This is a genomic window from Pseudoxanthomonas sp. F11, assembly GCF_037046485.1.
GTDB lineage: Bacteria > Pseudomonadota > Gammaproteobacteria > Xanthomonadales > Xanthomonadaceae > Pseudoxanthomonas_A.
The window spans coordinates 57672-115342 of record NZ_JBANLZ010000005.1 but is presented as its reverse complement, the minus strand read 5'-3'; the positions used below and the strand labels follow the sequence as shown (position 1 = coordinate 115342).

The window sequence follows — 57671 nt, the reverse complement described above, 5'->3', positions numbered from 1 at the left end:
TAGGTTAACCGGGTGCTGACAGGCAACCACTCCCGGCGATTCCGTGATGATGACCTTACGCTGCGAGCACGGACACAAGCAGTTTCAGGGCTTAGGCCTTAAGCGGCCAGAGCGTAGTTGTCGTCGTTGGCAACTAGAGTTTTGCCGCTGGATTTACGAGGAAAGCTGCCCCCTCGGCATGCACCAGGAAACTTTGCAACCCCCGTCGAAGCCAGTGCACCCCCGGGAGTCAGAAACTTCCTGACGACGGCAAGTGTAGGGGCGGGCACCCCGCTTCACAAGGCACGGCGGAGCCGACGTTCAGCCTCTGGGGTCGGCCATCGTGGTTTCGAGCCCAGCCCCCTTGGTAAGGGGGCGAATTCGCGCGTGATCGCGAATGGGGGATCGGCAGCGTGCGTCGGGGCCCAGGATTCGCAAGGCGAATCCTGGGGGTTCCATCGCGTCGCGCGATGGAATCACGCGTCTTTATTGTGCTGGCGCATGACGCGCGACTTCTCGCGGGCCCAGTCGCGGTCCTTCTCGCTGGCGCGCTTGTCGTGGGTCTGCTTGCCCTTGGCCAGCGCCAGCTCGGCCTTCACCTTGTTGCCCTTCCAGTACAGCGACGTGGGCACCAGCGTGTAGCCGTCGCGCTCGACCTTGCCGATCAGACTGTCGATCTCGTTCCGGTGCAGCAGCAGCTTGCGCGTGCGGCGATCATCGGCGACCACGTGCGTGGACGCCTGGATCAGCGGCGTGATCTGCGCGCCGAACAGGAACAGCTCGCCATGCCGGATCACCGCGTAGGCCTCGGTGATGTTGGCGCGGCCGGCACGGATGGCCTTCAGCTCCCAGCCCTGCAGGGCGATGCCGGCTTCGTATCGCTGCTCAAGGTGGTACTCGTGCCGGGCGCGCTTGTTCAGCGCGATCGTGCCTGTTGCTTTATTCTTGTCGGGTTTCTTTGCCATCCGTCCTATTGTCGCCGAAGGCGGAACCCCACGCGAGCCACATGCATACGATCCGCCGCAGCGCCCTGGTCGAACACTCGGCCACCCGGATGTTCGACCTGGTCAACGACGTGGCCGCGTACCCGCGCCGCTTCGACTGGTGCAGCGCCGCCGAGCTGATCGAACAGGGGGAGGCGCGGCTGGTGGCGCGCCTGGATCTGGGCCTGGGCTCGCTGCGTACCTGGTTCACCACCGAAAACGCCCTGGACCGGCCCCACCGGATCGACATGAACCTGGTCGACGGCCCGTTCCGCAAGCTGCATGGGCGCTGGGATTTCCATGCCCTGGACGAATCGGCCTGCAAGGTGACCCTGACCCTGGAGTTCGAGCCCTCCAGCCGCCTGCTGGGCCCGGCGATGGCCCTGGGCTTCCAGGGATTGGCCGACCGGATGGTGGACGACTTCGTGCGCGCCGCCGACCGCGGGGAATGACGTGCGGGTGGACGTGATCCGTGCCTGGCCCCACCGGTTCGAATCGGTGGGGCTGGACCTGCCGGAGGGGGCTACCGTCGGGGACGCACTGGCGGCCAGCGGTTTCGCCGATGCCGGGCATCCGGCGGTGGCGGTCCATGGCGTCATCGCCACGCTTGACACCCTATTGAACGACAACGACCGCGTGGAAGTGCTGCGGCCGTTGCTGATCGATCCGAAGGAGGCGCGCCGCCTACGGGCGCGCAAGTAACGCATCCGCCTTAGCGGCGGCCCTTCTTCTTTTCCTTGGCCAGGTTGGGGCCGAACTTGCGCACGTCGCGCGACAGCTGCAGGTCGGCCTCGGGGAAGTATTCGCCTTCCCAGCTGGCCAGCGTGTCGCCGTTGAACAGCAGCGTGAGGTTCTTGATCTCGGTGGTGCCGCGGCGATTGGTGCGGTTGCTGGCCGTGTAGTCCCAGCGATTGGCGTGGAACGGATCGGCGATCGACGGGCTGCCCAGCAGCGACTGCACCTGCTGCTTGCTCTGGCCCACCTGCAACTGGTCCACGGCCGTCTTCTCGATCAGGTTGCCCTGGTAGATCGGCTGCTTGTAGAGGATGCCGCAGCCAGCGGTGGCGGAAGCGAGGACGGCAACCAGCAGGAATTTGCGCATTGGGACAGGTACGGTGGGAAACCGGGCCGATGATACACTTCCGCGGACCGCCGCAACCGAGCTTCAGGCAGCTGGCGCTAAACCGAGAGTGAACGGAGACGCCATGGAATCGCAGGATCTACGCAAAGTCGGCCTCAAGGTCACCCACCCGCGGATGCGCATCCTGGAGCTGCTCGAGCAGAAGAGCGCCCAGCACCACCTGAGCGCGGAAGACATCTACCGGCAGCTGCTGGAGCATGGCGACGAGATCGGACTGGCGACGGTCTACCGCGTGCTGACCCAGTTCGAAGCGGCCGGGCTGGTGCTCAAGCACAATTTCGAAGGCGGTCAGGCCGTCTACGAGCTGGACCGTGGCGGCCACCACGACCACATGGTGGACGTGGACACCGGCAAGATCATCGAGTTCGAGAGCAGCGAGATCGAGAAGCTGCAGCGCGAGATCGCCGCCAAGCACGGCTACGAGCTGGAAGAGCACTCGCTGGTGCTGTACGTGCGCAAGAAGCGCTGAGGACCGGCAGTTCGCCGTTCAAGGACGTGGGACCGACGTCAGTCGCGAAGCCTCACCGGTAAAGCCTCATCGCGACGTGCGTTGCTCCCACAGCCGGCAGCAGGGGGTCAGACCGCGTTGGCGAGCAGCCGCTTCGCGGCCGCGTGGGCTTCCTTGCTGACCTCCACGCCGCCCAGCATGCGGGCCAGTTCCTCTTCCCGCTGCTTCGCGCCGAGCTTCTCGACCGCGCTCTGGGTCATCCCATCGACCGGCGCCTTGCTGACCCGGTAGTGCGCGTGACCCTGCGCGGCGACCTGGGGCAGGTGTGTGACGCACAGTACCTGCCGCTGGGCGCCCAGGGCGCGCAGCTTCTGGCCGACGATCTCCGCCACGGCGCCACCGATGCCGGTGTCCACTTCGTCGAACACCATGGTGGGCACCGCGTCCAGCCCCAGCGCCGCCACCTCGATGGCCAGCGAAATGCGCGCCAGCTCGCCGCCGGAAGCGACCTTGCGCAGCGCACGCGGCGGCTGGCCCGCGTTGGCCGACACCAGGAACTCGACGCGTTCGGCCCCCGTCGGGTCGGGGCGCTCACCGTCCTGCGGCTCCAGCGCGATCTCGAAGCGCCCGCCGCCCATGCCCAGCTCGGCGATCAGGGCGGTGGTGGTTTCGCCTAGGGCGCGGGCGGCACGCTGGCGGGTGCGGCTGAGCGCGCCCGCCGCATCGCGCCATTGCTGGCGGGCGGCGCCGATCTCGTCGTTGAGCTTCAGCAGGCGTTCGCCGGCGCCACGCAGACCGTCCAGTTCGGCGGCCAATCGGTCGTGCTGCTCCTGCAGGCCCTCCAGCGGCACCCGGTGCTTGCGCGCCAGGTCGTGCACACGGGCGAGCTTGCGCTCCAGGGCGTCGAACTGCAGGGGCTCGCCGTCCAGGTCGTCACGGACCTGGCCCAGCAGGGACAGGGCTTCCTCGATCTGGATGGCGGCACCGTCGAGCAGGCCGTCGACATCGCGCAGACGCGGTTCGTGCTCGGCCTGGCGGGCAAGATCGGCCCGCACCTGCTGCAGCTGGCGGGTCAGGGAGGGAGCATCGTCCCCTGCAAGCTGCCCCAATGCGGCGTCGCAGGCCTGGATCAGGCCGGTGGCGTGGGCCTGGCGGCGGTGGCTGGCGACCAACTGTTCGAGCGCGACGGGCGAGAGGTCTTCGCGCTGCAACTCCGCCAGCTGGTGTTCCAGATAGTTGATGCGGTCGGAGACATCGCCCTGGCCCGACAGCTGCTCACGCTCCTGGAGCAGGGCCGACCACGCGCGGGCCGCGTCGCGCACCTGGGCGCGTTCGGCGTCGTTGCGGGCGAATGCATCCAGCAGGTCGAGCTGGCTGTTGCGCGCCAGCAGGGACTGGTGCTCGTGCTGGCCGTGGATCTCCACCAGCCGCCCGGCCAGGTCGGCCAGTTGCGACAGAGTGACGCTGCGCCCGTTGATCCAGGCGCGGGACCCGCCGTCGGCACGGATGACGCGGCGCAGCTGGCACTGGCCCTCGTCGTCCAGTTCGTTGTCGGCCAGCCAGGCCTGGGCGGGCGAGCCGGGGGCCGCAGCGAACTCGGCCGACAGTTCCGCGCGCTCGGCGCCATGGCGGACCACGCCGCTGTCGGCGCGCAGACCCGACAGGAAACCCAGGGCATCGACGAGCAGCGACTTGCCGGCGCCGGTTTCACCCGAGATGACGGTCATGCCCTCGCCGAACTCCAGTTCGGCGGCACGGACGACGGCGAAGTCCTTGATGGCGAGATGTCTGAGCATGCAGCGGATTGTAAGCGGAGCCGGCGCAAGTTCTGAGACGGACGGGCACAGCTTGCAAAGCCGCGGGGACGACGTTATCTAGCGGGCATGAATTCCCCGTCGCTCTCGCTTGACCCCCGTGCCCGCCAGTTGCTGCGCACGCTGATCTCGCGCTACATCCGCGACGGCGAACCGGTGGGCTCGCAGACCCTGGCCCGCCATGCCGGGCTGGAGGTCAGCCCGGCCACCATCCGCAATATCCTGTCGGAACTGGAGGAAGTGGGGCTGCTCAGTTCCCCGCATACGTCCGCCGGACGCATTCCCACGGCCCAGGGTTACCGGGTGTTCGTCGACAGTCTGGTGCAGGTGAAGTCGCTGGGCGAGGGCGAAGTGGCGCGCCTGCGCGCCGAGCTGCCCAGCGGGGCGGGAACCCAGGCCCTGCTGGGCAATGCGTCCGAGCTGCTGTCGGCGATGACCCATTTTGTGGGCGTGGTCAGCGTGCCGAAGCGCGAGCAGTTCGCCTTCCGCTACATCGATTTCGTGCCGCTCGACGGGCAGCGGGTGATGGCCATCCTGGTGTTCGCCGACAACGATGTGCAGAACCGGGTCATCGAGACCCGCCGTCCGTACGAGCGCGCCGAACTGGAGCGCATCGCCAACTACCTCAACGCCCAGTTCGCCGGCCGATCGCTGGCCGACATCCGCGCCAGCCTGCTGCGCGACCTGCGCCGGGCGCAGACCGAGATGGAAGGCCTGCTGGCCGAATCCATCGAACTGGCGGAACAGGCGCTGACGCCGCCCAACGACGATGTGGTGCTGGCCGGACAGACCCGGCTGATGGGCGTGCAGGAGCTTTCCGATCTGGAGCGGCTGCGCGAACTGTTCGAAGCCTTCGCCCGCAAGCGCGAGATCCTGCAATTGCTGGAACGCACGATCCGCGCGCCCGGCGTGCGCATCTTCATCGGTGAGGACACGGGCTTGGCGCCGCACGACGGGGTGTCGGTGGTGACCGCGCCCTACATGGCCGCGGGGCAGGTACTGGGTGTGCTGGGCGTCATCGGACCCACGCGGATGGCCTACGACCGGGTCATTCCGGTGGTGCAGGCGGCGGCCGATGTGCTGGGCGCGGCCTTGAATCCCGACGCGCCGGCCCCATAGGTTCCCGGTTGGGCGGCAGGACCCGCCGCCAGGGAACCGAAATGAACGAACAGCACGAACACGATGCCACTCCGGGCCAGACGCCCGAATCCCCCGACACCGACGCCGCCCTGCTGGCCGAGCTGGAGACCCTGCGCAACGAGCTGGACCAGCTGCGGGCGACCACGCTGCTGGAGCGCGCCGACCTGGAGAACCAGCGCAAGCGCGTGGCGCGCGACATCGAGCAGGCCCGCAAGTTCGCCAACGAGCGCCTGCTGGGCGACCTGCTGCCGGTGTTCGACAGCCTGGACGCCGGCCTGGCCGCCGCCGGCAGCGAGCCCAGCCCCCTGCGGGACGGACTTGAGCTGACCTTCAAGCAATTGTTGAAGGTGGCCAGCGACAACGGCCTGAGTCTGCTCGACCCGGCCGGCGAGGCCTTCAACCCCGAGCATCACCAGGCCATCAGCCAGGCCGATGCGCCCGATGCGGCGCCGGGCAGCGTGGTGCAGGTGTTCCAGAAGGGCTACGTGCTCAACGGCCGCCTGCTGCGTCCCGCCCTGGTGGTGGTGGCCAAGCACGACTGAACGACACGCGGGTGGCGCTTGAACGGCGCCATCGCATCCCTATATCGGGACCATCCACCCGGCCGATCGCCGGGTCCAACATCAGAATTTGCTAGGGAGCGAAATCCATCATGGGCAAGATCATCGGCATCGACCTGGGCACGACCAATTCGTGCGTGGCGATCATGGACGGCGGCAAGGCCCGCGTCATCGAGAACTCGGAAGGCGACCGCACCACCCCCTCCATCGTGGCCTATACGAAGGATGGTGAAGTGCTGGTCGGCGCCTCGGCCAAGCGCCAGGCCGTCACCAACCCCAAGAACACCTTCTACGCGGTGAAGCGCCTGATCGGCCGCAAGTTCACCGACGCCGAAGTGAAGAAGGACCTGGACCTGGTGCCCTACGGCATCATCGCGCACGACAATGGCGATGCCTGGGTGCAGACCAGCGACGGCAAGAAGATGGCGCCGCAGGAAATCTCCGCGCGCGTGCTGGAAAAGATGAAGAAGACGGCCGAAGCCTTCCTGGGCGAGACCGTCACCGAAGCCGTCATCACCGTGCCGGCCTATTTCAACGACAGCCAGCGCCAGGCCACCAAGGACGCCGGCAAGATCGCCGGCCTGGACGTCAAGCGCATCATCAACGAGCCGACCGCAGCCGCGCTGGCCTACGGGCTGGACAAGGGTGACGGCGGCGCCGACCGCAAGATCGTCGTCTACGACCTGGGTGGTGGCACGTTCGACGTATCCATCATCGAGATCGCCAACGTCGATGGCGAGAAGCAGTTCGAAGTGCTGGCCACCAACGGCGACACCTTCCTGGGCGGCGAGGACTTCGACAAGCGCGTCATCGATTACCTCGTCGAGGAATTCCAGAAGGACCAGGGCATCGACCTGCGCAAGGATCCGCTGGCCCTGCAGCGCCTGAAGGACGCGGCCGAACGCGCCAAGATCGAGCTGTCCAGCTCGCAGCAGACCGAAGTGAACCTGCCGTACGTCACGGCCGACGCCTCGGGCCCGAAGCACCTCAACATCAAGCTGACCCGCGCCAAGCTGGAAGCGCTGGTCGAAGACCTGGTGAAGAAGACCATCGAGCCGTGCCGCATCGCGCTGAACGACGCCGGCCTGCGCGCCAGCGACATCGGCGAAGTCATCCTCGTCGGCGGCCAGACCCGCATGCCGAAGGTGCAGCAGGCGGTGGCCGAGTTCTTCGGCAAGGAGCCGCGCAAGGACGTCAACCCCGATGAGGCCGTGGCGCTGGGCGCCGCGATCCAGGGCGGCGTGCTGGCCGGCGACGTCAAGGACGTGCTGCTGCTCGACGTGACCCCGCTGTCGCTGGGCATCGAGACCCTGGGCGGCGTGTTCACCAAGATCATCGAGAAGAACACCACCATCCCGACCAAGGCCTCGCAGACCTTCTCCACCGCCGAGGACAACCAGTCCGCGGTGACGGTGCACGTGCTGCAGGGCGAGCGCGAGCAGGCCCGCTTCAACAAGTCGCTGGCCAAGTTCGACCTGGCCGGCATCGAGCCGGCGCCGCGCGGCATGCCGCAGGTGGAGGTGTCCTTCGACATCGACGCCAACGGCATCCTGCACGTGTCGGCCAAGGACAAGAAGACCAACAAGGAACAGAAGGTCGAGATCAAGGCCGGTTCGGGCCTGTCCGAGGACGAGATCAACCGGATGGTCGCCGATGCCGAGGCGCACCGCGAGGAAGACAAGAAGTTCCAGGAACTGGTGCAGGCGCGCAACCACGCCGACGGCCTGATCCACGCCACCCGCAGCGCCATCACCGAGCACGGCAGCAAGGTGCCGGGCGACGTGATCGGCCGCGTCGAATCGGCCATCGCCGACCTGGAAACCGCGATGAAGGGCGACGAGAAGGCGCAGATCGAGGCCAAGGCCAAGGCGCTGGAGGAGGCCGGGCAGTCCCTGTATGCGGCGGCCGCGTCGAGCGACCAGCCCGGTGCGGGCCCGGCAGGTGGCGGTGCGGCCCCGGCCGATGACGTCGTCGACGCCGAGTTCACCGAAGTCAAGGACGACAAGAAGTAATCCCGGCCCACGGGATGCGGCGAACGGGAGACGTGGCCTGCCACGGCCTCCCGTTTTGCCATCCGGCGACCCTGCCAGACCAGCCTGACGACACATGAGCAAGCGCGATTACTACGAAGTCCTGGGCGTGGCCCGCGACGCCAGCGAAGAAGACCTGAAGAAGGCTTATCGGCGCTGCGCGATGAAGCACCATCCCGACCGCAATCCCGGCGATGCCGCCGCCGAGGCGGCGTTCAAGGAGTGCAAGGAAGCCTACGAGGTGCTGTCGGACGGGGCCAAGCGCCGCGCCTATGATGCGCACGGCCATGCCGCGTTCGAGCACGGCATGGGCGGTGGCGGTCCCGGCGGCCCGGACATGGGCGACATCTTCGGCGACATCTTCGGCAACATCTTCGGCGGCGGGGGCGCACGCGCGGCACGCCGTGGCGCCGATGTCGGCTACGTGATGGAACTGGACCTGGAAGAAGCCGTCGCCGGCATCGAAAAGCGCATCGAGATCCCCACGCTGGTCGCCTGCGACCCCTGCAAGGGCACGGGCTCGGCCGACGGCCGCGTCGAGACCTGCGGCACCTGCGGCGGTCGCGGCAACGTGCGCATGCAGCGCGGCATCTTCGCCATGCAGCAGGCGTGCCCGGCCTGTGGTGGCCGCGGCCAGACCATCCGGAATCCCTGCACCGAGTGCCATGGCGCCGGCCGCGTGGAGGAAGAGAAGGTGCTGTCGGTCAAGATCCCGGCCGGCGTGGACAACGGCGACCGCATCCGCCTGACCGGCGAAGGCGAGGCCGGACCACCCGGAACCCCGCCGGGCGACCTGTACGTGGAAGTGCGCGTGCGCGAGCACGACATCTTCCAGCGCGACGGCGACGACCTGCACTGCGAGGTGCCGATCCGCATCTCGCAGGCCGCGCTGGGCGACACCGTGCGCGTGCCGACACTGAAGGGCGAGGCGGAGATCCGCATCCCGGCCGAAACGCAGACCGGCAAGCTGTTCCGCCTGCGCGGCAAGGGCGTGAAGTCCGTGCGCAGCCGCAGCGAAGGCGACCTGTACTGCCGCGTGGTGGTGGAAACCCCGGTGAACCTGACCCCCGAACAGCGGGAGCTGCTGGAGAAGTTCGAGGCCACCTTCATCGGAGAGGAAGCGCGCAAGCATTCGCCGAAGTCGGCCACGTTCCTGGACGGCGTCAAGGGGTTCTGGGACCGCATGACCTCCTGACCCCCTGTGACATCCCGCCGCCCGCGGACGCGAGCGGCTTGTGGCATCCTGCGACGGCCCCGGCGACCCCGGGGCCGTTTTCATTCACGTCCACGAAGAAGGGAGTTCGCGTGCGCATGAACAAGGGGAAGCGGTGGGGATGGTGGGCGTTGCTGGTGATGGCGCCCGCTTGGGCGGCCGATGACCGGCCGCTGCAGGTGGAGCGCGAGTCCACGCGCTTCGTGCTCAATGCCGACGGCAGTTTCGTGCAGGAACAGGAAACCGCGATCAAGGTGCTGAAAGACAGCGCGCTGGAAGCGGCCAAGGATGCATCGGTCAGCTACAGCACCAGCATCCAGAAGGCCGAGGTGGTCGAAGCCTACACGTTGAAGCCCGACGGCCGCCGCGTCGATGTGCCCAAGGGCAACTACCAGGTCAGCAGCAGTTCGGGACGGGAGGGCGATTCACCCATCTACTCCGACCAGACGACGCTCACTGTCGTGTTCCCCGAGTTGGCCGTCGGCGACACCACGGTGTTTACCTATCGGGTGACGGCGACGCAGCCGATGTTCCCGGGCCATTTCTCGGTGATCCGAAATTACAGCCCGGCCGCGTACTACGGCGACGTGCAGGTGACCATCGATGCGCCCGAGGCGATGCAGGCCGCGTGGCGCAACTGGCAGATGACGCAGCCCGCCGTCGAAACCCGCGACGGGCGCCGGATCGTGCGCTGGCGCTGGAGCAACCGCCAGCCAGTCGACCGCGAAAGCCTGCGCGATACGGTCTTCACCGCCGATCGCTATCCGGGCTACGCGTTTTCCACCTTCGCCAGCTACGCCGACATCGCGGCGGCCTACGGGGGACCGGCCAACGCCAAGGCCACGCTGACGCCCCGGTTGCGCACGCTCGCCGCGGAGATCGCGGGCAAGAGCACGGACCCGCGCGAGACGGCGAAGAAGCTTTACGAATGGGTTTCCACCAAGATCACCTATGCCGGCAACTGCATCGGACTGGGCGCAGTGGTCCCGCGCGATCTGGACGTGGTGCTCGACAACCGCATGGGCGACTGCAAGGACCATGCGACCCTGCTGCAGGCGTTGCTGAAAGCCCGCGGCATCGACAGTACCCAGGCGCTCATCAACGCGGGCGGTACCTACACGCTGCCGGACATCCCGGTCGCATCGGTAGTCAACCACGTGATCAACTACATCCCCAGCCTGGATCTTTACGTGGACTCGACCGCGGCCACGGTGCCCTTCGGCAGTCTGCCGGACGGGGCGGCAGGCAAACCCGTGCTGCTGGTGGACGGTCATCGCGACGGCACCACCACGCCGGTGACGCAGGTCGGTTCGGAATGGCAGAAGCTGCGCACGACGCTTCGCATCCAGCCGGACGGTTCGATCAAGGGCGCGCAGCGGGTCGAACTGAGCGGACGCATGGCGGTGGCGGCACGCGCTCAGTTCCGCAACGTCGGCGCCAGCGATGCGGACAAGCTGGTGCGCAATTACTTCCGGGGAAGCGCACTGAGCGCAAGCGGCAAGGTGAAGTACGACGATCCCGTGCCGATGCTGGAGACCTTCAACATGGAGGCGGATTTCGAAGTCGAACGGATGCTCCCGACGAGCGGAGGTTTCCAGGTGCAACCCTGGTTTCTGAGCTTCACCCCGGTCGCCATGCTGGTGGCTTCCCAAATCGGTGATCCGGACCAGCCCGCGGGCGAGAGCAGCTGTGGTGCCTACCATTCGGACGAGGAGTACACCTTCGAGTTCCCCGCGTCGATGCGGATCGTCGCCATGCCGAAGGGCGTCAGCGTACGCGAAGGCACGCTCAGCTATGTCTCGACGTTCCGGCAGGACGGCGCGCGCCTGCACGTGCGCCGCACGCTGGACGACCGCACGCCCGGCCCGGTGTGTTCGCCGGAGTACAACGACGGCTTTGCCCGGGTCATGCGCAAGATCATGCCCGACCTGCGCGCACAGGTGGTCTACCTGACAGGGGAAGGCGTGGTGCAGCAATGAGTACCGGCTGGTGCAGCGCGTGACGCACAACCTATCTCCCCTGATCGGCATCGTCGGCAGCGCAGGCGCCTATGGTCGCTGGCTGCAGCACTTCTTCCAGGAACGGATGGGCCTGGAGGTCATCGGCCACGACCCCGCCGACCCCGCATCCACAGACGAAGCCGAGCTCGTGCAGCGGGCGGACGTCCTGGTTTTCTCGGCACCGATCCGCCACACCGGGGCGCTGATCGCCCGCTATGCGGCGCTTGCCGCCGGTAGTGAGGCCGGGCGTTTGTGGCTGGACGTCACCTCGATCAAGGCCGCGCCCGTGGCCGCGATGCTGGCATCGCGCGCCGAGGTGGTGGGGCTGCATCCGATGACCGCTCCGCCCAAGACGCCGACCTTGAAGGGCAGGGTGATGGTGGTCTGCGAAGCGCGCGTGGACACATGGCGGCCTTGGGTGGCGTCGCTGCTTGTCGCGCTGGAGGCCGAGTGCGTGCAGGCCACGCCCGAGCAGCACGACCGGGTGATGGCGCTCGTGCAGGCGATGGTCCATGCCACCCACCTGGCACAAGCGGGCGTGCTGCGCGGCGAAGCCGCGCGTGCCGGCCATCTGGCCGCCCTGATGCCTTTCCGTTCCGCATCGTTCGAGATGGATGCGGCCATCATCGCGCGCATCCTGTCGCTCAATCCGGCGATCTACGAAGACATCCAGTTCGGCAATCCGCATGCCAGCGATGTGCTGCAGGCGCTGGCGCGGCAGATCCAGCGCATGGCGAACCTGGTGGGGGAGGGCACGGATGCGGCCCGCGCCGCGTTCCGGCGCGAGTTCCTGCATGATGCCCACGATGCCATCGGCCCGGACATGCTGGCCCAGGGCAACTACAGTTACGAACGGATCGGCTATCTGCTGGCCGATCTCACCGGCCGCGAGGCGATCAGCGTGCACCTGCCGGAGGATCGGCCCGGCTCGTTGCGGGCGTTACTGCACGTGTTCGAACGGCATGGCATCAGCCTATCGTCGATCCATTCCTCGCGTACGCCAGAAGGCGAGGTGCACTTCAGGATCGGATTCGATGCGGACGTGGATGCCGCGGTACTGGCGCACGCCGCGCAAGAGATCGATGTGAGCGGACTGGGGAGAGTACTGGCATGAACGTGGCCGCGCGATCCAGCTGCGTCGTCGACGCGGTACTGATCGGCCGAGCGGTCGCCTTCACGCGTGCCGGCAGCGTCAGCGCCATCGCCAAGACCCCCGTATCCGGTCCGCAGCGCGTCACTCGGCTCGGCATCACCGACGACGAGCAGGGCGACCTGCGTGTCCACGGGGGGGGGCCGACAAGGCCGTCCATCACTATCCCCGCGATCATTACCGCGCCTGGCAGGCCGACATCGGCGTCCACCCCTTGCTTGAGCATCCCGGTGCGTTCGGCGAGAACATCAGCACGTCCGGCATGCTCGAGCACACTGTGTGCCTGGGAGACCGGTACCGCATGGGCACGGCGCTGGTGGAGGTCTCCCAGTCGCGCCAGCCGTGCTGGAAGCTGTCCGATCACTTCGCCATTCCTGACATGGCGCGTCGTGTGCAGGATACCGGTCGTACGGGCTGGTACTACCGGGTGATCGAGGAGGGGGATGTGCAGCAGGGCGATGCTCTGCTGCTCGCGGACCGTCCCCACCCGGCATGGCCCCTGTCCCGTTTCATCGCGCTGCTGTATGAGCGGGCCATCGATCCGGGCGTGCTGCATGACGTACTGGAACTGCCGCTGGTCCCTTCGTGGCGGGTACTGTTCCAGCGGCGCCTCGAACGCGGCGCGGTGGAGGATTGGAGCAAGCGCCTGACAGGCGGCGTGACGGACGCATGACGCGCACGACCTTATAAACGCGTTTACTCGACAGCGCCCCGCGTGGCGGCCTAGCATCACGGCATGGATGCAGGGGGTATGCATCATCGTCATCGTCCGCAAGGAGTGTGGGAGATGAGTCGGGATCGCAAAGTGACGCCGCTGTCGTCGATTCGGCCGCCGGCGCCCCCGTCGGGCACGGGTGCGTCTGCCGACGCCATCGCCCTGCTGACGCGTATCGTGGCGGCGCAGGGCGAGATTGCCGCCGCCGGCCCCGATCCGCAGGACGTGGTGGATGCCATCACGTCCCGCGCGCAGGCGCTGACCGGCTCCGCCGGGGCGGTACTCGAGATCCGCGACGGCGACCTGATGCGCTACTGGTCGGCCAGCGGCATCGCGCAGGGCCAGGTCGGTCTCGCGTTGCCTGTCGAAGGCAGCCTGTCGGGTCGCTGCATCCGCGAGGCGCGCGTGCTGCGCTGCGACGACAGCGAGGACGATCCCCGCGTCAATCGCGAAGCCTGCCGCACGGTGGGCCTGCGCTCGATGCTGGTGGCGCCGTTGCGCTTCCGCGACCAGGTGGTCGGTGTGCTGAAGGTACTGTCCGCCTCGCCCGGGGCCTATGACGACACCGATTGCAGCACACTGGAACAGTTGAGCACGCTGGTAGCCGCGAGCATGTACATGGCCATCGAGCATGCGCAGATGCGCGCGACGCTCCAGGCTCGCATGGGACAGGGCGAGCGCGAACGCAGGGACCTGCGCGATGTCCGAGAACGCCTGCTGCAGGTGCTGGAACACGGGCGGATCGCGATCGCCCTGCAGCCGATCGTCCGCCTCGCCGATGGTGTCGTCGTCGGCCACGAGGCATTGGCGCGCTTTCCGCTGGAGTACGACCTGTCCACGGGGCGCTGGTTCGAGGATGCCGCGCGCACCGGACTCAGCGTGGAGCTGGAACTCGCCGCCGCCGCCGCCGCGCTGGCGCGGTTCGCATCGCTGCCGCGGGAGACGTTTCTTTCGGTCAACGTGTCGCCGGAAACCGCGTGCAGCGACCGCCTGCGCCAGCTCATCGCCGGGCATGACCTTCGGCGGCTGGTACTGGAGGTTACCGAGCACACGCCGGTGGACGACTACGGACGCCTGAACCAGCGGCTGTCGGCGCTGCAGGAGGAGGGGGTACGCATTGCCGTGGACGATACCGGCGCGGGCTTCGCCAGCCTGCGCCATGTGCTGCGGCTGGCGCCGGACATCATCAAGCTCGACATCACCCTGGTCCGCGAAGTCGATCAGCGCCCGCGCATGCAGACGCTGATCGCCGCGCTACTGACCTTCGCACAGGGCACGGGTGCCGACCTCATCGCCGAGGGTGTGGAAAGCCCGCGTCAGCTCGAAACTCTGAAACAGCTCGGTGTGCCGTTGGGACAGGGGTTCCATCTTGGTCATCCGCAGTGCACCTGAACGCCGGGACTTCGCCACGCGGCACCCGGCCGTTACCATGACCGGATGGACACCTCTCCGACCCGATTGCTGATCCACGGTGCCTCCGGCCGGATGGGTCAGGCTTTGCTCCGCCTGGCCGCCGAGCAGCCCGCATGCACGGTGGTCGCCGCCGTGACACGCCGTGCCCCCGCGCAGCGTGTCGTCGATGGCGTGCCGCATTTCGCCGCCACCGAGCTGGGCGGCGTTCCGGCCTTCGACGCGGCCGTCGACTTCAGCCTGCCCGAAGGCTTCGATGCCGTTCTGGCCCTGTGCGTGGACCGAGGGTGTCCGCTGGTGTCAGGCACCACGGGCATCGATGCGGCACAGCAGGACGCACTGGCCACGGCGGCGACCCGCATCCCCTTGGTCTGGGCAAGCAATTTCAGTCTGGGCGTGGCCGTCCTGGCAGAGTTGGTGGAGCGTGCCGCGGCGGCGCTGCCGGGCTGGGATGTCGATATCGTCGAATCGCACCACGTGCACAAGAAGGACGCGCCGTCCGGCACGGCACTGACGCTGGGGCAGGCGGCAGGCAGCGCGGGGCAGGCGGTGCGCTATGCCAGCCTGCGGGCCGGCGACATCGTGGGCGAGCACATGGTGCAGTTCACCGGGCTGGGGGAGCGGATCGAGCTGACCCATCGGGCGACCCATCGCGACATCTTCGCCCGCGGTGCGCTGCATGTGGCGCGGTCGCTGGTGGGGCGCCCACCCGGGGCCTATCGCGTACGCGATCTTCTGGATTGATACGCGCCCATTCATCATGCCGGCGCTTGGAATCTGAATGCGCGGCGCCCTTGTCCGGTGCGGCCCGCAGCAGAACGCAAAAAACGGTGGCGCTGAACAGGGCTTCTCCGTACAATTCCCGCTCGCCTGTTACCCATCGCCACGGACCGGATGAACGCCGCGTCCGCGGTTTCTTGCAGCCGCAAGCCGGTGGGACAGGGTTCCTCCACCCCAAGGCGAACCCCGTGACTCGACCCGCACTCCTCGTACTCGAAGACGGCACCGTATTCGAGGGCGAATCCGTAGGCGCAGACGGCCTTTCGGTCGGCGAAGTGGTGTTCAACACCGCGATGACCGGCTACCAGGAGGTCCTGACCGACCCGTCCTACGCCCGCCAGCTCGTTACCCTGACGTACCCCCATATCGGCAACACCGGCTGCACCGACCAGGACGATGAAGCGTCCAGGGTCTGGTGCGCCGGACTGATCGTGCGCGACGTGCCGCGCCGCCCCAGCAGCTGGCGCAACCAGCAGGCGCTCCCGGAATGGCTGCAGACCCGCGGCATCGTGGCCATCGCCGGCATCGATACGCGCAAGCTGACCCGCATCCTGCGTGAGCGCGGCGCCCAGAACGGGGCGCTGATGGCCGGCGACGACATCGATGTCGAGAAGGCGCTGGAAGCGGCACGCAAGTTCCCGGGCCTGAAGGGCATGGACCTGGCTAAGGTGGTCACCACCGACAAGGCCTACCCGTGGCGCGATGGCCAGCTGGACCTGGACCGCAATGCCTTCGTTCAGGCGCCGGCGAAGTACAAGGTGGTGGCCTACGACTTCGGCGTGAAGCACAACATCCTGCGCATGCTGGCCGAACGCGGCTGCGACGTGACCGTGGTGCCGGCGCAGACCAGCGCCGCCGACGTGCTGGCGCTGCAGCCCGATGGCGTGTTCCTGTCCAACGGACCGGGCGACCCGGAGCCGTGCGATTACGCGATCACCGCCATCCGCGAGTTCATCGCGAAGAAGACGCCGACTTTCGGCATCTGCCTGGGCCACCAACTGTTGGCGCTCGCGGCCGGCGCACAGACCATGAAGATGGGCCACGGCCACCACGGTGCCAACCATCCGGTCCAGGACCTCGATTCCGGCCGGGTGATGATCACCTCGCAGAACCATGGCTTCGCGGTCGACGAGACCACGCTGCCGGCCAACGTGCGCGTGATCCACCGTTCGCTGTTCGACGGCACCAACCAGGGCATCGAACTGACCGACGCCCCGGCGTTCTCGTTCCAGGGCCACCCGGAAGCATCGCCGGGGCCGCATGATGTGGCACCGTTGTTCGACCGGTTCGTCGCCTGCATGGAGCAGGCGCGGTCATCGTGAGGGGGATGGCTACGTGCCATCGATTGTCCGTAACGGGTGGCGGGGGAAGCCGCCCCATCCCAAGGAGTGGAGTATGAAAGTGCTGGTCCGTCTGTTGTTGCTGCTGGTCTTGTTGCCACTGCAGGGTTTTGCGCGTGAGGTGCCGATCCAGGATTTCTTCAAGGATCCGGAATTCACCTCGATCAGCGTGTCTCCTGACGGCAAGCACATGGCCGTCACCGTTCCGCAGGCCGACCGCACCGTGCTGGCGGTGTTGCGTGTCGCCGACCAGGGCGTCGTGGGCAAGTGGGACTACGGCGAGGACCGCCATTTCCGCCAGGTCTATTGGGCCAACAACAACCGCCTGCTGTTCTTCGTCACGTTCAAGACCGGTCGCTTCGACTTCGAAACCGCGAAGGGCGATCTATACGCGTCGAACATCGATGGCACTGGCCGCATCGACATCCCCAACGGCAACTACTACAGCATCGTCGACCTCACCCCGGAAGACCCGGACACGATCCTGGTCGAGCGCTCGATCGAGACTTCGTTCCTGTTCAAACTGAACATCAACAACGGCCGGACGACGACCGTCGCTTCGGCACCCGTGGAGCAGGGCACCTTCCTCGTGGACCATGACCGGAACGTGCGCTTCGTCGCCGGCGCGATGAACGATGGCCGCAACGTGACTTATCGCCGCGATGGCGACAGGTGGACGCTGGTCCACGAGAGCGAACGCAACGGTGCCACCTACTATCCGCTCGGCTTCGATGCGCAGAACAAGCGCGTCTACATGGCGAAGGGCGAGCAGGGCAAGCCTGAAACAATTGTCCTGCTCGATGTGGATTCCCGCGAAGAGATCCCGGTGTCCAGTAACGGTACCGTCAGTCCGTCCGGTTACCTGTGGAGCAGTGACGAGAAGACGCTGCTTGGCGTGTGGTACGAAGATGGTGTCCCGTACTGGGACTGGGTCGCGCCCGAGCATCCGGAGACCAAGGTGTACGCGGGTCTGGCGAAAGCATTCCCCGGCAAGGCCGTGCGCTTCCTCCGACCGTCGCAGGACGGGCGCTACTTCGCCATGCGGGTCTTCGCCGACACGATGCCTTCGGAGGCCTATCTGTTCGACCGCGAGTCGGGCAAGGCCAAGTTCCTGGCTGCCAGCATGGACTGGATCAAGCCCGAAGAAATGTCCCCGATGAAGCCCATCTTGGTGAAGGCGCGCGATGGCCTGCCGCTGCACGGCTACATCACGATTCCGAAGAACAGCGACGGCAAGAAGCTCCCGCTGATCATCAATCCGCACGGCGGCCCGCACGGTCCGCGCGACGAATGGGGCTTCAATCCCGAAGTCCAGCTGTTCGCGAATCGTGGCTATGCCGTCCTGCAGATCAACTACCGTGGGTCGGGCGGCTACGGCAATGCGTTCGAAGGCATGGGTTACCGCAAGTGGGGGACGACCATGCAGGACGATCTGACCGACTCGGTGAAGTGGGCGATCGCGCAGGGTATTGCGGACCCGGATCGTGTTTGCATCTATGGCGCGTCCTATGGCGGCTACGCGGCGCTGATGAGCGTGGTGCGCGAGCCGGACCTGTACCGTTGCACCGTCGGCTACGTGGGCGTCTACGATCTTGACGCACAGCGCAGTGCGGATTTCATGGAGCGGGAGAGCGGACGCAACTACCTGAAGGACGTGTATCCGCCGACGGCCGCCGAGCGCATGGCGCAGTCGCCGGCCTACGGTGTCGAACGCATCAATGTTCCGATCCTGCTGGTCCATGGCGAGAAGGACGTGCGCGTACCGATCAAGAACATGCATTTCCTGATCTCGCAGCTGGCCAAGGCCGGCAAGAAGCCGGATGACGTGATCGTGGAAAAGAAGGAAGCGCACGGATTCCGCGACCTGCAGAACAACGTCAACCTCTACACCAAGATGCTGGCGTTCTTTGACAAGTACATCGGGCCGAACGCGAAGACCGCCTCGGCCCCGTAACCCTGGAAGCAGTCCCCCATGCCAAAGCGCAACGACCTAAAAACCATCCTGATCATCGGCGCAGGCCCGATCGTCATCGGCCAGGCCTGCGAGTTCGACTATTCCGGCGCCCAGGCGTGCAAGGCGTTGCGCGAGGAGGGGTATCGGGTGGTGCTGGTCAACAGCAACCCCGCGACCATCATGACCGACCCGGAGATGGCGGACGCGGTCTACATCGAGCCGATCAACTGGCAGACGGTCGAGAAGATCATCGCCAAGGAAAAGCCTGATGCGCTGCTGCCCACCATGGGTGGGCAGACGGCGTTGAACTGCGCGCTGGACCTGGCCGACAACGGGGTGCTGGAGAAGTACGGCGTCGAGCTGATCGGTGCCAAGCGCGATGCCATCCGCATGGCTGAGGACCGCGAACTGTTCCGCGTGGCGATGGGCGAGATCGGGCTGGAATGTCCGAAGGCCGCCGTCGCCCACACGCTGGAGGAAGCGCTGGATATCCAAACCCGCGTCGGCTATCCCACCATCATCCGCCCCAGCTTCACGCTGGGCGGCAGTGGCGGCGGCATCGCCTACAACCGTGAGGAACTGGTCGACATCGTGACGCGCGGCCTGGAACTGTCGCCGACCACCGAAGTGCTGGTGGAAGAGTCGGTGCTGGGCTGGAAGGAGTTCGAGATGGAGGTAGTCCGCGACACCGCGGACAACTGCATCATCGTCTGTTCCATCGAGAACCTGGACCCGATGGGCGTGCACACCGGCGACAGCATCACCGTCGCCCCGGCGCAGACCCTGACCGACAAGGAATACCAGCGCCTGCGCGATGCCTCCATCGCGGTGCTGCGCAAGATCGGCGTGGATACCGGCGGGTCGAACGTGCAGTTCGGCATCAATGCGCAGACCGGCCGCGTCGTCGTCATCGAGATGAATCCGCGCGTGTCGCGTTCGTCGGCCCTTGCCTCCAAGGCCACCGGCTTCCCGATCGCCAAGGTCGCGGCCAAGCTGGCCGTCGGCTACACGCTGGACGAATTGAAGAACGAGATCACCGGCGGCAAGACGCCGGCCTCGTTCGAGCCGGCGATCGACTACGTGGTCACCAAGATCCCGCGCTTCGCCTTCGAGAAGTTCCCGCAGGCCGATGCCCGCCTCACCACCCAGATGAAGTCGGTGGGCGAGGTGATGGCGATGGGCCGCACCTTCCAGGAATCGCTGCAGAAGGCGCTGCGCGGGCTGGAAACCGGCAAGGTCGGCCTCGACCCGACCGGCCTGGACCTGGCGAGCGAGGACGACCTGACCACGCTGCGTCGCGAGCTGAAGGCGCCGGGCCCCGAACGCCTGTTCTACGTGGCCGATGCATTCCGCGCCGGCATGAGCGTGGAGCAGGTGCATGCGCTGTCGTTCATCGATCCCTGGTTCCTCGACCAGATGGAAGAGATCATCGCGGCCGAGCAACAGCTCGCCGCCGATGGCCTGGGATCGCTGGACAAGGCCCGCATGCGCCGTCTGAAGCGCATGGGCTTCTCCGATGCGCGCCTGGCGCAGCTGGCCGGCACCGACGAGGCCGCCGTGCGGGTCCTGCGCAAGGCGCTGGGCGTGAAGCCCGTGTACAAGCGCGTGGATTCCTGCGCGGCCGAGTTCGCCACCAGTACGGCGTACCTGTATTCGACCTATGAAGACGAGTGCGAGGCGCAGCCGACCAGCCGCGACAAGATCATGATCCTGGGCGGCGGTCCCAACCGCATCGGCCAGGGCATCGAGTTCGACTACTGCTGCGTGCACGCGGCGCTGGCGCTGCGCGAGGACGGATTCGAGACCATCATGGTCAACTGCAACCCGGAAACCGTGTCCACCGACTACGACACCTCCGACCGACTGTACTTCGAACCGCTGACGCTGGAAGACGTGCTGGAGATCGTCGAGCTTGAGCAGCCCAAGGGCGTCATCGTCCAGTACGGTGGCCAGACGCCGCTGAAGCTGGCGCGTGCGCTGGAAGCCAACGGCGTGCCGGTGATCGGTACCAGCCCGGATTCCATCGACCTGGCCGAGGACCGTGAGCGTTTCCAGCAGCTGGTCGATTCGCTGGGTCTGAAGCAGCCACCGAACCGCATCGCCCGCAACGACCAGGAAGCGTTGCTGCTGGCCCGCGAGATCGGCTATCCGCTTGTCGTGCGTCCGTCCTACGTGCTGGGCGGCCGCGCGATGGAAATCGTCTACGGCGAATCCGACCTGGCCCGCTACGTGCGCGACGCGGTCAAGGTCTCCAACGACTCGCCGGTGCTGCTGGACCGCTTCCTCGACAACGCGGTGGAAGTGGACGTGGACATCATCGCCGACGCCGAGGGCCACGTGCTGATCGGCGGCGTGATGGAGCACATCGAGGAAGCCGGCGTGCACTCGGGCGACTCCTCGTGCTCGCTGCCGCCTTACTCGCTGTCGGCGAAGACGCAGGACGAACTGCGCCGCCAGGTGATCGAACTGGCCAAGGCGCTGAAGGTCGTCGGCCTGATGAACACGCAGTTCGCCATCCAGGCCAGTGAGGACGGCAGCGACGACATCGTCTACCTGCTGGAAGTGAACCCGCGCGCCTCGCGTACCGTGCCATTCGTGTCCAAGGCTACCGGCATGCCGCTGGCGAAGATCGCGGCCCGCTGCATGGCGGGCAAGACGCTGGCCGGGCAGGGCGCCACGAAGGAAATCGTGCCTGACTACTACTCGGTCAAGGAAGCGATCTTCCCGTTCGCCAAGTTCCAGGGCGTGGATCCGATCCTCGGGCCGGAAATGCGCTCCACCGGCGAGGTGATGGGCGTGGGCCGCAGCTTCGGCGCGGCGATGGCGCGCGCGCAGGAAGCCGGCGGCATCAAGGCGCCGCCGGTGGGGAAGGTGTTCATCTCGGTGCGCGATCCGGACAAGAAGCGCGTGCTGCCGGTGGCGCAGGAACTGGTCGGCCGCGGCTACACCATCGTGGCCACCGCCGGCACCGCGGCATGGCTGCGCGAGCACGACATCGCCTGCGAACAGGTCAACAAGGTGCTGGAAGGCCGTCCGCACGTGGTGGACCTGATCAAGAACGGCGAAATCGTGTATATCGTCAACACCACGGAAGGACGCCAGGCCATCGCCGACTCCTTCTCGATCCGGCGCGAGGCGCTGCAGCACCGCGTCACCTATTCAACCACCGTTGCCGGCGCCAAGGCGCTGGTGCATTCGCTGGAATACCGCGGCACGGGCCCGGTGCTGGCGTTGCAGGAACTGCACAAGGAGCTTCAAGGGTGAGAGCCCCATTGACCATGCAGGGCGCACAGCGCCTGCGCCAGGAACTGGACCTTCTGAAGACGGTCAAGCGCCCCGAAGTGATCACCGCGATCGCCGAGGCGCGCGCGCACGGCGACCTGAAGGAGAACGCCGAGTACCATGCGGCCCGCGAGCAGCAGGGCTTCATCGAAGGCCGCATCAAACAGCTGGAGAGCGAGCTCTCGCATTCGGAGATCATCGACGTCAGCAAGCTCAACGCCGGCTCGCGCATCGTGTTCGGCGCCAAGGTGGTGCTGGCCGACGTGGATACGGATGAAGAGAAGCGCTACCAGATCGTCGGCGACCTGGAGGCGGACATCAAGCTGGGCCTGATCGCGATCTCCTCGCCGCTGGCCCGCGCCCTGATCGGCAAGCACGAAGGCGACAGCGTCACCATCGACGCGCCGGCCGGCCAGCGCGAATACGAAATCGTCAGCGTTTCCTACGCCGACTGAGTCCATGGCCCAGGCCACACTGCTGCTGCCTGCGCGCACCCGCCTGGTCGGGCAGGCGCTACCTGACGATGTGGCGCGGGCGCTGGGCCGCAGCGATCGCAGCGACGCCGATGCCGGCGAGCGCGCGCAGCTGCGGCGGCAGTTCCAGCTGGTGCCAGACCACTGGCCCATCGCGGCCCTGACCCGTCAGCGCGATGCGGGCGATGCGGCCGGTGCCCGCTGGCTGCGTGCGGATCCGGTGCGGGTGTCGCCGGACATGACCGGTGCGCGCATGCTTGCCCACGGCGAATCGCTGGGCCTGTCGGCCGAGGACGCGGCGAACCTGCTGCCTGCGCTCAAGCCCCTGTTCGGCGATGCCGGCATGATGCTGGATGCGCCGCACCCGGCGCGCTGGTATCTGCGCCTGCCGCTGGAAACGCAGCTGCCCGAGTTCGCGCCGGTGGACGATGTACTGGGCGACGATCTTTTTGCGCACCTGCCGCACGGCGATGCTGGCCGCCGTTGGCGGGCCCTGCTCAGCGAAGCCCAGGTGCTGCTGCACAACCACCCCTGGAATGCGCAGCGGGTGTCGCAGGGCAAACCACCGGTCAATTCGCTGTGGTTCTGGGGCGCGGGTGCGCTGCCGGACTTCGTCCGCACCGGCTTCCGCCAGGTGAAGGGCAACGATGTGCTGCTGCAGGCCCTGGCGCAGGCGGCGGGCGTGGACGCGAGCCATGCCGGCGGCGAGGGCGGTGTGGACGCGCTGATCGACCTGCGTCACCTGCGCAATCTGGACCTGCTGTGCCGCGATGCGCTGCGTCCGCTGCTGGAGGCCCTGAAAAAGGGCGAACTGGACACGCTCACGCTCGACTTCGAGGATGGCGGCCTGTTCGCGCTGCGTCGCGAGCAGCGCTGGCGGTTCTGGCGCAGGCCCCTGCCGCGTCTGGATGCCGGCCGGCCCGATCACGTGCCGGCATGACGCCGACGGCCCGGATCCGCCGACGCGAGGCGGGCGCAGCCGGTACATGGCCAGCCCATGTGCCCATGCTGCTGCAACGCGTCTACGAAGCCCGGGGGGCCGGTTCGATGGAGCAGGCCCAGCCCAGGCTCGCTCAGCTGCTTCCGCCCGACCTGCTCGGCGGCATCGATAAGGCGACGACGCTGCTCGCCGATGCCATCGCGGCCAACCGCCATATCGTGATCGTCGGCGATTTCGACTGCGACGGCGCCACCGCGTGCGCCGTCGGCGTGCGAGGGCTTTGTCTGCTGGGCGCCCGGCGTGTCACGCCGGCGGTGCCCAACCGCATGGTCCATGGCTACGGACTGTCGCCTTCGCTGGTGGAGGAACTGGACGCACTGGCGCCCGAGCTGCTGGTCACGGTGGACCACGGGATTGCCTGTCACGCAGGCATCGCGGCGGCGAAGGCACGCGGCTGGCAGGTCCTGGTGACGGATCATCACTTGCCCGGTGATGTGCTGCCGCCCGCCGATGCGATCGTCAATCCCAACCTGCGCGGCGATCCGTTCCCGAGCAAGGTGCTGGCGGGCGTGGGCGTGATGTTCTACGTGCTGCTCGCGCTGCGACGCGTGCTGCGGGAACGGGGGGCTTTCGATGGCCCCGAACCCGACCTTTCGTCCTTGCTGGATCTTGTCGCGGTTGGCACGGTCGCCGATCTCGTCCCGCTCGACGCCAACAACCGCGCCCTCGTCGGCGCCGGCCTGCGCCGCCTGCGCGCTGGCCAGGCCTGTGCGGGCCTGCAGGCGCTGGTGCGCGTGGCGGGGCGTGACCCGGCGCGACTCACGGCCGCGGACATCGGCTTTGCGGTCGCCCCGCGCCTGAATGCCGCGGGACGGCTTGAGGACATGGCGCTCGGCATCGCGTGCCTTCTCACCGACGATGCGACCCAGGCCGATGAGATGGCGCGCGTGCTCGACGGCATCAACGCCGAACGCCGCGGCGTGCAGCAGCAGATGGTGGATGAAGCGCAGGCCGCGCTGGCGCGCATCGACGTCGAAGGCGCCGTGCCGCTTGCGCCCTGTCTGTTCGACCCGGAATGGCATCCGGGCGTGGTCGGCCTGGTGGCCTCGAAGATCAAGGAACGCCTGCATCGCCCGGTGATCGCGTTCGCACCGGCCGAGCCGGGCAGCACGGTGTTGCGCGGCTCGGCACGCTCCATTCCCGGGTTCCACATCCGGGATGCGCTGGCGGCGATCGATGCGGCGAACCCCGGTCTGATGCAGCGTTTCGGCGGTCATGCGATGGCGGCCGGCCTGTCGCTGGACGAAAGTGCATTGCCTTCCTTCCGTGAAGCCTTCCACGGGCAGGCCTCGAGGCTGCTCGATGAGGCGATGCTGCAGGAAGTGCTGTTGAGCGACGGCGAGTTGCGGTCGGACGAACTGGATCGCGCCCATGCCGAAGCGCTGCGCGGCGCCGGGCCATGGGGACAGGGCTTTCCCGAGCCCATGTTCGATGGCCGTTTCGATGTGCTGGATTGGCGCGTGATCGGCGAGAAGCATCTGAAGTTTTCGTTGCGTCTGCCGGGTCATGCCGCAGCGCTCAATGCGATCCACTTCAATGGCTGGCAGGACCAGGCCCCACCTGCCCGTATCCATGCGGCCTACCAGCTGGACACCGACGACTGGCAGAACCGCCGCGGCATCCAGTTGCTGATCCGTCACTGGCAGGCCGGGGAGTGAGTGCTCAAGACTCGGTGGAACCGGCCATCGCCGGCGATCCATCGGTTCGCGCGCCAGGCAGACGCTTCAGTCCGAACAGCGGTCGCAGCCACGCGACCCGGCGGACGACTTCATAGCCAGCGAAGCAGGCGGCGAAGGTGGCCATCACCAGCAGGATGCCTTCCACCAACGGCGGGATCGCCAGCGGTTTCAAGTGGTGGGCGAGCACGACGGTGACGGTCTGGTGCAGGATGTAGACTGGGAACACCGCCGGCACCAGGTACCGGAGCGCACGACTGTCGCCGGGATTCCAGTGGCGGGCGAAGCCGAGTACCGCCACGATCGCGCACCACTGGTCCAGTCCCCAGACCATGCGCATGGCGGTCCGCAGCAGCTCGGGCGGCTGCCCATCGGCGAAGCGCACGTAGTAGGCGATCAGGCCCGCCCAGGTAGCCAGCCACAGCAGCAGGGCGACCCAGCGCGCGCGCGCCATCGCCGTCCAGACGCCCTCGCTGCGTGCGATCAGGAAACCCAGCAGGAACACGCTGAAGTACTGGGCATGGTTGTACCAGTCGTCGACCAGCGCATGGGTCTGTTCGAAGCGACCGACCAGCAGGATGCGCACCAGGCCCAGGAACAGCGTGGGCCACACCACGATGCCGATTCCGGCCAGCGCATTGTCGAGACCACGCTCCGCGGCGATCAGGGCGCCAGGCGCCACGCGCCAGAGCAGCCACAGCACCACGGTGTAGACCCAGAGATAGGCGACGAACCAGAGATGGTTCCAGGTGGGCATGTCCAGGCAGCCGTCTGCATCGCAGAAACCGTCGTAGCCGGTCAGGTAGCGGCCATAGAAGGCCAGGTAACCGTCGTGATAGCCACCCGGGAGCTGCTCGACCACCTCGTAGTAGGACTGCGGAGGCACGATCACCAGCATGCCGAACACCAGCGGCACCAACAGGCGCCAGGACCGGCTGGCGAGGAACCCCGGCCGGCGGCGGGCCAGCTCGGAACTGCGTGGCTGCCATCCCAGCAGGAATGCCGTGGCGGCCCCCGAAACGAGGAACAGCAGCGCCAGCCGCCACGGTGAACTGAGCAGCATGAAGGGCTCCAGCGCATCGCTGGCCGCTGGACTCTTCACGTGCCAGTCCCAGGTCACGTAGTACATGCCCACGTGGTACAGCACCAGCAGCCCGAAGGCGCAAACACGGACCCAGTCCAGATCGTGGCGGCGTTGCATGGGGGTTTCCTCGTCCTGTGAAGGCGCCAGCGTGTCGGGTCCGCTCGCCAGCGCCCACCACGAAGGGACATGTGGGGGCGGGCAGGGGGCCAACGGCCGGCATGCAGGGACGAAGCGCGACGGGGCGCAGGACCGCCGAGGGCTAGAATGCGCGCATGACCGAACGCGCCGTGCTGTCCTACGAACGCTACCAACCCTGGAAACGCGTGATCGAGGCCGGCTTCTGGATCGCGGTGACCGGGGTCAACTGCGTCGCCAACAGCATCACCACGCTGATGGAACTGCGACGCGGCGAGTCGACCATCCAGGCCTGGGAGCCGGCCGTCTGGGAAACCAGCAGCGCGGTGATGTGGCTGCTGGTGGTATTGCCGGCGATGGCCTGGTTCACCCGGCGCTATCCCTTCCAGTGGAGCGACTGGCGGCGACAGCTCGCACGGTATGCCGGGGCCAGCCTCGTCGTCTGCCTCGTGCATGTGGTGGGCATGGTCGGGTTGCGGGTGCTCGCCTACCGGACCCAGGGCATGACCTACGACTTCGGCCCCTGGCCGCGCGAACTGGTCTACGAATACCTGAAGGACGTCCGCAGTTTCGCCTCCATCGTGCTGACGATGGAGGCTTACCGCCTGCTGCTGCGCCGTTGGCAGGGCGAGGCCAGCCTGCTGGCGGAGCCCGACGAGGGCCCGCCGCTGGAACCGGTGGACCGGCCCGAACGCTTCCTGATCCGCAAACTGGGGCGTGAATTCCTGGTCGCGGCGAACGACATCGAGTGGCTGCAGGCGGCAGGCAACTACGTCAACCTGCGGGTGCGCGGGCACGACTATCCGTTGCGCAGCACCATCGCCGGCATCGAATCCCGCCTGGACCCGCGCCGCTTCGCCCGCATCCATCGCAGTTACGTGGTGGCGCTCGACCACGTCGTATCGATCGAGCCGCTGGATTCAGGCGACGCGCGCGTCCACCTGCGCGACGGCACCGTGCTGCCCTGCAGCCGGCGCTACCGCCAGGACCTGAGGACGCGCACCGGCGCCGAGCCAGGTTAGTTTTCAGGCCGCCCGCAGGGCTTTCGGCAAGCGTTCGATCGCGTAGCTCGCCATCAGGTCGACGTCGCCGCTGCGTACAGCGTTTTCCGGTTCCTCCAGAACCCCGGCCGCGCTGGCGCCTTCCGGCAGGGTACGGCCCCAAAGGCCGGCCCACGCATTGCGACGGTCCTTGGCGGCGTAGAGCGCACGGTCGGCCAGGCGGATGGCGTACTCCCACCCTTCGCGTCCCTCCTCGAAGAACGGGAACGGCGCGAAGCCCAGCGACACCGTGAGATCCCAGGCCCGCCCCGGTGCCAGCTCGCGGGCGCCGCCCAACCGCTCGTGCAGGCGCGCGGCGACCGTGCATGCCTGCGCCGCCGTGAGATCGGGGCAGGCCATCAGGAACTCCTCGCCGCCCCACCGTGCGATCACATCGCCCGGCCGGCACAGGGTGCGCAGTGCGTCCGCGATGCCCACCAGCACATCGTCGCCGGCATGGTGGCCGAACCCGTCGTTGACCTGCTTGAAGTGATCGATGTCGATCAGGAACAGCACATGACGCATACCCGGTGCGGCGCGTTGCGTCGACATCGCCTGCAGCGCTGTACCGGCCGCGCGGCGGTTGCGCAGGCCGGTAAGCGGATCGGTCGCGCTGACGGTGCGCAGTTGCTGGTTCTTGCGCCGCTGGAGCAGGCCGAAGCCGACGCCGGCCATCACCAGAATGATCATCGCCGCGACGCCGGCTCGGCGCAGCAGGCGTGTTCTCTCTTCGTTGAGGGACTGGATCTGGGCTCGGTGGCGCATGGCCTGCAGCTCACGTTGCGCGGCGGCGCTCTCGCTGCGTGCCTGCAGTTCGGCCAGCGACGCGAGCCGTTGCGCCTTGAGCGTCTCCATTTCCAGCGCGTGCAGGCGTGCGCCGACGGCCATGACGCCGTCCGCCTGGCCAAGCGCGGCATGCGCGGCCATCCAGGCACGCAGTACCTCGCGCTGTTTCTGCGGCTGCGGCGTGCCGTCCACGTTCGACCAGGCCTGGCGTGCGGTGGCCAGCGCCGCCGCGGGGTCGCCGGCGATGCGCTGCAGGTTCGACAGCTTGGCCTGTGAGCCGGCCAACCCCGGCATGTCCGCACTGGCCCGCTGCGCGCGGATGACCGACGTGAGCACCTGCTGCGCCGGCCCCAGGCGCCCCTGCGTGATCCATATTCCCGCACGCTCCGCCCGCAGGCGCTCCACCACCGCGAGTGACTGCTTGCGCTGCGCCATGGCCTCGCCCTGGTCGATGACGGCCAGGGCCTCCGCCGTCCGGCCCAACCTGACCAGGTTGAGCACGTGGTTGTGCAGGATCACCGGGTCCTCCAGCCCGACGGACGCCGCGATGGCCAGCGCCTTGCGATGGAAGCCGTCGGCCACTTCCGCCGAGTCCAGGTAATCGGCGTGGATCAACCCGATGTTGCTGAGGGTAGTGGCCTGGAACAGTGCTGCCTCGTCGGCGGGCAGCTGCGCGGCCAGATCCTGCGCGCGCAGGTAGGCCGCCTCGGCGCGGTGGATCTGGCCGACGCCGTGGAAGACCGATCCTGCCTGCGAATAGGCCCGGGCGCGGAACGCCGGGGCCAGTTCAGGATGCGCCAGCACGCGGCGTTCCATCCGGGCGCCAGCCTCCACCGCGCGTTTCCGGTCGCCGGACAGGCCGGCGGCGATCCCCAGGCAACTGAGGGTCTTCAGCTCGTCCTCGACGGTCAGGTCGGCCTCGCGCAGCAGCGATTCGGCCAGCGCGGCCGCCACGGGGGGCGCATCGCGACGCAGCTTCAGGCAGCGGGCCACCTGGCTGGCCCGCTCGGCGCCGGCCGGAACCGTGCCCTGGGCCCGCGAGGAGGGCAGGGCCAGCAGCACCAGGCCCACCAGGCAGGGCAACAGGCGGGCGGCGAAGGGAGTCGGCATGAGCGGTCGGCTGTCGGCAGGGGCGCACATATCGAATGCAAATTCCGTTCCATGCCGGCGCAGGACGGGCACCTGCACGCCTCTGGTATCCTTGCCGACCGATTCCATTCCCCCGTCACAGCCCCATGATCGAGCTCAATCCCATCCGCCAGCGCATCGCCGACCTGCAGGACAGGCTGGCCTCGCTCCGGGGGTATCTTTGACTACGATGCCAAGCGCGAACGCCTGGAAGAAGTAAACCGCGAGCTGGAAAACCCGGACATCTGGAACAACGCCGAGTACGCGCAGCAACTGGGCCGCGAGCGTTCCCTGCTGGACAAGACGGTCAACGGCATCCGTGACATCGAGGAAGGCCTGACCGGCGCCAGCGAGCTGCTGGAGCTGGCGGAAATGGAGAACGACGAGGATACCGCGCACGCCGTGGTGGCCGACGTCGAACGCTATGCCGCGCACGTGGACAAGCTGGAGTTCCAGCGCATGTTCTCCGGCAAGATGGACAGCGCCAACGCCTTCGTCGACATCCAGGCCGGCGCCGGCGGCACCGAGGCGCAGGACTGGGCGGAAATCCTGCTGCGGATGTACCTGCGCTGGTGCGAATCGCGCGGCTGGAAGACCGAGCTGATGGAAGCCAGCGGCGGCGACGTGGCCGGCATCAAGTCGGCGACGCTGCGCGTGGAGGGCGACTTCGCCTACGGCTGGCTGAAGACCGAGACCGGCGTGCACCGCCTGGTGCGCAAGTCGCCGTTCGATTCGGACAACCGCCGCCATACCAGCTTCACCTCGGTGTTCGTTTCGCCGGAAGTCGACGACAACATCGACATCGACATCAATCCGGCCGACCTGAAGACCGACGTGTACCGCTCCTCCGGCGCCGGCGGCCAGCACGTCAACAAAACCGAATCGGCCGTGCGCATCACCCACGTGCCCACCGGGATCGTGGTGGCCTGCCAGACCGGCCGCAGCCAGCACCAGAACCGCGACAACGCAATGAAGATGCTGGCCGCCAAGCTGTACGAGCTGGAAATCCAGAAGCGCAACGCGGAGCGCGATGCGGTGGAAGCCACCAAGTCCGACATCGGTTGGGGCAGCCAGATCCGCAACTACGTGCTGGACCAGAGCCGCATCAAGGACCTGCGCACCGGCGTGGAGCGTTCGGATACCCAGAAGGTGCTGGACGGCGACCTGGACGAGTTCGTCGAGGCCAGCCTGAAATCCGGCCTGGAAGCGGGCGCCAAACGCATCGACGCTTGAAAGCAGCAGTGAGTGGAGAGGAGTGAGAAGTGAGCGTCAGGTTCGCTCCTCATCCCGGCTCCCCTCACTTCTCACTCCTCCCCACTCACTCCTCGCCTACGCCATGACCGACCAGACCAGCGCAACGCCTCCTGCCGACGAGAACAGCCTCATCGCCGAGCGCCGCGCCAAACTGACGGCCCTGCGCGGGCAGGGCATCGCGTTCCCCAACGACTTCCGTCGTGGCGACTACGCCGGCGACCTGCAGGCCCAGTACAGTGATGCCGAGCTGTGGACTGTCGAAGCGCTGGAAGGTACCGGCCGCCGTGTGAAGCTGGCCGGCCGCCTGATGGCCAAGCGGGTGATGGGCAAGGCCAGCTTCGTGCAGATCCAGGACGAATCCGGCCGCATCCAGCTGTTCCTGCAAGCGAACACGCTGGGCGAGACTTACGACGCCTTCAAGGGCTGGGACATCGGTGACATCGTCGGCGTCGAGGGCAGCCTGACCCGGACCCGCACCGGGGAGCTGTCGGTCAAGGCCGACGTCCTGCGCCTGCTGACCAAGTCGCTGCGCCCGCTGCCGGACAAGTGGCACGGGCTGTCCGACGTCGAGCAGCGCTATCGCCAGCGGTATGTCGACCTGATCGTCACGCCCGAAGCGCGCGAGGTGTTCATCAAACGCTCGCGCATCATCCGTGCGATCCGCGAGTGGCTGGATGCCCGGCGCTTCCTGGAAGTCGAGACGCCGATGATGCATTACATCCCCGGCGGCGCGGCGGCCAAGCCGTTCACCACGCACCACAACGCGCTGGACCTTGACCTGTACCTGCGCGTCGCGCCGGAGCTGTACCTGAAGCGCCTGGTCGTCGGCGGGCTGGAGCGCGTCTACGAGATCAATCGCAACTTCCGCAACGAAGGCGTCAGCACGCGGCACAACCCCGAGTTCACCATGCTCGAGCTGTACGAGGCCTACGCCACGTACACCGAGATCATGGACCTCACCGAGGGCGTCATCCGCGATGTCGCCCACGAGGTGCTGGGCACGGGGCAGGTGACCTGGGACGGCCAGGACATCGACCTGGAACCCGCCTTCCGCCGCTGGCGCATGGACGAGGCCGTGCGCCACCACAATCCGGAGATCAGCATCGCCGACTGCACGGACCGCGAGGCGCTGGTCCGCCATTGCGAACGGCTGAGGATCCACGTCAAGCCGTCCTACGGCTGGGGCAAACTGCTGCTGGAGATCTTCGAGAAGACGGTCGAGCACACCCTGGTCCAGCCCACCTTCATCACCGCGCACCCGGTGGAGGTATCGCCGCTGGCACGCGCCAGCGATGCCGAGCCGGGCTTCACCGACCGCTTCGAGCTGTTCATCAACGGCAAGGAGATCGCCAACGGCTTCTCCGAGCTGAACGACCCCGAGGATCAGGCCTCCCGGTTCATGGCGCAGGTGCAGGCCAAGGAGGGGGGCGACGACGAAGCCATGCACTTCGACGCCGACTACATCCGAGCACTGGAGGTCGGACTGCCCCCCACGGGTGGACTGGGCATCGGCATCGACCGGCTGGTCATGCTGCTGACGGGTTCCGATTCGATCCGGGACGTGCTGCTGTTCCCCTACATGCGGCCGGAAGCCCACGGGTGAGCCAAGGCCCCAGGAGCGTCAAAAGAGTGACGCTGCGGGGCAGAATGGGCACATGACGGCATGACGCGGCGGGCCCACACTGGCAAGACAGCGGCTCCAGGCGGCGTATCCCAAGGGGACACGTCGCCGCCGGCGCCAAAATGTGTGACGAAGGTCAAGGTGCGAAATCCTGAAACATCCTGGAGGCGGCTGGCACGCTTCCTGCGTAGACTTCCACGCAGGTCGGTCAATTCTTCGCCGCCCGCGCCGATAGAGATCAGGGGAGGGGGCCCCGCGATCGGCATCGGTTCCCTTCGTGGATCTCGGACCCAACCCGGGGCCGTGCCGCCGAACAGGACTGCCACCATGCTGGATGCGAGCGTCGCCACCGCCGGAGTATCCTTGCCCGACAGCCACATCATGTGGCCACAAGGGGTGGGGCACGCATTGAACATCGTCATCGTCGACGATCAGACGTCCGCGCGTACCATGCTGCGCCATGTCATCGAGGACATCGCGTCCGAGCTGGCCGTCCACGATTTCGGCGACCCCCTGGCCGCGCTGGAATGGTGCGAGAAGAACCGAACCGACCTGCTGCTGCTGGATTACCGCATGCCGGGCATGGACGGGCTGGAGTTCGCCCGCCGTTTCCGCCGGCTGCCGATGCACCGCGACATCGCGATCATCCTGATCACCGTGGTGGGCGACGAACCCATCCGCCAGGCCGCACTGGAAGCAGGCGTCATCGACTTCCTGGTCAAGCCGGTGCGTCCGCGCGAGCTGCGTGCACGCTGCCGCAATCTGCTCCAGCTGCGCCAGCAGTCCGAGAACGTCAAGCAGCGCGCCCTGTCGCTGGAGCAGCGCCTGCTGTCCAGCATGCACGAGGTGGAGGAACGCGAGCGCGAAACGTTGTCGCGCCTGGCCCGCGCCATCGAATACCGCGACAGCGGCACCAGCGCCTACCTGGAGCGCATGGCCCACGTGGCGGGGCTGATCGCCGAGCAGCTCGGCCTGCCCGAGGACGAAGTGCGGACCATCGAGATGGCCGCGCCTTTGCACGACATGGGCAAGATCGCCATTCCCGACTCGGTGCTGATGAAGGCCGGCCCGCTGACCGCGGACGAGACCGACGTCATGCGCCGCCACCCGAAGATCGGGCACCAATTGCTGTCCGGGAGCCAGAACCGCTTCATCCAGGCGGGTGCCGTGATCGCGCTGCGGCACCATGAGCGCTACGACGGCAGCGGCTACCCCGATGGCCTGGTCGGCGAGGAAATCCCGTTGGAAGCCAGGATCGTGGCGGTGGCCGACGTGTTCGACGCCCTCATTTCGCCGCGTCCTTACAAGAAGGCGTGGGACAAGGACGCCGCGCTGGCCTATCTGTATGCCCAGCGCGGCCGCCTGTTCGACCCGGCATGTGTCGACGCGCTGATCCGCGGGCGGGCGCGGCTGGACGACATCTGCGAACGCTACTCGACGGTGCAGAGCCGTCCAGGGATGGAGTGAGCCATGTCCAACGTCCTCACCTGGGTCAAGTCCCGCCTTGCGCATCGCGGCGACAGCGAGCACGGCCAGGCGCTTATCCGCGTCGCGCTGATCTCCATCATCCTGGTCTATGCGCTGCTGCCCTCGTCGCGCGCGGCGCTGCCCGCCGACGAATATTCCATCGTCCTGACCATCATCGTCTCGGGCCTGGTCAACGGCCTGGGCATCATCGCCTGGCTGTTGGTGCAGCCCGGCAAGTCGCACATGCGTCGCGGGCTGGGCATGATCGCCGACTACGGCCTGCTGGCCGCCGCGATGAACGGCATGGGCGAGCCGCTGTCGTGGGCCTACGTGGTGCTGATGTGGATCACCGTGGGCAACGGCCTGCGCTATGGCAACCGGTACCTTGTGGTCGCGGTCACCATGGCCAGCACCGCGTTCGCCGCCGTGGTGTGGCTGAACGATTACTGGCGCGCCAATGCCACCCTGGGCGTCGGCCTGGTGCTGGGTCTGATTGCCGTGCCCATGTACCTGTCAGGCCTGCTGCGGGACCTCACCCGTGCCACCGACGAAGCGCGTCGCGCCAATGAGGCCAAGAGCCGCTTCCTGGCCAACATGAGCCACGAGTTCCGCACGCCCCTGAACGGCCTGGCCGGCATGTCGGAGTTGCTGGCCACCACGCGGCTGGACACCGAGCAGCGCGAATGCCTGTCCACCATCCAGGCGTCCACGCGCACCCTGCTGGGCCTGGTGGAGGACGTACTGGACATTTCCGCGATCGAGGCGGGCAAGGTCAAGCTGAACGTCGTCGAGTTCTCGCCGCGCGAACTGGTGGAAAGCATCGGCCTGATCCTCATGCCGCAAGCGCGCGGCAAGCAGGTGCGCTACGAAGGGTGGGTGGACGACGCGATTCCCGCCAAGCTGCGCGGCGATGCGGGCCACCTGCGTCAGGTCCTGCTGAACCTCGCGGGCAATGCGGTCAAGTTCACCGACGAGGGCGAGGTGCGCCTGACGGTGGCCCCCACACTGGTGGACGGCCAGCACCTGCGCCTGCGCTTCACCGTCACCGACACCGGAATCGGCATCCCCGTGGCGTTGCGCGAGCGCCTGTTCGAGGCGTTCGAGCAGGCCGACGGCAGCCTGTCGCGCCGCTACGGCGGCACCGGGCTGGGAACGACCATCGCCAAGGGGCTCACCGAAGCGATGGGCGGCACCATCGGCTTCGAGAGCAACGAGCAGCGCGGCAGCTGCTTCTGGGTCGAGCTGCCGTTCGACGCGGTACCGGAGCGCATCATCGTGCCCGCCGTGCAGGGCCACGCCGAATGGCTGGAGGAAACGCCGGATACGGCCAGCGCCGAGAACATCATCGCGTTCTCGGACCCGTTCCTGCGCCACCGCGCGCGCGTGCGCAGCATGCAGATCCTGGTGGCCGACGACCACGAGGCCAACCGCATGGTCGTGCAGCGACTGCTGCAGAAGGCGGGGCACCGCATCACCTGCGTCAACGGCGGCGAGGAAGTGCTGGACGCGCTCGAATCCTCGTCCTACGACGCGGTCATCTGCGACCTGCACATGCCGGGCCTGAGCGGCCTGGACCTGCTGAAACAGCTGCGCGTGATGGAAGCGGGTAGCGGCAGCCGCACCCCAGTACTGATCCTGAGCGCCGATGTCACGCCCGAGGCGATCCAGCGGTGCGAGCAGGCGGGCGCGCGCGCATTCCTCGCCAAACCGGTGGTCGCGACCCGGCTGCTGGATGCGCTGGCCGATGTCGCCACCTCGGGGCGCGTGGCCGCGACGACGGTTTCGAACACGCCCGTGCGGCCGGAGGTGTCCGACGGTGTGCTCGACGTCAGCGTGCTGGACGAACTCACGGCGCTGGGCATGGGCGAAGCGTTCGAGCGTGAGTTCATCGAGCAGTGCCTCAACGACGCCGATGGCTGTATCGGCGCCATGGCGCATGCGATGGAGCGGGGCGACGGCGAACATCTGCGCGAACATGCGCATGCATTGAAAGGCGTGGCCAGCAATCTGGGGTTGGTGAAGTTGGCGGCGGCCGCAGGCGAGATGATGGGGCTGGCCGACTGGCAGATCTCGCGCGAATGGCGTCACCGCCTGGCCGCGCTCAACTCCCACCTGAGCCATGGCCGCGCGGCACTCGATGCGCGGCAGCGGGTGCGTGGCGCGGCGGAGAAGGGCGGCGAAGGCTCCTCGTCCTGACCGGGCGTGGGACCGTCAGGCGGGTGGCGAGCGCGCGATCCGGCAGGACGCGGCACCGGCACCGGCAGAAAGCCAGGCCCGTGGCGAGTACGGTGTCCCGGACTCGCCCTTGAAGGCGCCTGCGCGCGCTCCAACCCCTGATGCCCCTGTAGTCCCCTGTACTTGCAGCAGACGTGCGGGTGCCGCTCAGGCAGCGCGGATGGATCGCTTCTCCTGGGCGCGAACGATGCGCTCCATCATCTTCAACGACTTGTCGCCCAGCGTCAGGGCCGTATCCACCCAGACTTCCGTGATGCCCATCAGCTCGTCGTAGCCGACCGGCTGGGCCAGGTTGCGACAGGCATTCAGCGCCAGGTGCGCATGGGGCGAACGGCGCTGCTTGTCGATGATCGTCTGCACGGCCGCTGCGCCCTGGCCCTTCGGCACCAGCACGTCCACCACGCCCATCTTGTACAACTCGTCGCTGGTGTAGATGTTGCCTTCCAGGATGATCTTTTCGGCGACCTGCGGCGACACGCGCTTGCACAGGAAGGAGTACGCGCCCATGCCCGGGAACAGACCGAACAGCACTTCCGGCAGCCCCATGTCCACGCCTTCTTCGGCCACGATGGTGTGGCAGGACAGGGCGATCTCCAGGCCGCCGCCCAGCGCGTCGCCCTGGATCAGCGCGATCGTGCGTACGTCGCCGCCAAGGCCGGTGTTGAGATGATGCACGCCGTCGATGCAGCGTCGCGCATAGCTGAGCAGGCGGTCGCGGTTGTTCTCGCGGATCAGCTGCGAAAACAGTTCCAGATCGCCGCCCAGATTGAAGGCGTTGGCATCGGAGGCCACGACCAGGTGGCGCAGCTTGCCCGGCTGGCGCTGCGATTCGCGCAGCGTGATCGAATTCATGAAGCTCAGCACGTCATCGAGCATCTGGCTGCGGAAGCATGGACGCACGCCCGGCGCGACATCCGAATGCATGTACATCCAGTGGGCATCGCCGCTGGGTTCGGACTCGACGCGGATGGTCGGGAAGGAACGGGTGCGCTGCAGTTTTTCGACGTTGTTCATGGAGAGCTCCTTGGAGGGGTTTCTTGCCCGCGCGGCAGGGGAAAGCGGGTGACGGATTAATGTGACGCAGGTGGCATCACGCGCCGATCCTACACCTGAACGAATAATTAAAATCCAGTGCACACGCGCGCTTGCAGCAAGATGCCGCGGCCAGGAAGGCCTGCGTCTCGATATTTGTGACGAACGTCTAGAATCGGGTGCTAACGTCCTGAACCAAAAGAAAAAGGCCGGCACAGGGCCGGCCTTCCATGCAAAGCTGAACAGGTATCAGCCGACCTTGGCGGACTCGCGCAGTTCCTTGCGCAGGATCTTGCCCACGTTGGTCTTCGGCAGTTCCGCGCGGAACTCCACATAGCGAGGCTGCTTGTAACCGGTGAGGTTGTCTCGGCAGTACGCTTTCACCTGTTCGGCCGTCAACGAGGGGTCTTTCTTCACGATGAAGACCTTCACCGCCTCGCCGGATTTGTCGTCAGGCACGCCGACCGCCGCCACCTCCAGCACCCCGTCCAGGCCGGCGATCACGTCCTCAACCTCGTTCGGGTACACGTTGAAGCCGGACACCAGGATCATGTCCTTCTTGCGGTCGACGATGTAGAAGAAGCCGTTCTCGTCCATCTTCGCCATGTCGCCGGTGTGCAGCCAGCCCTCGGCGTCCATGACCTTGGCCGTCTCCTCGGGACGCTGCCAGTAACCCTTCATCACCTGCGGACCCTTGATGCACAGTTCGCCCACTTCGCCGAGCGGCACGATGTTGCCGTCATCGTCTTTCAGGCAGGCATCGGTGGACGGCACCGGCAGGCCGATCGCGCCGTTGTAATCGTGCAGGTCCATCGGATTGATGCAGGCCGCGGGCGAGGTCTCGGTCAGGCCGTAGGCCTCTACCAGCGTGACCCCGGTGACCTTCTTCCACTTCTCCGCCACCGCACGCTGCACGGCCATGCCGCCGCCCAGCGTCATCTTGAGGTTGGAGAAATCCACCTCATCGAACCCGGGCGTGTTGAGCAGGCCATTGAACAGCGTATTGACGCCCGTGATGGCCGTGAAACGCGTGGCCTTCAGTTCCTTGACGAAGCCCGGCATGTCGCGTGGATTGGTGATCAGGTGGTTCAGGCCGCCCAGTTTCATGAAGACGAGGCAGTTCGCCGTCAGGGCGAAGATGTGGTACAGCGGCAAGGCGGTGATGATGACTTCGTTGCCGTAATCCAGGCCGGTGCCGACCCATACGCCGGCCTGCTGCATGTTGGCCACCAGATTGCGGTGCGTGAGCATCGCGCCCTTGGCCACGCCGGTGGTGCCGCCGGTGTACTGCAGGAACGCGATATCGCCGGAATCGATGTCGACGTCGGGCAGGGCGTGCAGTTGGCCCAGCGTCAGCGTGTCCTTGAAGCGCACCGCGCCCGGGATGTCGTAGTCGGGCACCATCTTCTTCACGTACTTCAGCACGAAGTTGACGATGGCGCCCTTGGGGAAGCCGACAAGATCGCCCAGCGCCGTGGTGACCACCTGCCTGACCTGGGTGCCGGCGAGGGCCTCCTGCGCGGTCTTGCCGAAGTTGTCCACCACCAGCAGCACGCTGGCGCCGGAGTCCACCAATTGGTGCTTCAGCTCGCGCGGCGTGTACATCGGATTGACGTTGACCACCGTCAGGCCCGCGCGCAGCACGCCGAAGATGGCGATGGGATACTGCAGGCAGTTGGGCATCATGATGGCGACGCGGTCGCCCTTCTTGAGCTTCAGTTCCCCAAGCAGATAGGCCGCGAACTGGCGGCTGAGCTTGTCGATCTCGCCATAGGTCAGGCTCTTGCCGAAGTTTCGGAACGCGGGGCGGTCGCGATACTTGCTGATCGCCTCATCGAAGACGGACACGATGGAGCGGTACTGCTCCAGGTCCACTTCGTGGGGCACGCCTTGCGGGTAACTCTTGAACCACGGACGTTCCTGACTCATCGTTCTGCTCCCTCCCCAGGGTCTTCTGGCTGCGTTGCTGCGTACTGTGGGCCGGCGCCCGGTCGCGGCGCCTGTCAGGAGCATACCGTTCCGGATGGAAAAGGCGAAGGTTTCGATGACAGGCACGGAAAAGAAGATGCGGGTCGCCGCGCTGGCATTTCTATTGGGACTGGCGGCATGCGCGCCCGCAGCGCCAGAGCAGCAGCTGCGGACGCGCTTCGGCCAGATGCAGGCGGCGGTGGAGGCCGGGCGGACCGGCGAGTTCATGGAGGGCGTCAGCCCGGAATTCACCGGCGAGGCGGCGATGGATCGTGCGGCGCTGCACAATCTGCTGCGCGCACGCACACTGACCAACTCACGTTTAGGCGTGACCACCGGGCCTCTGGATGTGGACGTGCAGGGCGACAACGCAACCGTCGCGTTCGATGTGGTGCTGACCGCGGGCAGCGGACGTCTGCTGCCGGACCAGGCACGTGCCTATCGGGTCACCACCGCGTGGCGGACGGAGGGCGGCCAGTGGCGCGTCTACCATGCGCGCTGGAACGGCACGCCTTGATCATTTCGCCGGCGTGAGCTTACCGGGCGACCAGCGGTAGCGCAGCGTCTTGGCGACAGTAGGACAACAGCGGGGATCGTTCGGACCTGGCCATTTGGTCTTCAGCTGGATGACGCCCCCGCTGACGCTCATGCCCTCTACGCTGCCGAGTGCTTCCTGGGCTTCGCCAGAGGGCACATAGCGCGCGCCCTGTCGCGCCAGTACCGCCAAGCCGTGGCTCCAATAGGTCGGCCCCAGCATCGTCCACAGCACGACGACCTCCGCCTCACCGTCGCCATCCAGGTCGGCCACGGCGATGTCGCCCGCTTCGTAGGCTTCCTGCGGGCTCGCGCTGGCCTGCTGCGTGGCAAGGAACTGCTCGGCGATGCGCCTGGCCTGGTCGGCGTCGGGCGGTGCGGCACGTGCGTTGGCATAGACGGCGACCAAAAGAAGCAGGCAGGTGGAACGCAGGACGGGGATTCCCATGGCGGCGTCTCGGACGACCTTCGACGAAGGCCTTCAACGCCCCGAACGCCGTAAGCGCGCCCGACCGGCAACCTTCCCGTGCGTGGTCTTGCCTCGGCAGGGGGCGAGCCATGATGATCGGCTTGTCCTAACGGGGAAACCGCTCATGTCGATTCGCTGGAAACTCTTGGCGTGCCTGTTGCTGGCCGCTGGAAATGCCCTCGCGCAGGACGCGCTGCCGTACCAGACGCCCCCCGCCGAGATCCTGCGGCTCGCCGACGTGCAGCGCCCGCCCACCGTTGTGACGGACAGCCGCAAGCAGCACCTGGTGCTTTTCTACCGCGACACGTTCAAGTCGCTGGCGGAACTGTCCGACGAGGAGCTCCGTCTCGGCGGTCTACGGGTCAATCCGCGCACCAACATCGCCAGCACCACGACCTACTTCACCCACGTGCAGGTGCAGGAACTGGAGGGCGGGAGCGCGCGGCAGGTGACGGGATTGCCTGCCTCGCCGCGTCTGGCCAATTTCACTTGGTCGCCCGACGAACGCCGGCTGGCGTTCACGCACACGACACGGACCGGCGTGGAAGCGTGGGTGATGGACCTGGCGACCGCGCAGGCTACGCGCCTGACGGAAGCCCGTGTCAACGGCAACGTCGGCAATCCGCTGACGTGGTTTCGCGACAGCCAGGCGTTGCTGGTCCGCATGCTGCCCGCACAGCGCCCGGCGTTGCTCGACACTGCGCGCGCCGTCCCGACCGGACCGACCATCTCGGTAAGCGATGGCAGCAAGGCCCAGAACCGTACCTATCAGGACCTGCTGAAGAACCCCTCGGACGAAAGCAATTTCGCCGTGCTTGCCACCTCCGAACTGCACCGAGTGCCGTTGAAGGGGCGCGCCACACTCTGGCGCGCGGCGGCCATGTACACCGGGGAGTCGTTCTCGCCGGACGGCCGCTATGTGTTGCTGCACACGCTGAAGAAGCCGTTCTCCTACTTGGTGCCCTATGGCCGCTTCCCTTATCGTGCGGAAGTGGTGGAAACCACGGGCAAGCCGGTGGTGACCGTGGTCGATGCTCCCTTGGCGGAGAACCTGCCGAAGGGCTTCATGGCCGTGCGCGCGGGACGTCGCGACGTGGAATGGCGCGCCGACCAGCCTGCGACGCTGGTCTGGGCCGAGGCGCTCGATAAGGGCGACCCGGCGAATGAAGTGCCGTTCCGCGACGAAGCCTTTGCCTGGCAGGCGCCGTTCTCCGGCACGCCGCAATCGCTGTTCAAGACCGTCGACCGCGTGCAGGGCATCCTGTGGGGCGACGACACGCATGCGATCGTCACCGACTACTGGTGGAATACGCGCCACACGCGGACCTACGTGCTGGATCCGTCGAAGCCGGGCGCACCACTGCGCGAACTCGTCAGCCGCAGTTACCAGGATCAATACAGCGATCCGGGCCAGTTCGAGACGCGGAAGAATGCAGCCGGCGAGACCGTGCTTGCACTGGATAATGGGCAGGTGCACCTGATCGGCGAAGGTTTCACGCCCGAGGGGCAATTCCCCTTCATCGACAGGATGGAACTGGCCACCGGCAAGAAGTCGCGCCTGTACACGTCGAGGCTGGAAGGCCAGAAGGAGAGCATCCAGGCGCTGCTGGATCCGCAGGAGGGCACCGTACTGGTGCGCATCGAATCGCCGACCGAGTTCCCCAACTACTACGTGCGTCACCTGAAGCAGCGGATCGCGCCCGTGCCGGTGACGCGCTTCGAGAATCCTTTCAAGGCGTTGCAGGGCGTCTACAAGGAAGTCCTCACGTACACGCGTGCGGATGGCCTGCCGCTGACCGGCACGCTGTACCTGCCGGCCGGCTACGACCGCACGGCCAAGCGCGAAAAGCTGCCGCTGGTGATGTGGGCATATCCCACCGAGTACAAGGACCGCGACAGCGCCGGCCAGAACACCACCAATCCCAACGAGTTCATCTTTCCGAGCTATGGCTCGCCGGTGTACTGGGTCGCGCGCGGCTATGCCGTGCTCGACGATGCCGCGTTCCCGATCGTGGGCGAGGGCAAGAACGAGCCGAACGACACCTTCATCGCGCAGCTGGTGGCCAATGCAAAGGCGGCGATCGACGCCGTCGACCGCCTCGGCTACATCGACCGGTCGCGCGTGGCCGTGGGTGGCCACTCCTACGGCGCGTTCATGACGGCCAACCTGCTGACGCATTCGGACCTGTTCGCGGCCGGCATCGCGCGCAGCGGCGCCTATAACCGCACGCTGACGCCGTTCGGCTTCCAGCAGGAGGAACGCAACTACTGGGAAGCTCCCGGCGTCTACAACGACATGTCGCCCTTCATGCACGTGGACAGGATGAAGACGCCGCTGCTGCTGGTGCATGGCGAGGCCGACAACAACTCCGGCACGTTCACCATGCAGAGCGAGCGCTACTTCAATGCGCTCAAGGGCTTTGGCGCGCCGGCGCGACTGGTGCTGCTACCGAAGGAGAGCCATGGCTACGCAGCGAAGGAGTCGGTGCTGCACCTGCTGTGGGAACAGGACCAGTGGCTGGAGCGTTATGTGAAGAACAAGGGACAGGCCGCCGGCGCCTCACCAGCAGCCGCTCGCTGACGTCGGACGCACCTGCGTGAAGAAGGCCGCCCGAGGGCGGCCTTTTTCTTTCCGTGCCCGTAACGTCAGGCGGCCTTTTGCGCAGCCAGCTGGCGCAGCACGTAGTGCAACAGACCACCGTGCCTGAAGTACTCGACCTCCTTCGGCGTCAGCAGCAGGACCTTGGCCTGGAACTCCACCGCCTTGCCATCGGCCCTGTGGGCGGTGACCTTGGCGACCTTCGCGGCGCCGTCCTGCAGGCCGGTGACGTCGAACGTCTCCGACCCGTCCAGGCCCAGCGACTGCGCATTCTGGCCATCGACGAACTGCAGCGGCAGCACGCCCATGCCGACCAGGTTGGAGCGGTGGATGCGTTCGAAACTCTCCGCGATCACCGCCTTCACGCCCAGCAGATTGGTGCCCTTGGCCGCCCAGTCGCGAGAGGAACCCGTGCCGTATTCCTTGCCGGCGACGACGACCAGCGGCACGCCGTCGGCCTTGTACTTCATCGCCGCGTCGTAGATGGACAGCTTCTCCGGCGACCCGCTGCCGTAGTACAGCGTGTTGCCGCCTTCCTCGCCGCCGAACATCAGGTTCTTGATTCGGATGTTGGCGAAGGTGCCGCGCACCATCACGTCGTCGTTCCCGCGGCGGCTGCCGTAGCTGTTGAAGTCGACCGGCTGCACGCCACGCGAGATCAGGAAGCGTCCGGCCGGCGAGTCCTTCTTGATGTTGCCGGCGGGCGAGATGTGGTCGGTGGTGATGGAATCGCCGAACAGGCCCAGCACGCGCGCGCCGTGGATGTCCTCGATGCCGCCGACGGCCATCGACATGCCGTCGAAGTACGGCGGGTTCTTGATGTACGTCGAGCTGCCGTCCCATGCGTACAGGTCGCCGTCGGGTGAGGCGATGGTGTTCCAGCGCGTATCGCCCTTGAACACGTCGGCGTAGTTCTTGGCGAACATCTCCGGCCCGATCGTCGCAGCGATGAAGTCGCCGATCTCCTTGTTGGTTGGCCAGATGTCCTTCAGGTAGACCGGCTGGCCATCGCTGCCGATACCCAGCGGCTCGGCCGTCAGATCGATGTCGGTGGTGCCGGCGATGGCGTAGGCCACGACCAGCGGCGGGCTGGCCAGGTAGTTCATCTTCACTTCGGGATGCACGCGGCCCTCGAAGTTGCGGTTGCCCGACAGCACGGAGGCCACCACCAGGTCGTCGGCGGCGATCGCGGCCGAGACATCGTCCGGCAAGGGTCCCGAGTTGCCGATGCAGGTCGTGCAGCCGTAGCCGACGACGTAGAAGCCCAGCTTCTCGAGATCGTCGAGTACGCCGGCCTTCTCCAGATAGTCGGTGACCACGCGCGAGCCCGGCCCCAGCGACGTCTTGACCCACGGCTGCGCCTTCAACCCCTTGGCCACGGCGTTGCGGGCCAGCAGGCCGGCCCCCAGCATCACGGCCGGATTGGACGTGTTGGTGCAGGACGTGATGGCCGCGATGACCACGTCGCCGTCCCGCAATTTGGTCGCGCCGCTGTCGGGCGACGACTCGTGTGCCGCTTCCTCGGCACCGACGGCGGTACCGCCACCGCCTTCGTTCTTCAGGCGGTCTTCCTGCACCAGGTCGTTGCGCTTGCGGCGGGCATCGGCGAACGGCGCCAGGTTGTCGCGGAAGTTCTGCTTGACGTCCTGCAGCAGCACGCGGTCCTGCGGTCGCTTGGGGCCGGCGAGCGACGGTTTCACGTCGCCCATGTCCAGGTGCAGCGTGGCACTGTATTCGGCGTGCGGACTGTCCGGCGTATGCCACAGGCCCTGTGCCTTGGCGTACGCCTCGACCAGGGCGATCTGTTCTTCGCTGCGGCCGGACAGGCGCAGATAGTTCAGCGACTCGCTGTCGATCGGGAAGATGCCGCAGGTCGCGCCGTACTCCGGTGCCATGTTGCCGATGGTGGCGCGGTCGGCCAGCGGCAGATGCTGCAGGCCGTCGCCGTAGAACTCGACGAACTTGCCCACCACCCCCAGCTTGCGCAGCATCTGGGTGACGGTCAGCACCAGGTCGGTGGCGGTGGCGCCTTCCGGCAGTTTGCCGGTCAGCTTGAAGCCGACTACCTGCGGGATCAGCATCGACGACGGCTGTCCCAGCATCGCCGCTTCGGCCTCGATGCCGCCCACGCCCCAGCCCAGCACGCCGATGCCGTTGATCATGGTGGTGTGGCTGTCGGTGCCGAAGACGGTGTCGGGATAGGCGATGGCCTGGCCGTCCCGCTCGCCCGTCATCACCACGCGGGCCAGGTTCTCCAAGTTCACCTGATGGACGATGCCGGTGTTCGGCGGCACCACCTTGAAATTGTCGAACGCCTTCTGGCCCCAGCGCAGGAAGCCGTAACGCTCGCGGTTGCGGTCGAACTCGATCTTGCCGTTGAGGTCCAGCGCCTCGGGCTTGCCGAACACGTCGACCTGGATGGAGTGGTCGATGACCAGCTCGGACGGAATCAGGGGGTTGATCTGGTCCGGGCTGCCGCCCAGCTTGACCACGGCATCGCGCATGGCGGCCAAGTCGACGACGCAGGGCACGCCAGTGAAGTCCTGCAGCACCACGCGGGCCGGCATGAAGGCGATCTCGGTGTCCGGTTCGCGGGTCGCCTCCCACTGCGCCACCGCCTGGATGTGTTCGGGCAGCACGGTCACGCCGTCCTCGCAGCGCAGAAGGTTCTCCAACAGGATCTTCAGCGAGTAGGGCAGGCGGGCGAAGCCGCCCTGCGGATCCAGCCGCTCGGCCAGGGCCGGCAGGCTGTAATAGGTGTAGGACGTGCCGTTGACGTCCAGAGTGCGGCGGGTGGCGAAGGAATCACTCATCGCGGAGGCTCCTGTAGCGGGGGAAAGGGGTGCGAGGGCAGCATAAAGCGTCCGTCCCACGCGTCTTGTCGAGGCTTGCCCGGATTATCCGCCAACCCGGACGCGGGCCGGGACCCGACCAACGGATGGGGTGGCGGACCGGGGAGGTATGCGGTACGTCAATGAAAGTATGTATAATTCATCCATACTCAAGAGGGCGTGACGATGGAAGCCACCGTTGCCGAACGCGGACAGATCACCCTCCCCAAAGCCGTGCGCGATGCGCTGGGCCTGACCAAGGGCAGTGTGCTGAAGGTCGAGCTGGAAGGTAGCCGCATCGTATTGCGAAAGAGCGTCGACGACGCGATCTCGCGCGTGCGTGGCAAGTTCGCCCTCGATGCAGACGTCGCCAAGAGCGCCGCCAGCGAATGATCGCCGTCGATGCCCCCGTGCTGATCGAGTTGCTGACCGACGGCCCGCGCGCGGACGCCGTCGAGGCCGGGCTGCGCCAGAGCCTGGGCAGCGGCCGCGTCGTCGTCTGCGATGCCGCGCTGGCGCAGCTGTGCGCCTCGCTGCGCAATGGCGCGGAAGCGCTGGCAGCGCTGGAAGAGATGGGCGTGCATTTCAATGCCGTCGAAGCCAAGTCCGCGCTGCGCGCGGGCGAGATGCAGCGTCGCCACCGCCAGCGTGAGGGCGATGCCAGGCCGATCGCCGACTTCCTGGTGGGTGCGCACGCCCTGCTGCAGTGCGACGCCCTGATCACCTTCGACACCGCCTTCCATCGCGACTACTTCAAGGGCCTGAAGCTGATCGTGCCCGCGAACGAATAAGCATCACCCCCGTTTTTCCATTCCACCGCATTACCGAACGACCGGAGCCACCCATGTTGGAAGCCTATCGCCACCACGTAGCCGAGCGCGCCGCGCTGGGCATCCCGCCGCTGCCGCTGTCGGCCCAGCAGACGGCCGAGGTCATCGAACTGCTGAAGAATCCGCCGGCCGGGGAGGAAGACTTCCTGGTCGAGCTGATCACCCACCGTGTGCCCGCCGGTGTCGACGATGCCGCCAAGGTGAAAGCGTCCTACCTGGCGGCCGTGGCCTTCGGCACCGAGAAGACCCCGCTGATCACCCCCAAGCGCGCCACCGAGCTGCTGGGCACGATGCTGGGCGGCTACAACATCCACCCGCTGATCGAGCTGCTGGACAACGCCGAGCTGGGTGCGACCGCTGCCGAAGGCCTGAAGCACACGCTGCTGATGTTCGACAGCTTCCACGACGTGCAGGAGAAGGCCGAGCAGGGCAACGCTCACGCCCAGGCCGTGCTGAAGAGCTGGGCCGACGCCGAATGGTTCACCAGCAAGCCGGAAGTGCCGCAGTCGCTCACCATCACCGTGTTCAAGGTGCCCGGCGAGACGAATACCGACGACCTGTCGCCGGCGCCCGACGCGACCACGCGCCCGGACATCCCGCTGCATGCGCTGGCGATGCTGAAGAACAAGCGCCCCGACGCGCCGTTCGTGCCGGAAGAAGACGGCAAGCGCGGTCCGGTGCAGGAAATCCTGTCGCTGAAGGAGAAGGGCCACCTGGTCGCCTACGTCGGTGACGTGGTCGGCACCGGTTCCTCGCGCAAGTCGGCGACCAACAGCGTGCTGTGGTTCACCGGCGAGGACATCCCGTTCATCCCGAACAAGCGCTTCGGCGGCGTCTGCCTGGGTTCCAAGATCGCCCCGATCTTCTACAACACCATGGAGGACGCCGGCGCGTTGCCGATCGAACTCGACGTGTCGCAGATGAACCACGGCGACGTGGTCGAGCTGCGCCCGTACGAGGGCAAGGCACTCAAGGACGGCCACGTGATCGCCGAGTTCCAGGTCAAGTCCGAGGTGCTGTTCGACGAAGTGCGCGCCGGTGGCCGCATTCCGCTGATCATCGGCCGCGGGCTGACCGCGAAGGCGCGCGAAGCGCTGAAGCTGCCGGCGACGGACCTGTTCCGCCAGCCGCAGCAGCCGGCCGACAGCGGCAAGGGTTTCTCGCTGGCGCAGAAGATGGTCGGCCGCGCCTGCGGCCTGCCGGAAGGCCAGGGCGTGCGCCCGGGCACCTACTGCGAACCGAAGATGACCTCGGTGGGCTCGCAGGACACCACCGGTCCGATGACCCGCGACGAGTTGAAGGACCTCGCCTGTCTGGGCTTCTCGGCCGACCTGGTGATGCAGTCGTTCTGCCACACCGCGGCCTATCCCAAGCCGGTCGACGTGAAGACGCACCACACGCTGCCGGAATTCATTTCCACCCGTGGCGGCATCTCGCTGCGTCCGGGCGATGGCGTGATCCACAGCTGGCTCAACCGCATGCTGCTGCCCGACACCGTCGGCACCGGCGGCGATTCGCACACGCGTTTCCCGGTGGGCATTTCGTTCCCGGCGGGCTCGGGCCTGGTCGCGTTCGCCGCGGCCACCGGCGTGATGCCGCTGGACATGCCGGAATCGGTGCTGGTGCGCTTCAAGGGCCAGATGCAGCCGGGCGTGACCCTGCGCGACCTGGTCAACGCCATCCCGTACTACGCCATCAAGTCGGGCCTGCTGACGGTCGCCAAGCAGGGCAAGAAGAACATCTTCTCCGGCCGCATCCTCGAAATCGAAGGCCTGCCGGACCTGAAGGTGGAGCAGGCGTTCGAGCTGTCCGACGCCTCGGCCGAGCGTTCCGCCGCCGGCTGCACGGTGCGCCTGAACAAGGAGCCGATCATCGAGTACCTGACCAGCAACATCACGCTGCTGAAGTGGATGATCGCCGAAGGCTATGCCGACGCCCGTTCGCTGGCCCGCCGCATCGCCAAGATGGAAGCGTGGCTGGCCGACCCGCAGCTGCTGGAGCCGGATGCCGACGCCGAGTACGCCGCCGTCATCGAGATCGACCTGGCCGAAGTGCACGAGCCGCTGCTGGCCTGCCCGAACGATCCGGACGATGTGAAGACGCTGTCCGACGTCGCCGGCACGAAGATCGATGAAGTGTTCATCGGTTCCTGCATGACCAACATCGGCCACTTCCGTGCCGCCGCCAAGCTGCTGGAAGGCAAGCGCGACATCCCGACCCGCCTGTGGGTCGCGCCGCCGACCAAGATGGACGCGTCCGAGCTGACCAAGGAAGGCCACTACGGCACCTTCGGCACCGCCGGGGCGCGCATGGAAATGCCGGGCTGCTCGCTGTGCATGGGCAACCAGGCGCAGGTGCGCGAGGGCGCGACGGTGTTCTCCACCTCCACCCGCAATTTCCCCAACCGCCTGGGCCGCAACTCCAACGTGTTCCTGGGTTCGGCGGAACTGGCCGCGATCTGCTCGCGCCTGGGCAGGATCCCGACCAAGGCCGAGTACATGGCCGACATCGGCGTGATCAACGAGAAGGGCGCCGAGATCTACCGCTACATGAACTTCGACCAGATCGAGGAGTACCAGGACGTGGCGAAGACGGTCGCAGCCTGATCGTCCGCTGCAACGAAAAGGCCCGGCATTGCCGGGCCTCTTCTTTGGGACGGTGGCGATGCGTCAGGACAGCCAGTCGTCCACGGCGTCCAGCATCTGCCGGCGGCTGAACACGAAGTCCCACATGCTGCCGCCCAACTGGCGCCACAGCACGGCCGAGCGTACCGCCGCCAGCAGGATCGCCCGGATCTCCGCCACCACGCCCGGCTGGCCGAGGTAGTGCGGGTTGCCCTGGACCATCACGCGCGGCCGCAGGTGGCTGATGGTGTCGGCGTACAGGCCGCCGAGCGCCGACAGGACATCCGGGTGCGTGCTGCCGTGTTGCTCGGCGCGCGGCGCGATGTCGGTCAGGCCGCGGGTGACGGCGTGCACGGTGTCCTCTTCGCGCACGAACCGCCGCTCCAGCTGCAATACCGCCATCGCCAGGCGGGGCAGGGCGTCGTCCTGCGCCTCCTTGGCCAGGTAGCCGCGCAGGACCCGCAGCCCGGGGGCGATGTCGCCCAGACGGCCGTACACGGCCAGCGGCGTGGCGGCTTCGATGCGGAATACGCTCTCCAGCGACGCCTGCACAGCCGAGGACTCGGACTGGCCGGTTTCGGCGATGCGCCGCACCTGGTGGAGGGCCTGTGCCAGCCCGGCGAGGGCGAGCACACGGTCGGAATATCGGTTGCTCAAGCTGCTTGCTCCGCGAGTTTCAATTCAAGAGGGGCGTCGGTGCGAGCGATCACCGCGCCGCCCAGGCATTCGTCGCCTTCATACAGCACCAGCGACTGTCCCGGCGTGACGGCACGCTGCGGCGTGGTGAACTCGACCATGACGCTGCCATCCTCCATTACCTGCACCCGGCACGGTTCGTCCGGCTGGCGATAGCGCGTCTGTGCCGTGCAGTCGAAGCGACCAGCGGGCGGACTGCCCGACACCCAGTGCGCCGTTTCGGTCCACAACCGCGTGGACATCAGATAAGGGCTGTGCGTGTCCTGGTCCACGTACAGCACATTGTGGGCCACGTCCTTGCCTACGACATACCACGGCGCCTGCGGACGGCCACGCACGCCACCGATCTGCAGGCCTTCGCGCTGGCCCAGGGTGAAATAGAACACGCCCGGGTGCTCGCCGACCACCTGGCCCTGCGGGTCGCGCATCTCGCCGCGTCGCGCGGGCAGATAGCGCCCCAGGAACTCGCGGAAATCGCGCTCGCCGATGAAGCAGATGCCGGTGGAGTCCTTCTTGTCGTGGGTAGGCAAGCCGGCTTCGCGCGCGACCCGGCGCAGGTCCGATTTCTGCAGTTCGCCGATGGGAAACAGCGTGGCCGACAGCTGCGCCTGGCCCAACTGGTGGAGGAAATAGCTCTGATCCTTCCCGCGGTCCATGCCGCGCAGCAGCCGCCAGCGTCCGCCCGCTTCGACCACGCGCGCGTAGTGGCCGGTCGCGATCTTCTCGGCCCCCAGGTCGTGGGCGGCATCCAGGAAATGCTTGAACTTCACCTCCCGGTTGCACAGCACGTCCGGGTTCGGGGTGCGGCCGGCGGCATATTCGGCCAGGAAATGTTCGAACACGCCCTGCCAGTACTCGGTCGAGAAATCGCGGAAATGGAACGGGATACCCAATCGGCCGCAGACGGCCACGGCGTCGCGGCGATCGTCTTCGGCACGGCACTCGCCGGTACCGTCGTCGGCCCAGTTCTGCATGAAGAGCCCGGCGACGGCCTCGCCCTGCTGCACCAGGCGCAGGGCGGCCACCGACGAATCCACGCCACCGGACACCCCAACGACGACCCGCGGACGGTTCATGCGATGTGCTGCAGCGTGGACAACGGCGAACGACGGCCGGACAGGTAGTCCTGCACGACCCGCCAGACCAGCGGGCTGCGATGGCGGTCGGCCTGCGCCTGCAGTTCCGCCGGGGTCAGCCACACCGCCTGGACGATACCGTCATCCAGCGGACGGTCGGGCTGGTGCCGAACGGGATCGGCGGAGAAGGCGAAGCGCAGGTAATGGCGCCCGGTCTCGGCCTTCCACTGGTAGGCGCCGATGAAGGCGGTCGGCGCGACCTCCCAGCCCGTCTCTTCCAGGGTTTCGCGACGGGCGGCGTCCAGCAGGCTCTCGTCCGGCTCCAGATGGCCGGCCGGCTGGTTGAACACAAGCCGGCCCTGGGCGCGCTCTTCCACCATCAGCAGCCGGCCGTCGCGGACCACCACGGTGGCCACGGTGACGTCGGGCTGCCAGAACCGGCCCTCGCGATAGCTCACTTACAGGTCGTCCTGGTCGCCGGAGAGTTCGATCTCCTGGTTGTCGGCCGTCTCGGCCGCGATGTCCATCGCCGCTTCCAGCGCCGCCGCATCCGCGTTGTCCTGCAACTTGATGACGAAGTACAGCACGTCGCCGGCGATCTCCCAGCTGCCGAGCTTCTTGGTGCGGCTGTCCGCCAGCAGCGCCAGCGCCCGTGCGCCATCGATACCGTCCGCCGCGACGCGCCCGGCCGGCGAGAACACTTCGCGGATGCTCAGCCCGCCGACCTGTTCGGTGCTGCCCGAGACGAACACCAGCTGCGTCCGGTTCTCCTTGTCGTAGGAATAGGTGGCCTTGTAGTCGCCGTCGGCGTCGATCTCGTACTGGATGCCGCGCGCCTTCAGCCGGGCCTCGACCGACGCATCGGCGGCGGTGGCGGGTGCCGCGACGGCGGCGGCGGTGCACAGCAGGGCGGTGACGGGCAGGCGGGACAGCGTCGGGATCATGGTCGGCTCGGGCTGGAAGGGATGGCGCATTGTGGCCGGGGTCACGCATGGCGTCCATGCGGGCGACGGGGGCCAGCGCCTATAATCGGCACATGCCCCGCAAGAACGAAAACGAACGCGACCATGGCCTGATGGTGGAGACCAGCCGGCCCGAGGTCGCGCCGCCGCCCCTCTACCAGGTGCTGCTGCTCAACGACGATTACACCCCGATGGATTTCGTGGTGACCGTGCTGCAGCAGTTCTTCGCCATGGACCTGGAGAAGGCCACCCAGGTGATGCTGCACGTGCATACGCGCGGCCGCGGCGTGTGCGGGGTCTATACCCGCGAGGTGGCCGAGTCCAAGGTGGCCCAGGTCAACGAGTTTTCCCGTATGAACCAGCATCCCTTGCTGTGCACGATGGAGAAGTCCTGAGGGATTCCGGCACGGGCAGGCCGGACCGGCTCGAACGGTGTGGGGGCGTCACGGCCTGGTGCAAGGCAACGATCCCTGAACACTGAAATCCGGTAGGCTGATGGAAAACCGCCCGCCAGGCCGCATATTGTCGGCATAGGCCCCGGAGGCAACCATGTTCAGCAAAGACCTCGAGCAGACCATCGGCCAGTGCTACAAGCGCGCCCGTGAAGCTCGGCACGAATTCATGACCGTCGAGCACCTGTTGCTCGCACTGTTGGAGAACCCCTCTGCACAGGCCGTCCTGAAGGCGACCGGTGCCGATGCCAACCGCCTGCGCGCGGATCTGGAGCAGGCCATCGAGGCCTCGGTCTCGCGCCTGGCCGAAGACGATGGCCGCGATACCCAGCCGACGCTGGGCTTCCAGCGCGTGCTGCAGCGTGCCGTCTACCACGTGCAGTCCTCGGGCAAGAAGGAGGTCACCGGCGCCAACGTGCTGGTGGCGATCTTCGGCGAGAAGGATTCGCACGCCGTGTACTTCCTCAACCAGCAGGACGTGACCCGGCTGGACATCGTCAACTACCTGTCCCACGGCATCGCCAAGCAGGGCGAGGAAAACGAAGCCTCCGGGCATCCGGAGGGCGAGGGCAAGGCCGAGGGTGCGGAAGGCGAGGGCAAGGGCGACGCCCTGGCCGAGTTCGCCAGCAATCTCAACGAGCTGGCGCGCCAGGGCAGGATCGACCCGCTGGTCGGCCGCGGCGACGAGATCGAACGGACCATCCAGGTGCTGTGCCGCCGCCGCAAGAACAATCCGCTCTACGTGGGCGAGGCCGGCGTGGGCAAGACCGCGCTGGCCGAGGGCCTGGCCAAGCGCATCGTCGAAGGCGAGGTGCCCGACGTGCTGCTGGATGCCGTCATCTATTCGCTGGACCTGGGCGCGCTGGTGGCGGGCACCAAGTACCGCGGCGACTTCGAAAAGCGCCTGAAGAGCGTGCTGGCGTCGATCAAGAAGATCCCAGGCGCCATCCTGTTCGTGGACGAGATCCACACCATCATCGGCGCCGGCTCGGCCAGCGGCGGCACGATGGATGCCTCCAACCTGATCAAGCCGGCGCTGGCGTCGGGCGAGCTGCGCTGCATCGGCTCGACCACGTTCCAGGAGTACCGCGGCATCTTCGAGAAGGATCGTGCGCTCGCACGCCGCTTCCAGAAGATCGACATCGTCGAGCCCACGGTGGGCGAGGCCTACCAGATCCTGCAGGGACTGAAGCCCAAGTACGAGGCCCACCACGGCGTGACCTACGCCGACGATGCGCTGCAGGCCGCGGTCGACCTGTCGGTCAAGCACATCGGCGACCGCCTGCTGCCGGACAAGGCCATCGACGTGATCGACGAGGCCGGCGCCCGCCAGCGCCTGCTGCCGCAGGAGACGCGCAAGGAACTGATCGACGTCGAGGAGATCGAGACCATCGTCGCCAAGATGGCGCGCATCCCGGCCAAGCAGGTGTCCTCGTCCGACAAGGACGTGCTGCAGCACCTGGAGCGCAACCTGAAGATGGTCATCTTCGGGCAGGATCCCGCCATCGAGACGCTGGCGTCGTCCATCAAGCTGGCCCGCAGCGGCCTGGCCAACCCGGAGAAGCCGATCGGCAGCTTCCTGTTCGCCGGTCCGACGGGTGTGGGCAAGACCGAGGTGACCAAGCAGCTGGCGCTGCAGCTGGGCATCGAACTGGTCCGTTTCGACATGTCCGAATACATGGAGCCGCATTCGGTCAGCCGCCTGATCGGCGCGCCCCCGGGTTATGTGGGCTTCGATCAGGGCGGCCTGCTGACCGAGAAGATCGTCAAGACGCCGCATTGCGTGCTGCTGTTGGACGAGGTCGAGAAGGCCCACCCCGACATCTTCAACATCCTGCTGCAGGTCATGGATCGCGGGGTGCTGACGGATACCAACGGCCGCGAGGCGAACTTCAAGAACGTCATCCTGGTGATGACCACCAACGCGGGCGCAGCGCAGGCGTCGCGGCGGACGATCGGTTTCATGCAGCAGGATCATTCCACCGACGCGATGGAAGTGATCCGCCGCAGCTTCACCCCGGAGTTCCGCAACCGCCTGGATGCCATCGTGCAGTTCCAGGGCCTGGGCTTCGACCACATCCTGCGGGTGGTGGACAAGTTCATCATCGAGCTGGAAATGCTGCTGCAGGAGAAGCATGTCAGCCTGTCGGCCACGCCGGCGGCGCGCGACTGGCTGGCCCAGCACGGCTTCGATCCATTGATGGGTGCGCGTCCGATGGCGCGCCTGATCCAGGACAAGGTGAAGCGACCGCTGGCCGACGAGCTGTTGTTCGGCAAGCTGGTCAATGGCGGGCGGGTCGGTATCGACGTACGCGATGGCGAGCTGGTGGTCGATGCGCAGGCAGAACCGGAGCGTTTGTTGCCGGCGACCGTGTAGATCACTGCTGGAATCGATTGCAGGCGAGAAAAAAGGCGGCCCACGGGCCGCCTTTCTCTTATCGCTTCTGGCGGCTCGATCCCCGCCTCAACGCCGCGCGCGTTGCTTGCGCTTGGCGAACTCTTCAGCGGAAATCGTTTCGACGACGCTGACATCGCAGGTTGAGGTCTTGGTACGCACCTTGGTGCCGGCGGGGCACAGCCGGTCGGCCTGGCCATCGGCGCTGATCTGGATGGTCGGCGTCATCGTCACCGAGTCGCAGTTGCGGGCGAAGCCGAGGCGGTAATGGGATTGACCATCGCGAAGGAAGATCTGGCCGCCGCCGCCGGCACGGACGATCTCCTGGCTGCTTCCCAGTGCGACGCAATCGGCAACCGGTTCGCCAGCCATGGCGAAAAACGGAGAGAGGCCCAAAGCCAGCAGGGCGGTCATGGAGAGATGACGAGGTTTCATGGCAGTCGTGATTGGAGGCAGCCCGTATCGGCCGACGTCCATGCTAGGGATCACGCTGCCGACGCGAATCTGCCCAAAGTCGCCATGACCACCGACCCAATGACGAAGGTCATTGGGAGACGACCGCACTAACGAAGAAAGCGGCCCAGGGCCGCTTTCCGATCAGTCGCATCAAGAAGCTTATTTCATGCGATAGGTGATTCGACCTTTGGTGAGGTCGTAGGGGGTCATTTCGACCTTCACCTTGTCGCCGGTCAGGATGCGGATGTAGTTCTTGCGCATGCGGCCGGAAATGTGGGCGATGATCTCGTGCCCGTTCTCCAGCTTGACCCGGAACATGGTGTTGGGCAGCGTCTCGGCGACGGTGCCTTCGAATTCAATGGAATCGTCTTTCGACATGTAAACCTGTGTGTGCCGCGAGGGATGGCGGGTGCCATGAAGCCAGGCATTGTACGCCCCGCGCGCGCCAGGTGCAAAAATTCCGTTATGGCACCGATGCTTGCGCCAGTTCGGCGGCCGGCATGCGTCCGAATCGGACGGTCCACGGGCCTGCCGGCGACGGCAGGTCCACCAGGCCCGCGACCTCGGCCAGGAAACGATGTCGGGGCATCCGGACGGCCCCCAGCGAGACCAGATGGTCGTTTTCCACCTGGGCATCGATCAGCGGCCAGCCCCACCCGCGCAGCCGGGCCGCCAGCGCGGCCAGCGCGACCTTGGAACCGCCCGACCGGCCACTGAACATGCTCTCGCCGAAGAACATGCGCCCGATCGCCACGCCGTAGATGCCGCCCACCAGGGCGTCGCCCTGGAACACTTCGACCGAATGGGCGTGCCCGTGACGATGCAGGTCGATATAGGCCTGGCGCATGCCCGAGGTGATCCAGGTGCCGTGCTGGCCCGGCCGCGGCGCCTTGGCGCAGGCCGTGATCACCTGTTCGAACGCGGTGTCCGCCCGGACCTCCCACGGGCTGTGCCGGAGGCCGCGGCGGAAGCGGGAAGACAGGCGCACGCCATCGGTGGCGAACACCATGCGCGGATCGGGCGACCACCACAGCGGTGGCTGGCCGGGCGAGAACCAGGGAAAAATGCCGTGACGATAGGCATTCAGCAGGCGCGGCAGCGACAGGTCGCCGCCGATCGCGAGCAGGCCGTCGGGCTCCTGCATGGCGCTGTCCGCCGGCGGGAAGGGCGCGTGGGGATCGGGGGACAGGACGAACGGCCGCTGGCGCATCGGGTGATCCTGGGCTCGGGCCGCGCGCTCAGGCACGGTCCTGCTGTTTGAACGGCGAGTGGGACTGCAGCGTACGCGCATACCGCCGTACCGCCTGGCCCTCCTCGTCGCACCAGTGCGCCAGTGCGCCGGCGAACTCCGGGTCGGCGATCCAGTGCCGCGAGCGTACCCAGGCCGGCAGGAAACCGCGTGCGATCTTGTGCTCGCCCTGGGCCCCAGGCTCGAACCGGGCCAGACCCTCGCGGAGGCAGTAGGCGATGCCCTGGTAATAGCAGGTCTCGAAATGCAGTCCCGGCAGGGATGCCTCGGCCCCCCAGTAGCGGCCGTACAGCGTGTCCCGCCCGCGCAGGCACAGCGCCCCCGCGACGGTGCGGCCGTCGTGATCGGCCAGGAACATCACCAGCTGCCGCGGCATCGTCCGCGCGAGATGCTGCAGGAACGGAAGCGTCAGCGCAGGCGAATTGCCGTAGTCCTGGAACGTGCGCAGGTAGAAGCCGAACATCGCCTCCAGGTCGGCCGCGGTCGCCTCGTCGCCGTGCACGGTGCGGATGACGACGCCGGCCCGCTGGACCTTCGCCCGTTCCTGGCGGATGTTCTTGCGGTGCTTGTGGTCGAAATCGGCCAGGAAGCTGTCGAAGTCGTGCCAGTGCCCCGGATTCCGCCAGTGGTACTGCACGTCGATCCGCGGCAGCCAGTCGGAAGCGAACGCATCGTCCTCGTCTTCAGCATGGAAGTTGACGTGCGCGGACGACAATCCCAGGCGCAACACCTCCTCGCGCACCGCGGTCAGCAGCGCCTTGCGATGCGCGGCGTCCTGCGCCAGCAGGCGCGGTCCGGTGACCGGCGAGTAGGGCACGGCACAGAGCCATTTGGGGTAGTAGTCCAGCCCGTAGCGGGCATAGGCATGCGCCCAGGCATGATCGAAGACGAATTCCCCGTGCGAGTTGTCCTTCAGGTAGCCCGGTGCGGCCGCAACCAGCGTGTCGCCCTCCCACAGCGTCAGGTGGTGCGGTGTCCATCCCCAGTCCCGGCGCAGGCATCCCTGTGACTCCAGCCCGTGCAGGAAGGCGTGGGCCACGAAGGGATTCCGACCATCGTGCAGGGCGTCCCAGTCGCGCGCGGACACGTCGGCCAGGGACGGAAGGAAACGGGCGTCGTACATCGTCTGCGATGCTAAGGGCGCAGATCCAGCACGTCGATGGTCGGCGGATTGAACAACCGCATCGGCAGGCCGATCTCCCCCGTGCCCACGGTGGTGTACACGCGGACGCGGCCGTGCGCCGTGCGCCGTGCGCAGGAACTGTTCGCCCCGGTCGAAGCCGTATTGGCTGGGAATCACGCGCCGGTACAGCCAGGGAATGCGGATCTGTCCCCCGTGCGTATGGCCCGCCAGTACCAAGGCCACGCGGGCAGGGTCCAGCGCGATGGCGCTGTCGGGATTGTGCGCCAGCACGAGGGTGGGGCCAGAGGCTGGACCGGCCGCAAGGAAGCCCGGATCGTCCTTGCCCGCCCAGCGATCCCCCAACCCGGCAAGCCCGAAGCCACGCACGGTCACCGTCCGCCCTTCGATCACCTGCACGCCATGCGTGGCCAGCGCGGTACGCAGTTCCGCATCGACATCGGGGCCGGGAGCCTGCTGGTCATGGTTGCCCAACACCGCGTAGACCGGCTTCCGCAGGGTCTCCAAAGGGGCAAACAT

At 67.0% G+C, this 57671-nt stretch carries 46 protein-coding genes, 1 other RNA gene and 2 pseudogenes (2 of these 49 cut by a window edge); 30 read left to right on the top strand and 19 right to left on the bottom strand.

All coding sequences use genetic code 11. The features are described from left to right. Nucleotides 1-224: a transfer-messenger RNA gene (ssrA, locus tag V8246_RS15230) on the bottom strand; it reaches 130 nt to the left of the window's first position. Between the two features lie 231 nt (nucleotides 225-455). Then, nucleotides 456-944 (bottom strand): SsrA-binding protein SmpB, encoded by a 489-nt coding sequence (gene smpB / locus V8246_RS15225; RefSeq protein ID WP_162109288.1) that lies wholly within the window; start codon nucleotides 942-944, stop codon nucleotides 456-458. A 41-nt stretch (nucleotides 945-985) separates the two neighbouring features. Here smpB and V8246_RS15220 point away from each other — a divergent pair, with 41 nt between their 5' ends. Together V8246_RS15220 and V8246_RS15215 are read left to right on the top strand one after the other, a co-directional pair. Continuing rightward, on the top strand, nucleotides 986-1414 hold the full coding sequence (locus V8246_RS15220; RefSeq protein ID WP_185896045.1) for a type II toxin-antitoxin system RatA family toxin: 429 nt from the start codon (nucleotides 986-988) through the stop codon (nucleotides 1412-1414). A gap of 1 nt (nucleotide 1415) precedes the next feature. Beyond that, nucleotides 1416-1664 carry an RnfH family protein gene (locus V8246_RS15215; protein WP_336189953.1) on the top strand — a complete coding sequence of 83 codons (249 nt, stop codon included), beginning with the start codon at nucleotides 1416-1418 and terminating at the stop codon, nucleotides 1662-1664. Nucleotides 1665-1674: 10 nt separating this feature from the next. Here the strand turns inward: V8246_RS15215 and bamE are convergent, their stop codons facing one another. Further along, nucleotides 1675-2064 (bottom strand): outer membrane protein assembly factor BamE, encoded by a 390-nt coding sequence (gene bamE / locus V8246_RS15210; RefSeq protein WP_336189952.1) that lies wholly within the window; start codon nucleotides 2062-2064, stop codon nucleotides 1675-1677. 103 nt (nucleotides 2065-2167) lie between these two features. Between bamE and fur the strand changes: the two genes are divergently transcribed. Then, nucleotides 2168-2572 carry a ferric iron uptake transcriptional regulator gene (fur, locus tag V8246_RS15205; RefSeq protein WP_162109292.1) on the top strand — a complete coding sequence of 135 codons (405 nt, stop codon included), beginning with the start codon at nucleotides 2168-2170 and terminating at the stop codon, nucleotides 2570-2572. Between the two features lie 107 nt (nucleotides 2573-2679). Here fur and recN read toward each other — a convergent pair whose 3' ends face one another. Continuing rightward, nucleotides 2680-4347, bottom strand: a complete 1668-nt coding sequence (gene recN, locus V8246_RS15200) for a DNA repair protein RecN (RefSeq protein WP_336189951.1) — start codon at nucleotides 4345-4347, stop codon at nucleotides 2680-2682. An 87-nt stretch (nucleotides 4348-4434) separates the two neighbouring features. On the opposite strand from recN, the gene hrcA reads away from it, so the two are divergent. The 15 genes and pseudogenes from hrcA (at nucleotide 4435) to recJ (ending at nucleotide 25070) form a co-directional block, all read left to right on the top strand. Beyond that, complete coding sequence (hrcA, locus tag V8246_RS15195; protein ID WP_336189950.1) at nucleotides 4435-5484, top strand: heat-inducible transcriptional repressor HrcA; 1050 nt, start codon at nucleotides 4435-4437, stop codon at nucleotides 5482-5484. A gap of 41 nt (nucleotides 5485-5525) precedes the next feature. After that, entirely contained in the window at nucleotides 5526-6047 is a 522-nt protein-coding gene (grpE, locus tag V8246_RS15190; protein ID WP_313223531.1) for a nucleotide exchange factor GrpE, read from the top strand. Between the two features lie 110 nt (nucleotides 6048-6157). Next, the gene (dnaK, locus tag V8246_RS15185; protein WP_313223533.1) at nucleotides 6158-8077 is read left to right on the top strand and encodes a molecular chaperone DnaK; all 1920 of its coding nucleotides are present in this window, start codon (nucleotides 6158-6160) and stop codon (nucleotides 8075-8077) included. A gap of 94 nt (nucleotides 8078-8171) precedes the next feature. Then, nucleotides 8172-9290: a molecular chaperone DnaJ gene (dnaJ, locus tag V8246_RS15180; RefSeq protein ID WP_162109297.1), complete on the top strand. Its 1119-nt coding sequence runs from the start codon at nucleotides 8172-8174 to the stop codon at nucleotides 9288-9290. Nucleotides 9291-9406: 116 nt separating this feature from the next. After that, nucleotides 9407-11287 carry a DUF3857 and transglutaminase domain-containing protein gene (locus V8246_RS15175; RefSeq protein ID WP_336189949.1) on the top strand — a complete coding sequence of 627 codons (1881 nt, stop codon included), beginning with the start codon at nucleotides 9407-9409 and terminating at the stop codon, nucleotides 11285-11287. Between the two features lie 19 nt (nucleotides 11288-11306). Then, entirely contained in the window at nucleotides 11307-12422 is a 1116-nt protein-coding gene (locus V8246_RS15170) for a prephenate dehydrogenase (RefSeq protein ID WP_313223537.1), read from the top strand. Then, nucleotides 12419-13131, top strand: a pseudogene (locus V8246_RS15165) (MOSC domain-containing protein). The gene V8246_RS15170 and the pseudogene V8246_RS15165 overlap by 4 nt, the downstream one beginning before the upstream one ends. A 114-nt stretch (nucleotides 13132-13245) precedes the next feature. Continuing rightward, nucleotides 13246-14565 (top strand): EAL domain-containing protein, encoded by a 1320-nt coding sequence (locus V8246_RS15160; protein WP_336189947.1) that lies wholly within the window; start codon nucleotides 13246-13248, stop codon nucleotides 14563-14565. A 45-nt stretch (nucleotides 14566-14610) separates the two neighbouring features. Then, entirely contained in the window at nucleotides 14611-15327 is a 717-nt protein-coding gene (gene dapB, locus V8246_RS15155) for a 4-hydroxy-tetrahydrodipicolinate reductase (protein ID WP_336189946.1), read from the top strand. A 224-nt stretch (nucleotides 15328-15551) separates the two neighbouring features. Further along, on the top strand, nucleotides 15552-16685 hold the full coding sequence (carA, locus tag V8246_RS15150) for a glutamine-hydrolyzing carbamoyl-phosphate synthase small subunit (RefSeq protein ID WP_336189944.1): 1134 nt from the start codon (nucleotides 15552-15554) through the stop codon (nucleotides 16683-16685). A 73-nt stretch (nucleotides 16686-16758) separates the two neighbouring features. Then, nucleotides 16759-18657: a S9 family peptidase gene (locus tag V8246_RS15145; protein WP_336189943.1), complete on the top strand. Its 1899-nt coding sequence runs from the start codon at nucleotides 16759-16761 to the stop codon at nucleotides 18655-18657. 18 nt (nucleotides 18658-18675) lie between these two features. Beyond that, on the top strand, nucleotides 18676-21921 hold the full coding sequence (gene carB, locus V8246_RS15140) for a carbamoyl-phosphate synthase large subunit (RefSeq protein ID WP_336189942.1): 3246 nt from the start codon (nucleotides 18676-18678) through the stop codon (nucleotides 21919-21921). A gap of 8 nt (nucleotides 21922-21929) precedes the next feature. After that, nucleotides 21930-22394, top strand: coding sequence for a transcription elongation factor GreA (greA, locus tag V8246_RS15135; protein WP_185896981.1), 465 nt, complete (start codon nucleotides 21930-21932; stop codon nucleotides 22392-22394). Between the two features lie 4 nt (nucleotides 22395-22398). Beyond that, nucleotides 22399-23352 carry a phosphoglycerate mutase gene (locus tag V8246_RS15130; RefSeq protein ID WP_336189941.1) on the top strand — a complete coding sequence of 318 codons (954 nt, stop codon included), beginning with the start codon at nucleotides 22399-22401 and terminating at the stop codon, nucleotides 23350-23352. Further along, nucleotides 23349-25070, top strand: a complete 1722-nt coding sequence (recJ, locus tag V8246_RS15125) for a single-stranded-DNA-specific exonuclease RecJ (RefSeq protein ID WP_336189940.1) — start codon at nucleotides 23349-23351, stop codon at nucleotides 25068-25070. The genes V8246_RS15130 and recJ overlap by 4 nt, the downstream gene beginning before the upstream one ends. A 4-nt stretch (nucleotides 25071-25074) precedes the next feature. On the opposite strand, the gene V8246_RS15120 is transcribed toward recJ, so the two are convergent. Further along, entirely contained in the window at nucleotides 25075-26289 is a 1215-nt protein-coding gene (locus V8246_RS15120) for an acyltransferase family protein (protein WP_336189939.1), read from the bottom strand. A 155-nt stretch (nucleotides 26290-26444) separates the two neighbouring features. Here V8246_RS15120 and V8246_RS15115 point away from each other — a divergent pair, with 155 nt between their 5' ends. Beyond that, on the top strand, nucleotides 26445-27329 hold the full coding sequence (locus tag V8246_RS15115; RefSeq protein ID WP_336189938.1) for a LytTR family DNA-binding domain-containing protein: 885 nt from the start codon (nucleotides 26445-26447) through the stop codon (nucleotides 27327-27329). A 3-nt stretch (nucleotides 27330-27332) separates the two neighbouring features. Here V8246_RS15115 and V8246_RS15110 read toward each other — a convergent pair whose 3' ends face one another. Continuing rightward, a complete protein-coding gene (locus tag V8246_RS15110; protein ID WP_336189937.1) occupies nucleotides 27333-29243 on the bottom strand; it encodes a GGDEF domain-containing protein in 1911 nt (636 codons plus the stop codon). Nucleotides 29244-29368: 125 nt separating this feature from the next. Between V8246_RS15110 and prfB the strand changes: the two genes are divergently transcribed. The 4 genes from prfB (at nucleotide 29369) to V8246_RS15090 (ending at nucleotide 35799) form a co-directional block, all read left to right on the top strand. After that, nucleotides 29369-30494, top strand: a protein-coding gene (gene prfB, locus V8246_RS15105) for a peptide chain release factor 2 (RefSeq protein WP_187572469.1) whose coding sequence is annotated in 2 segments (ribosomal slippage) — nucleotides 29369-29443 and nucleotides 29445-30494 — 1125 coding nt in all. Because the reading frame shifts where the segments join, the coding sequence is not laid out codon by codon here. 103 nt (nucleotides 30495-30597) lie between these two features. Then, the gene (lysS, locus tag V8246_RS15100) at nucleotides 30598-32118 is read left to right on the top strand and encodes a lysine--tRNA ligase (RefSeq protein ID WP_336189936.1); all 1521 of its coding nucleotides are present in this window, start codon (nucleotides 30598-30600) and stop codon (nucleotides 32116-32118) included. A gap of 399 nt (nucleotides 32119-32517) precedes the next feature. Next, nucleotides 32518-33603 carry a two-component system response regulator gene (locus V8246_RS15095; protein ID WP_336190096.1) on the top strand — a complete coding sequence of 362 codons (1086 nt, stop codon included), beginning with the start codon at nucleotides 32518-32520 and terminating at the stop codon, nucleotides 33601-33603. Nucleotides 33604-33606: 3 nt separating this feature from the next. Beyond that, the gene (locus V8246_RS15090; protein ID WP_336189935.1) at nucleotides 33607-35799 is read left to right on the top strand and encodes an ATP-binding protein; all 2193 of its coding nucleotides are present in this window, start codon (nucleotides 33607-33609) and stop codon (nucleotides 35797-35799) included. A gap of 186 nt (nucleotides 35800-35985) precedes the next feature. Here the strand turns inward: V8246_RS15090 and V8246_RS15085 are convergent, their stop codons facing one another. Continuing rightward, nucleotides 35986-36852 (bottom strand): crotonase/enoyl-CoA hydratase family protein, encoded by an 867-nt coding sequence (locus tag V8246_RS15085; protein WP_336189934.1) that lies wholly within the window; start codon nucleotides 36850-36852, stop codon nucleotides 35986-35988. Nucleotides 36853-37119: 267 nt separating this feature from the next. Beyond that, the gene (locus tag V8246_RS15080; RefSeq protein WP_336189932.1) at nucleotides 37120-38799 is read right to left on the bottom strand and encodes a long-chain fatty acid--CoA ligase; all 1680 of its coding nucleotides are present in this window, start codon (nucleotides 38797-38799) and stop codon (nucleotides 37120-37122) included. 115 nt (nucleotides 38800-38914) lie between these two features. On the opposite strand from V8246_RS15080, the gene V8246_RS15075 reads away from it, so the two are divergent. Next, nucleotides 38915-39355: a nuclear transport factor 2 family protein gene (locus V8246_RS15075; RefSeq protein ID WP_336189931.1), complete on the top strand. Its 441-nt coding sequence runs from the start codon at nucleotides 38915-38917 to the stop codon at nucleotides 39353-39355. Here V8246_RS15075 and V8246_RS15070 read toward each other — a convergent pair whose 3' ends face one another. Further along, entirely contained in the window at nucleotides 39356-39820 is a 465-nt protein-coding gene (locus tag V8246_RS15070) for a hypothetical protein (RefSeq protein WP_336189930.1), read from the bottom strand. 145 nt (nucleotides 39821-39965) lie between these two features. Between V8246_RS15070 and V8246_RS15065 the strand changes: the two genes are divergently transcribed. Continuing rightward, the gene (locus V8246_RS15065) at nucleotides 39966-42422 is read left to right on the top strand and encodes a prolyl oligopeptidase family serine peptidase (protein ID WP_336189928.1); all 2457 of its coding nucleotides are present in this window, start codon (nucleotides 39966-39968) and stop codon (nucleotides 42420-42422) included. A gap of 65 nt (nucleotides 42423-42487) precedes the next feature. Here the strand turns inward: V8246_RS15065 and acnA are convergent, their stop codons facing one another. Then, a complete protein-coding gene (acnA, locus tag V8246_RS15060) occupies nucleotides 42488-45253 on the bottom strand; it encodes an aconitate hydratase AcnA (protein WP_336189927.1) in 2766 nt (921 codons plus the stop codon). A 204-nt stretch (nucleotides 45254-45457) separates the two neighbouring features. On the opposite strand from acnA, the gene V8246_RS15055 reads away from it, so the two are divergent. The 3 genes from V8246_RS15055 to acnB are packed head-to-tail and all read left to right on the top strand — an operon-like array spanning nucleotide 45458 to nucleotide 48707. Then, the gene (locus V8246_RS15055) at nucleotides 45458-45664 is read left to right on the top strand and encodes an AbrB/MazE/SpoVT family DNA-binding domain-containing protein (RefSeq protein WP_336189926.1); all 207 of its coding nucleotides are present in this window, start codon (nucleotides 45458-45460) and stop codon (nucleotides 45662-45664) included. Next, entirely contained in the window at nucleotides 45661-46062 is a 402-nt protein-coding gene (locus V8246_RS15050; protein WP_336189925.1) for a type II toxin-antitoxin system VapC family toxin, read from the top strand. Before V8246_RS15055 ends, V8246_RS15050 begins: the two co-directional genes overlap by 4 nt. 53 nt (nucleotides 46063-46115) lie before the next feature. After that, nucleotides 46116-48707, top strand: coding sequence for a bifunctional aconitate hydratase 2/2-methylisocitrate dehydratase (gene acnB, locus V8246_RS15045; protein ID WP_336189924.1), 2592 nt, complete (start codon nucleotides 46116-46118; stop codon nucleotides 48705-48707). A gap of 63 nt (nucleotides 48708-48770) precedes the next feature. Here acnB and hflD read toward each other — a convergent pair whose 3' ends face one another. The 4 genes from hflD to V8246_RS15025 are packed head-to-tail and all read right to left on the bottom strand — an operon-like array spanning nucleotide 48771 to nucleotide 51486. Further along, on the bottom strand, nucleotides 48771-49382 hold the full coding sequence (hflD, locus tag V8246_RS15040) for a high frequency lysogenization protein HflD (protein WP_336189923.1): 612 nt from the start codon (nucleotides 49380-49382) through the stop codon (nucleotides 48771-48773). After that, nucleotides 49379-50497 (bottom strand): tRNA 2-thiouridine(34) synthase MnmA, encoded by a 1119-nt coding sequence (gene mnmA / locus V8246_RS15035; protein WP_336189922.1) that lies wholly within the window; start codon nucleotides 50495-50497, stop codon nucleotides 49379-49381. The genes hflD and mnmA overlap by 4 nt, the downstream gene beginning before the upstream one ends. After that, entirely contained in the window at nucleotides 50494-50955 is a 462-nt protein-coding gene (locus V8246_RS15030; protein WP_336189921.1) for an NUDIX hydrolase, read from the bottom strand. The genes mnmA and V8246_RS15030 overlap by 4 nt, the downstream gene beginning before the upstream one ends. Further along, on the bottom strand, nucleotides 50956-51486 hold the full coding sequence (locus V8246_RS15025) for a hypothetical protein (RefSeq protein WP_336189920.1): 531 nt from the start codon (nucleotides 51484-51486) through the stop codon (nucleotides 50956-50958). A 47-nt stretch (nucleotides 51487-51533) separates the two neighbouring features. Between V8246_RS15025 and clpS the strand changes: the two genes are divergently transcribed. Continuing rightward, on the top strand, nucleotides 51534-51854 hold the full coding sequence (gene clpS / locus V8246_RS15020) for an ATP-dependent Clp protease adapter ClpS (RefSeq protein WP_185896076.1): 321 nt from the start codon (nucleotides 51534-51536) through the stop codon (nucleotides 51852-51854). A 154-nt stretch (nucleotides 51855-52008) separates the two neighbouring features. Beyond that, complete coding sequence (gene clpA, locus V8246_RS15015; protein ID WP_185896077.1) at nucleotides 52009-54288, top strand: ATP-dependent Clp protease ATP-binding subunit ClpA; 2280 nt, start codon at nucleotides 52009-52011, stop codon at nucleotides 54286-54288. Nucleotides 54289-54375: 87 nt separating this feature from the next. Here clpA and V8246_RS15010 read toward each other — a convergent pair whose 3' ends face one another. From V8246_RS15010 to V8246_RS14990, 5 genes and pseudogenes are all read right to left on the bottom strand, one after another. Beyond that, complete coding sequence (locus V8246_RS15010) at nucleotides 54376-54720, bottom strand: hypothetical protein (RefSeq protein ID WP_185896078.1); 345 nt, start codon at nucleotides 54718-54720, stop codon at nucleotides 54376-54378. A 201-nt stretch (nucleotides 54721-54921) separates the two neighbouring features. Beyond that, on the bottom strand, nucleotides 54922-55140 hold the full coding sequence (gene infA, locus V8246_RS15005) for a translation initiation factor IF-1 (RefSeq protein ID WP_055943174.1): 219 nt from the start codon (nucleotides 55138-55140) through the stop codon (nucleotides 54922-54924). A gap of 85 nt (nucleotides 55141-55225) precedes the next feature. Beyond that, complete coding sequence (aat, locus tag V8246_RS15000) at nucleotides 55226-55972, bottom strand: leucyl/phenylalanyl-tRNA--protein transferase (RefSeq protein ID WP_336189919.1); 747 nt, start codon at nucleotides 55970-55972, stop codon at nucleotides 55226-55228. Between the two features lie 28 nt (nucleotides 55973-56000). Further along, nucleotides 56001-57134 (bottom strand): GNAT family N-acetyltransferase, encoded by a 1134-nt coding sequence (locus V8246_RS14995; protein WP_336190095.1) that lies wholly within the window; start codon nucleotides 57132-57134, stop codon nucleotides 56001-56003. A gap of 222 nt (nucleotides 57135-57356) precedes the next feature. After that, nucleotides 57357-57671 (bottom strand): annotated as a pseudogene (locus tag V8246_RS14990) (metallophosphoesterase) (its annotated part continues 237 nt past the right edge of the window); the annotation flags it as partial.

Coding starts and splice junctions, on each gene's coding strand:
- V8246_RS15050 (WP_336189925.1), top strand. CDS start 45,661: ATGATCGCCGTCGATGCCCCCGTGCTGATCGAGTTGCTGACCGACGGC.
- fur (WP_162109292.1), top strand. CDS start 2,168: ATGGAATCGCAGGATCTACGCAAAGTCGGCCTCAAGGTCACCCACCCG.
- V8246_RS15010 (WP_185896078.1), bottom strand. CDS start 54,720: ATGACCGCCCTGCTGGCTTTGGGCCTCTCTCCGTTTTTCGCCATGGCT.
- V8246_RS15090 (WP_336189935.1), top strand. CDS start 33,607: ATGTCCAACGTCCTCACCTGGGTCAAGTCCCGCCTTGCGCATCGCGGC.
- mnmA (WP_336189922.1), bottom strand. CDS start 50,497: ATGAACCGTCCGCGGGTCGTCGTTGGGGTGTCCGGTGGCGTGGATTCG.
- V8246_RS15085 (WP_336189934.1), bottom strand. CDS start 36,852: ATGAACAACGTCGAAAAACTGCAGCGCACCCGTTCCTTCCCGACCATC.
- V8246_RS15075 (WP_336189931.1), top strand. CDS start 38,915: ATGACAGGCACGGAAAAGAAGATGCGGGTCGCCGCGCTGGCATTTCTA.
- V8246_RS15145 (WP_336189943.1), top strand. CDS start 16,759: ATGAAAGTGCTGGTCCGTCTGTTGTTGCTGCTGGTCTTGTTGCCACTG.
- recJ (WP_336189940.1), top strand. CDS start 23,349: ATGACGCCGACGGCCCGGATCCGCCGACGCGAGGCGGGCGCAGCCGGT.
- V8246_RS15175 (WP_336189949.1), top strand. CDS start 9,407: ATGAACAAGGGGAAGCGGTGGGGATGGTGGGCGTTGCTGGTGATGGCG.
- V8246_RS15055 (WP_336189926.1), top strand. CDS start 45,458: ATGGAAGCCACCGTTGCCGAACGCGGACAGATCACCCTCCCCAAAGCC.
- V8246_RS15220 (WP_185896045.1), top strand. CDS start 986: ATGCATACGATCCGCCGCAGCGCCCTGGTCGAACACTCGGCCACCCGG.
- infA (WP_055943174.1), bottom strand. CDS start 55,140: ATGTCGAAAGACGATTCCATTGAATTCGAAGGCACCGTCGCCGAGACG.
- V8246_RS15115 (WP_336189938.1), top strand. CDS start 26,445: ATGACCGAACGCGCCGTGCTGTCCTACGAACGCTACCAACCCTGGAAA.
- grpE (WP_313223531.1), top strand. CDS start 5,526: ATGAACGAACAGCACGAACACGATGCCACTCCGGGCCAGACGCCCGAA.
- clpA (WP_185896077.1), top strand. CDS start 52,009: ATGTTCAGCAAAGACCTCGAGCAGACCATCGGCCAGTGCTACAAGCGC.
- V8246_RS15065 (WP_336189928.1), top strand. CDS start 39,966: ATGTCGATTCGCTGGAAACTCTTGGCGTGCCTGTTGCTGGCCGCTGGA.
- hrcA (WP_336189950.1), top strand. CDS start 4,435: ATGAATTCCCCGTCGCTCTCGCTTGACCCCCGTGCCCGCCAGTTGCTG.
- lysS (WP_336189936.1), top strand. CDS start 30,598: ATGACCGACCAGACCAGCGCAACGCCTCCTGCCGACGAGAACAGCCTC.
- aat (WP_336189919.1), bottom strand. CDS start 55,972: ATGCGCCAGCGGCCGTTCGTCCTGTCCCCCGATCCCCACGCGCCCTTC.
- acnA (WP_336189927.1), bottom strand. CDS start 45,253: ATGAGTGATTCCTTCGCCACCCGCCGCACTCTGGACGTCAACGGCACG.
- V8246_RS15095 (WP_336190096.1), top strand. CDS start 32,518: ATGTGGCCACAAGGGGTGGGGCACGCATTGAACATCGTCATCGTCGAC.
- V8246_RS15130 (WP_336189941.1), top strand. CDS start 22,399: ATGGCCCAGGCCACACTGCTGCTGCCTGCGCGCACCCGCCTGGTCGGG.
- smpB (WP_162109288.1), bottom strand. CDS start 944: ATGGCAAAGAAACCCGACAAGAATAAAGCAACAGGCACGATCGCGCTG.
- recN (WP_336189951.1), bottom strand. CDS start 4,347: ATGCTCAGACATCTCGCCATCAAGGACTTCGCCGTCGTCCGTGCCGCC.
- carB (WP_336189942.1), top strand. CDS start 18,676: ATGCCAAAGCGCAACGACCTAAAAACCATCCTGATCATCGGCGCAGGC.
- acnB (WP_336189924.1), top strand. CDS start 46,116: ATGTTGGAAGCCTATCGCCACCACGTAGCCGAGCGCGCCGCGCTGGGC.
- dnaJ (WP_162109297.1), top strand. CDS start 8,172: ATGAGCAAGCGCGATTACTACGAAGTCCTGGGCGTGGCCCGCGACGCC.
- V8246_RS15120 (WP_336189939.1), bottom strand. CDS start 26,289: ATGCAACGCCGCCACGATCTGGACTGGGTCCGTGTTTGCGCCTTCGGG.
- bamE (WP_336189952.1), bottom strand. CDS start 2,064: ATGCGCAAATTCCTGCTGGTTGCCGTCCTCGCTTCCGCCACCGCTGGC.
- V8246_RS15080 (WP_336189932.1), bottom strand. CDS start 38,799: ATGAGTCAGGAACGTCCGTGGTTCAAGAGTTACCCGCAAGGCGTGCCC.
- V8246_RS14995 (WP_336190095.1), bottom strand. CDS start 57,134: ATGTACGACGCCCGTTTCCTTCCGTCCCTGGCCGACGTGTCCGCGCGC.
- dapB (WP_336189946.1), top strand. CDS start 14,611: ATGGACACCTCTCCGACCCGATTGCTGATCCACGGTGCCTCCGGCCGG.
- clpS (WP_185896076.1), top strand. CDS start 51,534: ATGCCCCGCAAGAACGAAAACGAACGCGACCATGGCCTGATGGTGGAG.
- V8246_RS15110 (WP_336189937.1), bottom strand. CDS start 29,243: ATGCCGACTCCCTTCGCCGCCCGCCTGTTGCCCTGCCTGGTGGGCCTG.
- V8246_RS15070 (WP_336189930.1), bottom strand. CDS start 39,820: ATGGGAATCCCCGTCCTGCGTTCCACCTGCCTGCTTCTTTTGGTCGCC.
- V8246_RS15160 (WP_336189947.1), top strand. CDS start 13,246: ATGAGTCGGGATCGCAAAGTGACGCCGCTGTCGTCGATTCGGCCGCCG.
- dnaK (WP_313223533.1), top strand. CDS start 6,158: ATGGGCAAGATCATCGGCATCGACCTGGGCACGACCAATTCGTGCGTG.